Origin of the sequence: Mesorhizobium sp. M1403 (assembly GCF_040317695.1) — a bacterium.
Classification (GTDB): Bacteria; Pseudomonadota; Alphaproteobacteria; order Rhizobiales; family Rhizobiaceae; genus Mesorhizobium.
In genome coordinates this window covers 1-57,671 of record NZ_JAMYKY010000030.1, presented here as the reverse complement: position 1 = coordinate 57,671, position 57,671 = coordinate 1, and the positions used below count along the sequence as shown (strand labels likewise).

Genomic DNA, 57,671 nt, shown 5'->3' with positions numbered 1-57,671 from the left:
GCCCGGCTGCGCCTCCTCTGGCCCCGCCAGGTCTGCTATGTTCAGCATGCGTAAGCTTTTTCGCGCTGATGTTTCGCCGACATGGCGCTGTACGATCCAAGCGGCAAGATACGCTGAGCTGTTGCCCCCAGGACATGTCAGGCGATCGCGATCCACCACGAACATCTGGTCGGAGACGGGTGCCGGGCCTCCGCAATATTCAATAAAATGATGATGATGGAACCAGCTGACGCAACACTTGTATCCGTCCAGCAGGTTGAGCTTATAAAGTAGGAAAGACCCCGTACAAATGCCAATCATTGGTACCCCAAGCTGGGCTGCTTCACGCAGAAACTTCCGGTAGACGGGACTTACGTCCGAAGAATGGTCGATGAGTCCTCCGACTACCGCGATGTAATCGAACCGGCTTGGATCACCCAGTCGTTGGTCCGGCTGGATGTTGAGGCCGCAGCTCGAGCGAACCGGGTTCATCGTGTCGGACAGTATTCTCCAATCACAGTTTTTCCGTTCGCTGCGGTCGCCTTCGTCACTCGAAAGCCTTAGCACATCGACGAAATTTGCCAGGGCACTAAGTGTGAAATGGGACGTGACAATGATGCCGACCGATAGCTTAACCCTGGGCACCTTGCGTGGTTCAGCTCCCATCATCGCTCTCCAAATCTAGAAGCTCGTTGCGACTGCCACCTGAGAGAACCGTCGGCATTCCATAAGGTTGGTGTTCGATGTGGCACTTCAAGCCTTCCAGGGCGGCATCTGGACCATTCTTCTGTGGCTTTACCGGTCAGCTCGCCATCAAATTAGCTCCGCCCATGAAATGGCCTGCTTAGGCCATTTGGATAGCCAACGACCTCTGACCGCTACCCCGGTCCTTGACCGAACCACAATCGCCTAAGATAGAGGAACGCCGGGCTGCCAGACCGCACAAGAACGACAGGTTCACCGAATCGTCGTCGCTTCCAGGCGCGACGCCACCGACTTGTTGTCTACGATTGAGAGAATTGTAACCTGCAGTGACAAAAATTGGTGCTTGGAAATGACCCCTGAGACGAAAACCGTCGTTGTGACTGGTGCTGCCGGCGGAATGGGCCAAGCCATCTGCAGGCGCTTCGTGGCCAACGGATATTTTGTGATCGCCGGTGACGCCAACGCGGACCGATTGATGGAGACAACCGATGAACTCAACCGGACCGGGCGAAATGCGTTGGCCAAAGCAGGAGACCTCAGAAGCAAGGCATATTGCGAGGATCTGATTGATACCGCTGTCAGCCTCACCCGCCGGCTGGACACCCTAGTCAACAACGCCGGGATAATCACAAGGGGTACAGTCCTCGAATCCAGTGATGAGGATTGGGAAAGAACGTTTGATATCAATTTGAAGGCAGTTTTCTACACTTGCCGACGAGCGATAGCCTTCATCAAGGAGAATGGTGGTGGGTCGATCGTGAACATCTCCTCGACCTGGGGCATCAATCCAGGGCCTAGCCACGCAGCTTACTGCGCGAGTAAAGCCGCCGTAGCCACATTTTCAAAGTGCCTCGGTCGCGACCATGCCGCGACGGGAATAAGGGTCAACGCCGTGTGCCCCGGAGAGATCGATACACCTATGCTTCGCTTGGGGTTTATCCATCGCGGGTTCGACCCTGACACGGCAGTAGCCGAGCTAAGCAAGTCAAATCCTCTCGGCCGACTTGGCGCACCGGAGGATATTGCCGATGCGGTATATTTTTTGAGCTCGGACGCAGCCCACTTTATCGCAGGGACCACACTCGAAGTCGCTGGCGCGAAAGCCGTCTATTAGGGGTATTGTGGTTGATCAACTTGCACTCCAGCATCCGGTAATCACGGGCGACCGGGCAGGGGAGGAGGACCGCAGCATGTTGCGCGGGTCAGGTGCGATTGGTTCTGCAGTCGTATTCAGAGGTCAGGGCCGCAAACAGCGCTTTCCAACGCTCTCGTTTCTCCTCCATCCAAACATAACTGGGTCATGATGAAACCCCGGCATCGCTTTGTACTGTTAGACCTCGGACTCGTAGTGATGTGGAGTTCCGGCTACATCGGAGCAAAGCTGGCTGCGGAGACCGAGTCGGTCTATCTGGTCCTCTTCTGGCGCTTTCTGTTGGTTTCGCTGCTGCTGATGGCGGCATCCATCCGCCACATCCGCGCGGGAGGGGCGCGCTCCCTTTGGGTCAACGGGCTGCTGGGTTTTTGCGGCATGTTTCTGCCAATCGGCTGTGCAATTGTCGCAGTCGATATGGGTATGGCTGCAGGTACTGTGTCGATCATCTACGCCCTCCAACCGCTCCTGACTGCTGTGGTAGCAGGTCCTTTTCTCGGGGAACGTGTCACCACCCGTGAATGGACCGGCCTTGCTGTCGCATTCGTCGGTGTGGCGATCGCCGGCGGCTATGGCGGGCTTTCCGCACCCGGGATTGCTTACTTATTGACCATGTTGGGCACTGTTGGGATGGTGGCCGCGACAGTGATCGGAAAGGCCTCGATGGATGAAACTCCAATCCTTCCCGCAATAGGCATTCAAAGCAGTTTTAGCGCGGCCTTGTTCCTGCCTTTTGCTCTCGCCGACGTCGGCCTACGCCCACCCCGACATTCTGGTTGACAGTCGCTTGGTTCATCATGTTCTCGACGTTCGGCGCGTACGGTTTCTATTGGTTGTGCCTTCGGCGATCATCTGCTGTCCACGTCGGCACGGTGCTTTATCTCACCCCGGTGGTCGCTCTAGCGGCAGCCTGGGCCTTCTTCGGCGAACCGATTACCGCGTCTAAGCTTACTGGTTTGGCGATCTGTCTCACAGGTGCGGCTATTTCATTGAGCCAGCCTCTTGCAGCACCTATCATCGCCGATAACGTGATCAGACCAGCAAAGGATTTATGATGTTCGACCACCTGAATCACCTTTTGCTCGAAATACCCAAAGGTATTCGGACAGCTGAGTGAGAGACATGGTATCTTTCTCATGGGAACGCAGATAGCGACGAAACAGCGATAGCGTCCTGAAGGTTCTGCAAAAAGTTTTGGAGAGAGAACGGCGCTTGCTCTGAAGGGCGAGCGGCCATGGCACGGTGGTGACGTTGCAATCACCGATTCCCGTGGAAGGGGAAGTGCCATGACCAATCGAGAAGTTAAACTGAGCAGGGGCGAGTTGAAAGCGTTGCTGCTGTCGGATGAGGACGGCTTTCGCCAGGTATTGCAGACTGTCGTGCAGGAGGCTCTGGAAGCCGAGATGACGGAGGCGATCGGGGCCGAGAAAGGCGAGCGGACGGCGGAGCGGGTGAGTTACCGGTCCGGGTATTACGAGCGCAAGCTGGTGACGCGGGTTGGGGTGCTGGAACTTCGCGTTCCGCAGGATCGGACGGGCCGGTTCTCAACGGAGTTGTTTGAGCGCTATCAGCGTTCGGAGAAGGCCTTGGTGTCGGCGCTGGTCGAGATGTACGTACAAGGCGTTTCGACCCGCAAGGTGAAGGCGGTGACGGAGGAATTGTGCGGCCACTCTTTCTCGGCCTCGACGGTGAGCGAGGCGACGATGCGGCTGGATGAGGCGCTCAAGGCGTTCTTCACGCAGCGGCTCGAGGAAAGCTATCCGTATCTCATCTTGGACGCGCGCTATGAACGGGCTCGCGAGGCGGGCGTGATCGCCAGCCAGGCGGTGCTGGTGGCGATCGGCGTGGATTGGGAGGGCCGGCGCCAGGTCCTGGGCGTGGAGCTGGCCAACCGGGAGAGCCATTCGAGCTGGCGCGAGTTCGTGACGGGGCTCAAGAATCGCGGGCTCGCCGGCGTCGAGTTCGTCGTCTCCGACGACCATCCGGGGCTCAGGGCGGCAATCCGCGAAGTGCTGCCCGAAGCGGTCTGGCAGCGCTGCTACGTGCACTTCCTCAGAAACGCGCTCGACTACGTGCCGCGCAAGGTCGACGACGATTGCCTGATGGAGCTCAGATGGTTCTACGACCGGCGCGACCTTGCCGAGGTCAAACGCGACCTGGCGCAGTGGATCGCCAAATGGCAGGCCAAATACCCGAAGCTGGTCAACTGGGTGGAAGACAACATCGAGGAGACGCTGAGCTTCTATCGGCTGCCGCTTGCCCACCACAAGCACATGAAGTCGACGAACATGCTGGAGCGGCTGAACCAGGAGATCAAGCGGCGCACCCTGGTCGTTCGCATCTTCCCCAACCCGCGGAGCTGCCTGCGGCTGGTTCGGGCATTGGCGGTCGAGATCCACGAGAACTGGCTCGAGGCGACCCGCTATCTCAACATGGATCATCTGCGCGAGCACAAGAAGGAGAGCCTGAGAGCATTGGCCGCCTGAGCACCGCCGTGTGTCCGCCGCTCCGCTAAACACGGGGGCTGCGCGGCGGACACGCCGACGTCACAGCTACTGCCACGCCATTTTTGCAGAACTTGACGCACACAACTGAAACAGCCTTTGCTGGCCGCCTAATTACTGTAGATAGCCCAGCGTATAGCGATGGCAGTCATGCAAAAAAGTGATCTGCCGCATGACTTTCCATGGGTTTGGTCGAGGGCGGTCAAGTCCTCAATGTCAGGCGAAATGTGAACGAGGGGCGGGCTTGTGCGGTTATGGACGGCCTCATTGACGTGCTTGGTCCCTCCGTATTCCGCCGGTGGATCAAGGACCGTCGACCACGGCACGGAGTTCAAGACCGCCACTACCCTTCAGGTCGGTCCATCTGCGTGGTTTCGAGGTGCGGTGCACCCGACGGTGACCAGTCATCGAACCATATAACCCCGCCTCCGATCTGAACGTGTATAGATTCCGACGCAGGACAATCGATCTTGGCGAAAAGCATCAAGTACAAGAAATCGTACACCGGGCACAGCCGTCTCATCTGACGTCTCATAATTCTACAAATTGGTCCATAAGATTTCGGCATCTATTCACACGACCCATTTAGAGTGCGAGTCCGACCCTACGGCCCTCAAATATTGCGTATGGCGCTTGCCGTGGCGCCACGCCGTCGCCGATTCCATGGAAGGGTATCTCAATTGCTAGTAGCGCTTGCGCCAATGCGTCGGCAGCGACGTTGGTCGTAGCCGTTACGAGCGTGTCGGCACCAATCCGGATGCGGCTGCTATCCAGGTGAGACATCACAGTTGCGCCGTCACCGTGCCATTCGACAATGCTACTCTCCAGGACAAAGCGGACGCCAAGTCCGGCCAAGACCTTACGTAAAGGCGCATCCGCAGCCATACGCTGCAATTCGCGGCCAACCATTGGATCGGGAGTTATGAGCGTAACGTCATGGCCGTCTTCAGCCAGCTTCCAGGCCGTACCGCAACCTCGCCAGCCGCCGCTTTCGTCGAGCAACAGAACCCGCTTACCCGACCGCATTTGCCGGGCCATGACCGCTTCAACAGACGACGTGTTGCCTCGCTCCCAGCCAGGCATGATGTTCCACTGTGGTAGGGCCTTTTGAAAGCCCGTCTCTGGTGGGAGCGAACCCGTGGCGATAATCACATGGTCGGCAGCCTCTGCGACCACGTCTTCGGCCTCCACATAGGTGTTTAGGCGGACATCGACACTCAGCTTCGTCAGCTGGCGGTCGTACCAATCGATGAGGTCGATGATCTGTGCTCTTCGCGGTTGCAGTCCAGCGAGGCGGAAATGACCCCCAAGGACATTTGAAGCCTCGGCGAGTGTAACAGCGTGCCCGCGTTCCGCCGCCACCCGCGCGGCCTCTAGGCCGGCGGGGCCGCCGCCCACCACAAGGACACGCCCGGGCGCAGTGGCTTTGTCGAACCGATCACCACCCCATTCAAATTCTCGCCCAGCGGAGGGGTTAACAAGGCAGCTGATCCAGTAGTCTCGCGAGCGCCGACCCCAGCACATTTGATTGCAGGAAAGGCACCCCCGCACATCTTCGGGCCTGCCTTCCGCAGTTTTGTTCACGAGGTGAGGGTCAGCTATCTGGCCCCGCACGATGGACACGAGATCTGCGGCCCCTGACGTGATCACCGACTCAGCATTTTCTGGCGTGCGGATATGACTTTCCGCGATAACCAGCGCGTGCTTTACCCGCTCCTTGATGCTTCCCGCGAGATCGATGCCAAGCTTCTCTGGGTACAGAAAGGTTGGCATGACCTTGTAGAAGTCGAAATAGCTACCGGTGCCGCAGGTCACGTAGTCGACCAGCCCGGCCTCATCATGCAGAGCGATGATGTCGACCATATCCTGCCGAGCCAAAACGACGCTGGAATCCTGCTCGTCAGAAATCGAGAGTCCGACTATGAAATCCGGCCCACAAACATCCCGGATGCGTCGAAGGATCGTTCGTGACAGTCGCGTTCTATTTTCGAGGGAACCACCCCAGTGGTCTTCGCGACGATTTGACCATGGTGTCCAGAACTGATCGAGCAGGCTGTGATAGGCAGCCCAGACTTCTACCCCGTCAAAGCCGGCTTCGTGGCACCGACGTGCGGCGTTCGTGAAGCCGTTAATGGTCTCCTCGATCTCCGCATCCGACATGGCATGCGAACCGTCGCTGTCGTGATAGCTCGGAAATCCGGACGGTGACCAATGTGGGTGATACGAAAGATCGGAGTCGCCGTGGCTTCCCACGTGATAGATTTGCTGGATCGCCAGCGCCCCATGACGCTTGATCGCCTCGGTCACGCGTGCAAACGCCGGAATTACAGAATCGTCGTTCGGCCGGAAATTGCCTCTGGTCAGCACCGTTGCCGCATGTACGGGCATTGGTTCGACAACAATCATTGCTGCGCCGCCCCGCGCCCGCTCCTCATAATAGCCTATATGGCGCACGCCGGGCAGACCGACCTCGGCCATATTGGCTGTGTGGGCGCCGAAGACGACGCGATTACGCAGGGACCTGTTGCGCAAGGCTATCGGGGAGAGAAATCTCAGGGAAGCTGCCATTACGCCCACTTTGCTGTTGGCAGGAAGGGGGACGCTAGCGAGCGGGGGATGGCAAAACAACCGGACAAAAAGTTATGTGGCGCACGACTAAATGTTATGCGACGGATTGCCTGCTGAACAACGGTTCTTCAGAAATGCGCTGGCACGTCATGGCCGGCCCGACCGCGTCGCTGGCGGCCAACGCCGCCAGAACCATTCCGAAGTTCCTTGCGCCAAACGACTACGGGTCCACCTGTCGGTTGCCGGGCTTGGGGATCAATCAGACGTTGTTCGGGTCCTCGCTCAAGCAAAAACATAAGAGGTGTACCCGAAAATCGGAAACCACGCCGGATCATTTGGCCGCGGCTGCATCCTTCACCCATCCGTCAAATTGGGCCTGATTTTTCGAAACCCATTCCCGTGCCTGGCTCACGATCTGGTCGGGCTGATCCTCTCCTTCATGTTGGCGCAGGATCATTGAGTTGATATCGTCAAGGGGAATCCTGATCGATTTGAAAAGACGCTTTACCGCAGGATTGGATGCGAGAAACTTCTTATTTGCAAGGAAGACGATGTCGTTGGCCTTGAAGCCGGGATTTAAACCATCAGGGAGGGCGGTATCGCCGCCGTCAGTGGAAGCTGAGAACGGAACGTTCAACTGAACTACGTCCCTGCCAGGCCTAAGTACTGCACCCACCCACTGCGGCGACCACGTGTAGAAGAAGATTGGCTGGCCGGCCTCGTGACGGGTAATCATATCTGCGACCAGAGCAAAATAGCTGCCTTGTTCATGGTTGACAGTGTCACGAAGTTTATAGGCGTCGAGTTGATGCTCGATCTCCCGTTCGCAGCCCCAACCCGGATTGCAGCCAGTGAGGTCAGCCTTTCCATCACCGTCGCTGTCGAAGAGCTTGGCAATCTCGGGCGACTGGAATTGCTTGAGATTGTTGATCTTGTATTTTTCGGCGGTAATCTTGTCGATGAAATAACCTTGGCCGGCTCCTTCGACTATTTTGCCGACCCGTTCCATAACGGCATCGCCGCCGGCCTGATCATAAAAACTGTTATGAACGGGAACCCAGTGATTTGCAGTATAATCCGCTTGGCCTTGCGCGATTGCCAGATGCAGCGCCGGATAGTCAGCTTCAAGGACAGGCTTCACCTTGTACCCAAGCTGCTCCAAAGCAAGTTGGACCACGTCATGCTGGAAAGCGACACCGCTTATACCAGCGGGTACAATCGGCTGGACAGACTTGCCCTCACCAGGCATTTGCGACCGCGCCGCACTTGCTGCTAGGACGACCGCGATCGTTAGGATACGCGCCGCGCTATTCATATGGCTCATGCTGGTCCCCTTTTTGTTAAGTTTTTATGTGTCGTAGACGATCATGGGGTCTGCGCATTTGCGCGCAAACGCAGAGAAAACTGTCCGTCATGTTAAGCTGAGATTACTCATGGGGAATACTAACAGTCATTCCGAGCGGTTTTGCGCCAAGGAGTGCCCGGAACCCTCGCCTGACAAGACCAACCGGTCCAACCTCCGCCCAGTGGCCTTGCGCCCTGTCCCTGTGCGAGGCTCCCAAGCCTTGCGATATCCGGTCGACGACCATTGCCGTGAGCACAATGCCGAGACCACCAGTGGTGGCGAGCGCCATGTCCAATCGGCCGATTCCACGCAGAACCATTTGGCCTAGACCGGTAACGGATATCATCGAGGCGATGACGCTCATCGACAACGACAGCATAACCGTTTGATTGACCCCAGTCATAATCGTAGGCCGAGCAAGCGGGAGCTGCACCTTGAGGAGCGTTTGCAATGCACTGCCACCAAAAGCCGTCGATGCCTCCACGAGATCCGCGCGAACCTGCCGTATGCCAAGGCTAGTCAGCCTTATCACGGGTGCCAAAGCGTAGATAATCGTGACGATGACGCCTGAAACGTTGCCTATTCCGAATAACATGACGATCGGAACGAGATAGACGAACGAAGGTATCGTTTGCATGAAGTCGAGGATTGGACGCAGAACTTTTTCGACGGTGGTGTTTTGCGCCGATAGAATGCCGAGAGGAATGCCGGCGGCGCAGCAAAAGACGACCGAGGTCAGTACGATTGCAAGCGTTGTCATAGCTCCTGGCCACGCACCGATCAGCCCTATAGCAAAAAGGCAACCGGCAACGAATACGGCGGTTCGTATTTCGGCCACTTGCCAGGTGAGGAGAAACAGAGCGGCGATGAAAACCAACGGTGGCGAGGCGTGCAGTCCGCTCTCTGTGTACGAAAGCATTAAGTTGATTGGCTGTTTGACCTCCTGGAAGAAGCCGCGATAATTGACGACGATCCACTTGATCGCTATAGCTGCCCAATCGCCGACCGGCACCACCGCGTTCTGGAACGGATCCCAAAGATCGATTAACCCCATCGTATTCTCCAATCTCGTGCTTCTTGGCCAGCAGTCAGACTGCGGCAGCGGCTCTGCTCATCGCACGGAGCAGAGTGTATGGATCGATTAAGCCAACTACAGTATCACCATTGGCAACACAGATCGGCTCGCGCACTTTCGCGATCTTTTCCAGAATCTCCTGCAGATTTGCGTCGTGGGGGACCGAATGCTGCGGCCGCTTTTGGGCGGTCGCCTCCGCAAGCGGCACCATCACCTCGCTTGCCCGCAGGAAGCGTGCCTTCGACATCGGGCGCACAAAATCGGCGACATAGTCATCGACAGGGTTGAGGACGATGTCTTCGGGAGTGCCGACCTGGACTAGTTCGCCGTCCTTCATAATGGCAACCCGGTCGCCGAGACGTATTGCCTCTTCGAGATCGTGCGTCACGAACAATGTCGTTTTGTGCATCCGGTTGGAAAGCTCAAGAAATTGTGTCTGCAGATCCCGACGTATTATCGGATCAAGAGCACTGAACGGCTCGTCCATGAGAAGGATGTCAGGACTTGATGCGAGCGCGCGCGCCAAGCCTACCCGCTGCTGCATGCCGCCCGACAGTTCGTCCGGATAGCGGTTGTCCCAGCCTTCGAGCTTCATCATCGACAACATCTCGGACGCGAGATGCCGTCTTTTTTCTTTCGCAATGCCCCGGATCTCCAACCCATAGGCTGCGTTGTCCAGAAGCGTGCGGTGCGGCCAGAGCGCCATGTGCTGGAATACCATGCCGATACTGGTCGAACGTAGCTGGCTGAGGGCCTTCTTATCCATTGTCGCGGTGTCAACACCATTAACGCGTATGCAGCCCGCGGACGGTTCGATCAATCGGTTGATGTGCCGCAGCAACGTTGACTTCCCGCTGCCGGACAGGCCCATGATGCAAAAGAGTTCGCCGCGCCGGATTTGCAGGGAGACGTCGGCAACCCCGACGATATGGTTGAGCCGGTGGCGGGTTGCGTGCTTGTCAAGCGCTTCGTCCCGGATCGTTTTCAGGGCCAACTTCTCGTCAGGCCCAAATATCTTCCAGACACCCTCACATTCGACATGCCATTCCATAGCCACTCCTTAAGAATGCGGTGAGCAGACTCTCGGTCTCTCCCCCGGAACAAAGAGACAAACTGCAGATGTCAAAATCCAGAGTTCGCGTGACCATTTGCCGGAGGGCCAGAAGATGGACGCTCGTTAACTTAGACCTATGCCGTCCGCACCCACAACCCGTGAAATACTGACGCGAACGTTAAGCCAAGCTTTACAAAAACACCGGCACCTGGCCCTATCGAGGCTCTCTCTTTTGACGGAACGACGACCGCCTTCGAGACCGGCAACAGCCGCTCGGACAGCTTTCAGGTAGTCTGAAGGCTGGCTAAGGGAACACTTCACTCGTCCCCGACACTGGTCGAGGTGGGCTGAGCAGCATAAACCGCCAAAAAGCTTCACTCCCGGAGCGACATCCCTTCATGCAATGGTGCTCCAGGTGTCTCATGTCTTGCAAAAGAACCCCTAATCCAGTCGGAAAAGGCCTTTGACGCGTTGGACTTGGGCGTCTGTCGAGGCGTGAGCAGATTGAACGCGTGGCACAAAACGGGAGGTACATCTACGGGCTGAATGAGTGTTCTGTTGGCCAGAAAGCTCTGAATAAGCGGTGGTCCGATGAGCGCGAACCCCTGTCCGTCAAGTGCGGCCTGAACTAGATTTGTATAGGAATTTACCGTGATTCCGGCTCGCGGGTTCTCTATATCGATTCCATGTGCCTGAAACCATGTAGACCATCGCGTCTGCCTGTCATGAGGTCCTTCGAGATGAATAAGGGGGTGCTTCAAGAGGTCAGCAGGCGCTATTGACTGTCCGTCATTCGCTAGATAGCTGCCCGCGCAAGTGGGGCTTATCACTTGTCGCACAAGAACGATTGAATCGGCATCGTCAAACGGAGATGTCCCGTAACGGATGGCTATGTCGATGTTTTCGCTCATCCCAAGATGTGTATCGGACACGATGAAGCGCAACTCGACGTCTGGGTGCTTCGAGCGAAACTCACCGATATTCGGCAAGAGCCAATACGTCATGAACCCCGGCGTTGCGCACACGTTGACGATGTTCTTGTTCGCGACACCCGTAATCTCGGTTGTAGCTAGCAAGGCTTTTTCCAGTGCGCTTGAAATAGCCAGGTGATACCGCTCTCCTACCTGCGTCAGGCAGACTGACCGTTGAAGACGTTGAAAAAGCTTTATACCCAAGAACCGTTCCAGCGCCTGAACTTGTTGGCTGACAGCCACTCGGGAAACGTTCAGTTCGGCGGCCGCCTTTGTGAAGCTGAGATGACGTCCTGCAGCTTCGAACGTGATCAGCAGATTCGGCGGGGGAAGTCTGAAGCGCAGTTTTTGCATCAAGGCAAACTTACCCTTGACTTGGGGCCTCAGCAATATAGATGCAATGGCTGCTTCACTTAAATCGGGCTTCATGTGTCCGGGCCTCTGCTTTCGGCTGAAACCGGCAGCGACACGCGGTTGTGATTACTGAGATGAATATCGCCACCCCAAATCATCTCCGTTCTTGGCCGAAAACAAGAAAGAGGCCGTATGGACGCCGCGGCCACTTGCTGCACAAAAAGGCGCCTGTCCAGAATGACAGCCCCCATAGCCAGACCTCTGCTAAAGCAGAGTAGTGATTGTCCCCAAAACCCTGACGACCGACGGGGTGTGCAATAAAGCGTCATTTGTCTACGCGGTTTTGAGAGATCAGCTTCTTCAGAGTGCGGAGCGCGATCTGCATCTCCTGTTCTTGTATCCCCGCGACCTGGTCCATCTGAAATTTCTGCCACCGCTGTCCGATGGCTTCCCTGAGCTGATGGCCTCCGTCTGTTAAAATAAGTTTCCCTGCTGGACCGCTCGTAAGGAGAGACTTTGTTCTTAAGCTGGTTATCGCGTCTTCGATGTCGCGCTGGCCAAGATAAGTCTCGCGAGCAACCATATCTAGCGTCATTCCAGGGGTGTCATAAACGCTCGTTAGCACACGCGCGACAGCAATATTGACCCCCTCCGCTCGCCGATGTTCATCGAAGGTTAACGAAAGAATATTGTGCGCTTCGAAAATCAAGGGGATGAGGGTTTCCTGTACGTCTCCTCCCCCAAGTGAACCAACAGCTTCCGGGTTCGGAGGCACTTCCGGATGTGTGCTGGCGATGCTGTACTGGCCTTGCGTGAAAAGCAACGGCTCTCCTTCATATCGACTTACGTGTTCTGCCAACCCAACGAGAATTTTATGATCTCCGCCTTCAAATTGGGAGTGATGTCTGCACTCGTAGTGGGCAATACATCCTTCGAGGAGGGGTAGGCCAAACTTACCCTCGAACCAATTGGCGTCCGCAAATTTGTCCTCGACATTGCTGGAGAAATGACGTGAAAGCTCGATCTGTTGAGAGGACAGAACGTTCACAGCGAATCTATCGCTCAGTTTGAATGTCGGGAAGCTACGGGAACTATGACTTATCGACCACAGAACGAGAGGCGGATCGAGGGAGACCGATGCAAAAGAATTGACCGTCACCCCGGCCCGACGTCCATCGACCTGGGTCGTGATAATAGCGATGCCGGTCGCGTATTGACCAAGACATCGACGAAAAAGCCGCGGATCTTCGACCGGATTACCACGCTCGACAGGCAGCGGCTTGTCTCGTGCCGCCAATGGATGGGCGTTATTCGCCTCGCTGAGGGACATGTTCTTTACCTTGTCAGCAATTGTGGATCGGGTTCATCGTTGGCTTGGACTAGATTATTCTTTGGGATCGCTGAACTTCGTTGCTATCGTCGCGCGAAGCGCCGCGATATCTGCTCTGGGGGATCGGCAGGCCGAGATTCTCGCGCAGTGTTTTTCCTTCATACTCATTCCGGAAACGGCCTCGTTTGCGGAGTTCTGGAAGCGCCAGATCGACGAACTCGTTCAAACCGTGCGGGAGGTGCGTTGGCGTGATGTTGAAACCGTCGGCCGCACCCTCCTCGAACCAAGTCTCCATTTCGTCGACGACATCCGCAGGCGTGCCCACGACCGTCTTGTGCTCCTGCGCCATACCGATCTTCTTGTAGAGCTGACGGATCGTCAGTCCTTGTTTCTGCGCGAGGTCGTAGTACATCTGCGCGCTGCTCTTGAGACCTACCTTGTCGAAGTCCGGCTTAGGAACTGGGCCGTCGAGCGGCAACTGGGATAGGTCACCGAAGGAGCGGTACAACATCGAGAGCCCAACGAGCGGGTCGATGAGCGACTCCAGCTGTTCGAATTTCTCCCGAGCTTCCTCGCGGGTGCGACCGATGATCGGCGTTAGACCAAGCATCATAAGAAGGTCGCTACGCTTACGTCCGTAAGCTTCCAGACGATCCTTTACTGACGAATAGTAGACCTGGGCGGAGGCCAGATCGTTTTTCGCCATGAAGACCATATCACAGTACTGTGCCGCGATTTGCTGACCCTGCTCTGATACGCCCGCCTGCACGAGAACGGGCCGCCCCTGTGGCGAGCGGCGCACGCTCAAAGGTCCCCGCACCGAGAAATGTTTGCCCAGGTGATCGAGGACGTGCATTTTCTTCTGGTCGTAAAAAACGCCGGATTCCTTGTCGAGGAGGAATGCGTCCTCGTCCCAGCTGTCCCAGAGTCCAGTAACAACGTCGACGAACTCCAGAGCTCGTTCATAACGCGCCCCGTAATCGAGCTGTTTGCTCATACTGAAGTTCCACGCTTCCTGGTCTGACCAGGACGTGACGATGTTCCAGGCTGCGCGCCCCTCGCTGATCTGGTCAAGGGAGCCGTATTTGCGTGCAATATGGTAGGGTTCGTTGTAGGTGGTAGACGCGGTTGCAACGAGGCCAATGTTATGGGTTAGCGGAGCCAACGCAGAGAGCAGGGTAAGCGGTTCCAATTCGACATTATGACGGGACCTGCACATCGAACCCGCAGGCATGTCGTCGAGACGGACACCGATGCCGTCCGCCAAAAAAACCATGTCGAATTTAGCCCGTTCGGCAGTCTGGACGACATCGAGAAACGACTGAAAAAGCGAGCTACCGTCTGCCGCAACCTCGGGATGCCGCCAGGAGCCGACATGGTAGCCCATGTAGCGCATTGAGAGACCGAGCTTCATCAGCGGCTTGTTCATGGAATTGGACCTCCGTTCGCCAAGATTCTCATAGCGACAATGCTTCGGTGCCGATCTCTACACGGATCCCGAGTGTGTTACCTGTCAGGCGGGATAGTGCTTTCCAGCAACATCGGATTCTGTTGGTATGTTGTAAACGGCGAAAAAACTGCCGGGCTTGTAAAGCGCAGCTTACGGCAAAAAGGGCGCGAGATGGCGTTCGACGATTGCGCCTGTCCTGCTTCGGCAGATGCTGCTGTAGGCGTTCTGTTCGATCCGCTAGCAATGGCTTTGATGGAGCCGCTGGAATACTGTTCCGTTGGTCCGTCGCGACCGGCTGCCTGGAGGGCACAACATCGCGCGGAGTTCTCGAGCGCAGTCCTGGCGCAGCCCAAGGTGAGGAAACTGCTGTCCACCGATCACTTCTCGGTCGACGGCACGCTGGTCGAGGGCGTCGATGACGAGTGTCAGGCCGAAGGATGGTTCGGGCGCGTCGCCTGCCGGAGGCGGGCGGGCGCACCGCGGAAGTAGACCTGGGAGCAGGTCTGACACGAGGTCAATCACGCAGCAAGGATTTGGAACTGCTCGGCCAGGGATGGATTTGGATTGAAGGCGAACCTCGCCTGTTGCTTACGCATCATGTGAACCACTTCGACGCCGTTTAGAATGATCTCGTCTGATCCTGATATTTGAAGCCGAGCATTGACCGGATGCAGCGCTTGATGCGCCGATGGTCCTGTTCGATCCGGTTATTCAGGTATTTACTCTTGCGGGTTGGATCGGCTTCAGCCGATTCCGGGAACGATCCTAAAGGCGATTTGTGATGTCACAGGAAATGATAGCCCTCTCGGTTGCACTGGCTACCATCGATGACGACGCGGTCGGGCCGGCCATGACGTGCCAGCGCATTTCTGAAGAACTCCTTGGCCGAGGGCAGGTCAACCGCTGCTCGCTGAACCAGAAGTCGCCGACACCGTCGATGGCGCGGTAAAGATACATCCATTGGCCCGCCGCGGACCTTGATGTACGTCTCGTCGCGCCATGCCGCTTACCGGTCACCTACGCTTGCGCCGGTTGAAATGCCAAATATCGAAGGGGCGTTGTCATAGAGTCCGTAATAAACACTTTGCAAAATATCTTCTTTCGCGACCGAGGAACTAAAGGGAACCGTACATTGTCTCAAGCGTTTCAAGCGTATACGGAAATTGATTGGAGCCAGGATAACGCCAAGCTCTGAACTCTTGGCCACCTAGCGCACGAACGATCTGATCGCTGGACAATATCGTACCACCGAACAACCAGTTTGCCATGTTCAAGATAGCGGCCTTGTGACTTATCTCCGTAGATCCACCACAAGAGTCCGCCACCAGAGCAATACGATAGTCACGCATGGATGCGTCGTACACCGTAGTTTCCAAGCAATGCTCCGTCCAAACACCGAATATGATGAGGTTTCGAATATCGAACCGCCGAAGAATACTTTCCAGACGCGTATTGTAAAATGCGCTGAAACGCTGCTTGGTGACAATGATATCGTCTTCGCTCGGAGCCACCTCATCGCAGATTTCGCTCCCACTCGTGCCAGCAACGCTACCGCGAGGTGTTCCACTATGGTCCCTTGGTTCGTAAGCTCTACCATCTCGCCCCATCGAATCAAGTAGATGCTGAGTATATATCGGCATAATACCGGCTTGCCGGCAAGCACTGATCACATTGGCGGCGTTCGCAAGCACCTTTTTATAACCAGCGACTGGACATTGTCCTTCAGAGTAATTTTCTTTCTGGAGATCAACAATGACAGCTGCCGTTCTCGACATGTCAGGGAATAGCATGTTTCCTTAACCTCAATTGGTTGACATCACGAATTACTTGCTTTCGACAGTTTTCTTGGCGTCGTCGACCCATGCTTCGAATACCCCGGAATTCTTTTTCACCCAGCCCTCTGCATGCTGACGTATATTTTCAGGCTTATCCTCCCCTTTGTATATCTGCAAGTTCTCATCGTTGATATCAACCGATAATACCTTAAGTAATTCGAAGAAGCGCTTTGCCGCAGGGTTGCTGTCGATAAACTTCCTATTTGCTGCCACCCGGACTTTCATCTTGGTAAAGCCTACATTGGTGCCGTCAGGCAAATGAGTGTCTCCAACTTCGCCGTCTGGTAGCGACGTGAAGGGCACCCCAAGCCAGACAACGTCTTTACCTGGAACGAGTATCGCGTTCACCCAAAGCGGGGTCCAAGTATAATATAGGATAGGTCGCCCTGCGTTGAAACGCGTAATGGTGTCTGCCATCAAGGCAAAATACGATCCCTGATTGTGCGTAACAGTCTCGCGAAGTTGATATGCGTCCAATTGATGTTCGATAACCCCCTCGCAGCCCCACCCTGGATTGCAGCCAGTGAGGTCTGCTTTACCATCACCATCACTGTCGAATATTTTCGCAATCGTCGGGTTGGACAACTGATCAATCGTCTTAATACCGAACTTATCGGCTGTTCTCTTATCTATCAAATATCCTTGATATCCATCATCTAGAATTGTTCCGACTTTTTCCATTTGTGAATCACCGCCGGCTTTTTCATAGAGCGCGTTCTGTACCGGTTCATAATGCTGGGTAGTAAAGTCGGCGTCTCCTTGCCCAACAGCGATATGCATCGATGTTATATCCAGGTTAGCGGTCGGTTTTATTTGGTATCCAAGTTTCTCCAAGCCAATTATTGCGATATCGGTGACAAACAAATCTTCCAGAATGCCATTCGCCGCAGCTTGCACAGATTTCCCGGCACCAGGAAGGTCCTCAGCAGCGACGGGGGTGAGCCCTGCAGCTAATGCGACAAAGGCTGACATCAGCGTCGCGTAAGGATCGATTCGCCCGAGAGATCGGCAGCGATAACCAACGTGCATATATACCTCCCCATATTCTTGTTTATATGGACACGGTAAAGAGTCGGCTCACTAGCGTAAATGATCAAAAATCTTACGTGGAGCGAAACTTGTAGTTACGTCAAGGCTTGTCGACCGCAATCCCAATGAGAGGGTTGTGGGGCGGTTAGGCACGTGGCATTCAAATTTCTCCAAGGTGAGCAGGAGTCGTATTCGGTGTCTTGACCGAAAGCGAAATCCAACGGTTCAGTGCCGTCTATCTTTCTCGGCGTCCGCGAGAAGCCAGTCGAGCGGCATCGACGGCGGGCTGGAGCTGTGGCGTTCTGCGAAGGTCACACTCACAACTCTTGCCCAGATGGCCAAGGGATCGCCTTGCGTTCTGGTCGCGGCGGCCCACATCGGTGTGCCCTCACTTCCGACCGCTGCGTTAGCGTGTGAATTGCCGTCAAATTCCTGACCGACGATCTTGCGAGTTCTTCATTGACCTCGAACACGGCACGTTCTGTGCGATGGAGGCTAATTTGAATCACGACTGGCCTCTCAAATTACTAAGCCGGTCATTTCGCCTCCCTTCAAGTCCCTGCAAACCCAGGGCCTGCGATCCGATCACGGCCGGGTAAAAAATCGCGCGGTTTGATCCCGCTTGCGGGTCCCTCCGGTCGGTCGCTCGATTGAAAGCTTGGTACGAGGTGGCGTTCCACCCAGGTTCAATTCGAGCAGACGCTGGTCCATCTCCTTATCCGTAGCTGTCAGGCGATGGTTCAGACGCAGATAGTCCATCCAGGTCGGCGTACGGAAAGTTTCTGTCCAAAGCGAAAGATCCTGGAGATCGCGTTGGAAGTTCCAGTGCCGAGCACCGACGCGGCTTTGGACTCGCCGGCGTTCCCGCATCTGGTCAAGGAAAGTTTCGACGTTTGCCTCCGGTATTGAGTACTCGATCTTGACGACGATCGGCCCGCTTCTCGGCTTCAGGTCGAGAGCGAGCTGAGGTGTTTCGAAAAACGGATCCTGATCGGAGTCTTGCCATTGACGGATAGGCAACAGGGACCCGGTGGCCGCGACCAACAATAGCGAACCAGCGGAAATCTCCAGGGCTACGGCAAGCGAATAATTCTCAGCCAACGTCCCCCACAGCCAGCTGCCGGCCGCGATGCCACCCGACGACAGGGCATAATAGATCGAGAGCGTGCGGCCAACGACCCATCTCGGGCTTGCCAATTGGACGCTTACGTCGAGCCCTGTCCAGGTGACGACCCAACCCGCGCCGCCGAGCGCCAGCGCAATAGCCGCCACCTCCACTGAAGAAGTGAGAGCGAGAGATAGACAACACGCCGCACAGGCAATGCATGCCAGCGTTGTCAGTCGCTCCTGGGAGAGTGACCGTCTCAGCACATTGTTGCAGATGCCGACGCACAAGGCGCCCGTCCCGAACCCGGCCATCAGGATGCCATAGACGATTGGTCCTCCCCCCAACTGATCGCGGGCAACGATAGGCAGCAGCGCGAGTATGGAGATGCTGGTCAGGCCAAAAAGCGCCCCACGTGCGATTGCCGCCTTGATCTCCGCCGACAGCGCCGTGAAACGCGCTCCGTCACGAATGGCCGTCGTCAATGGCTCGCGCGGGAGAGGGGACAAGCGAACATCCCATTTGCGGCGCCCGATGGTCACCAGCAGGGGCGCAAGACCCGCCAGCATTGCCGAGGAGAGCGCTATCAGAAACCAGCCCATGAACATGAGGCCGCCCCTGCGACGATCGACAGGATGAATGTAGGCAACGTCGTCGAAGCCTGCACCAGGGCGACCATCACGTCTGATGTCGAGATGGTCGCCATCAGCCAACTGATGGCAACAGTTTGTATTAGCCAGCCAAGGCTGGCCACCTGTGTGGCAAGCCAGATCGACCGAAATGTTGCATTCTCCAGCGGCGCAAATGTCGCCGATGAAGCGGGAGTCGCAGTTTCGGGCGCCACCCTGCTCATTGGGCCGAGCCCTCCCTTGGTCTATCGGTCGCTTTAGAGGTGCCTCCCGGCGAATGTGCCCATGGAGGAATGCCAGCATGAGCGCATTTCATCGGGACAGTGCAAGTTATTTCTTTACCGCTGGCACTCTGGCGCAAGCGATTACTTCGTCTGGAAGAAATCGCGGATGCAGCCTGATCGCAAACGGCCCTTAGTCTCGATTCGGGGACCGGCTTGCCAATGTTTTCCGCGGCGCACATCGGGTTCCGTCGACTTCAATATCCGGGTTGAGCACCCCAAGTGCATGATCGAAGATGGCAACATGCCCCAATCGATATCGCGGTGGCTGCGGTTCACCTCTGCATCGCATTTTTTCAGAGTGTTCCGGCTCACCCAACTTCTTTTTCAGTCAGCCTCTTATACGTGTTTTTTACCGCGCCTGTTGGGCATTGCAGTGATGTTTTCCGGGCGATCGTTGCAATCAGGATGGTGTGTTGCTGTCGGCTTCAGGAGGGAGTGCGATCGCGTTGCGCGATCAGTTCATCGATTTGCTGCTGCTTCCTCGCCAACGCCTTTTCAAGGGCGCTCTTCGATTTCCGCGACGATGATTCGATCGCTTCCAGGATCAGGGTTTGTCGCGCCGCGAACTCCTTTAGAAGCTTTTGTCGACGTGGATGTCGCGTCACGTCGCTCGCGTGGTGGAAGAGGACTTCGCTCGATCCCACGACGGCGCGTGCCGTGATGGGTTGGTTCTCGGTAAGCATCCTTTTCAGAATGCGGCCAAGTTCATCGACGCGGTCAGTCATCGCGACCTCTGGGAAGACCGGTGGCGCTGAGGATAGTCGCGGGTGATCGGTATGGCAGCGCTCGTGAGAGGTCTGCCCCGGAAGAGAAGGGCCGTTCGCCCGGTGTCGTCGTTAGCGTACGGGCATGATTGAGCTGGTTCTGCCATCCGATCGATCGGTGTGGCTCGACCGTCGCCAGAATCTGATCGACAGTGCGCTGCATCCGCTCCCGCAGGATTTCCAGGGCACGACGCTCGGCATCGATCTCGGTGCGCGTCAGATGCCGGCATCCGTTGAAGCACTCCAGATGTTTCGGGCAGGGATCGACCGTGAAGGAGTTGAGACAGAAGCCCTAGGGTGTGACATGGAGCCCGTCCGCTTCCGCCTCGAGCTCGTCGCCCTCGTGTTTCTGGATGTGACGGAACTCTTTGACGATCGGACCTTCCACCTTCCCGGCCAGGATCATTCCCAGCGTCTGGCGGCCGCTCGACCCGAGCGCGCCGGTCGCAATCGGGGAGGGCGATACTGTCGAGGTCCTCGAACAAAGACCGGTGATCGTATTCGTGGCTTTGCTTCACGCTGCGGCGATTGAAGCGCGTGGTGATGATCGCGTCGGACACGCCGAGCCGGAACAATTCGGTATTCTGAACATGACGAAGATGGTGCGGGTCGAGGCCAAGAGCGCGATCGCCATAGCGTCGGAAGACAGAGATTCCCTGGGCAGCGCTGACGGCGCCGATGATGTCGCCCACCGATATGCGACCAGCAGCAAAGTACCGCGTGGTGTCGACGACGCCGCTATTGCGCCCGTCGACCAAGCCGCGCACCGGCATGAAGTCATGCGGATAGAGCATCTAACCAGATGCGAGCCTCTGCGGCGTGCCGTCGGGCACCTTTGTCGGCATATGATTGTGGATCAGCTGTTCGATCTCATCCACGCGCAGATAAACATCCGGCCATCTGGCGTTTCCATGGATCGGGATGCCATCGCGGCCACGCAAAGCGATTATTCCCTTCGATCGATACCTGCTCCAGTACTGCACAGCAGGGATGAAGCGGAGATCGTCGATCCGATCCATCTGATAGCGCCAGACTTCGTCGGCGACGGCAGGATCGTAGCTTGCGCGATACTGCCCAACAGATCGGGCGGCAGTTGCGGCCAGCGCCGGCGAGCAGGAATGAGTTCGGCGGTTCGCCGATTCGGTGCCGGTGCGCACCTTCGGGGACTGGAATGATTCGCCGCCCGGTTACGTCGAGGTCGATTTCGTGGCGCATTCCGGCACATCTTCGTCCGGCAGCTTTGTGCAGACGATGGTGTTGACCGATATTGCCACGGGGTGGACCGAATGCGTTCCGGTCCGCACGCGCGACAGCGGCAATGTGATCGTGGCGATCAAGCAGGCCCGCTCGTTCTTTCCCTTCCCCCTGCTCGGCGTAGATTTCGACAACGACAGCGCCTTCATGAACGAGTTCGTCGTCTCCCGGTGCCGAAGTGAGGAACTGGAAGTGACACGCTCTCGCGCCTACCGAAAGAATGAAAAGCGCATGTGGAGCAGAAGAATGGCGCCATCGTGCGTCGCCTGGTGGGGTATGGTCGGTTTGTCGGCGCGGAGGCAACAGCCGCCCTTGGTCAACTTTATGCTGTGGCGCGGCTTTACGGCAATCTGTTCCAGCCGTCATTCAAGCTTCAGGAGAAGACGCGGATCGGCGCTCGTATGATCAAGCGCTATCATCCGCCAGTTCCGCCTGCGGCCCGTGTCCTTATATTACACATCCGGTGTGGCCGAGGCCAACAAGCAGCAACTACAGGCGATGATGGAACCGCCGATCCCGTGCTGCTGTTTGCTGGTATCCGCGCCGCGCAGGAGGAGCTTGGACGGCGGGTCGATCGTCGTGGCATGAATGCGAAGATTGATAGCCGGCCGTTATCGATCTCCAGCGCTTCGCCGCGAATCTGAAGAGGGCCTGGAAGAGTGGCGAGACACGACCAACGCATCGGCGGCCGTATCGTCGGACCAAACCCTATCCGAAGAGGCCAAGCATGTTCGCAGATAGTTTTCCACACTATCGCCCAAGGCATTGAGGTCGATGGCTCCTATTTTCTGATGTCTTAACCCAAGCCCCGAAGACGCCATCTGTGGCAGCCTGGGCGACGGGCTTCCTATGAAGGCCCTTGCACAGACGGATGGTGTACCAAGAATGGAGACGAAGCCATGCTGCTGTACGCGACGCAGAAGATGCCCTTGGAGTATTCGAATGGCTCGACGATCTTATGATACCGGCACGACGAGGCTTGGTAGCGGTCGTGCGACACGCCGCCGCCCGGTAGTCGTGAGGACCGCTGCGGCCGATGTTCTACATGACCAATTCACCTGCCGCTAAAGCTTTAAGTTGCTTCCCAGCGACGCTGTCTCCAGAACCGGAGGGCGACCGGGTCACCTGTCTCAAGGACGACGGAGTTACGTCGGATTCCGTACATTTGTGTCATCATCATGCACGGCTATAGCAAGTCGACGTATTGGCAGCAGAGCTATTCCACTGTTTCAAAAGGATTAGTTCGTTTGGCACGGTAGATGCTTGGCTCTGTGCGCCGGTGCCAAGAAGCATGGTGATGTTAATTGAGGGTTAAAAATGGATTTAGGGCTTGACGGCAAGGTGGCAATGGTCGCGGCCGCCTCCAGCGGCTTAGGTCTGGCCACAGCTGAGGAGTTAGCCAACGAAGGCTGCCGCCTGTCCATCTGTGGACGGGATCCGGGGCGGCTAGAAAGAGCCGTGGATCGGTTGCGCAGCAAAGGCGCCGAAGTGCTGGCACGCGCAACCGATGTCACTGACTGCGCGGATGCGGCAAGGTGGGTTGCAGAAACAGCAGAGCATTATCGGTGTGTAGACATCTTGGTGACGAATTGTGGCGGCGTTTCTGCCGGGCCGCCCTCGGCCATGACGCCCAAGGATTTCGACGATGCGTTTGACCGCGTGCTTTTACCTTCGATAAATCTAGTTACGGCTTCCTTGCCGTATCTGCGGCGCTCGCGGGCGGGGCGAATATTGATGCTCGCTTCCGAGACTATTGTAAAGACCCCGGTACATTTCGCGCTGTCGGGTGTCGCACGAGCAGGGCTGGTGCCCTACTGCCACACGCTCGTACAAGAATTGTCGGGGGAGAGCATCACCGTAAACGTGCTCGCTCCTGGTGCACACAGCACCGCGATTCACGAAGCCAATCGCGTCGGCGACTACGCCGAAGGCATCCGTGCGCTCGAGGATAGGACCCCGGCCCGACGCCTTGGCGATCCCTCGGAATTCGCAGCAGTAGCTGCATTCTTGGCCAGCGCCCGCGCGGCCTATGTCAGCGGTGCCCTGATCGTCATCGATGGCGGGCTGAGTGCAACCGCCTGAACAATTCGTCGCACTAGGAGCCGTCGCATGAACGAAGCCAATGCAAGCACGGAAAACCCAAGGCTTGTGGGCGATTTTGACCTCGGCACGCATCTTCGAGGCAGGTTGACCCACGGTGCAGATCGGAGAAGCTGGAAAGACGACGGATGGTGGCCGAATTTGCCACCTTGAAGCATCATTCAAGGAGACCTTGTCGTCAGCCTGCGAATGGCGGTTGTGGAGCTCGAAATGAGCCTGAGTGGGACGACGAGGGACACTGCAAGGTCCTCTGCTACTATCGTGTGCTCATGGCGGGGTGGCGCGTTTATCGCGCTTCATTCGCGATCACTAGTTTCTTTCTCGGCGGCCTGCACGATGTTTGGGAACTTCACGCGCTCCTATTCTCAAGGCAGTTTCGAGGCATTGCCAGGCTCATTTACTTTGCGGTCGGGACTATCGCCGATGTTCCCTTTTCCTCACGCTTCGCGTGCTTCTGAACGGCGACATTGACTTGAAATAGCACAATAATCATAGCTGGATATTGACAATCTATCATGTTCTATACACGCCATAATTCCGCAATCGGTGCAACCGGACCCCACGAGCTCTTCGGAGTTGATAGCACGCTCGCGGCATGGTCAAGGGAAGTCGCCCGTCACCTGCTTTGGACGGTTTGTTGGGAAGACGGCCTTTTCTCATACAATACGGAAGAACTGATCGCATCAGAGGCCGACCTTACTGAAGCACCTAACAGCGACAGATATCGACATCATCAAGCCGGCGCATTCATATTAAGATTCTGAAATGAGACGAATATGGCTACCGATATTGTCCCAAGTTTGCACCTAAACCAATGCTTGGATTATGGCTGGAATAGAATCTTTTACTTCCAAAAAAGAGAATTGCTACTATGACGCATTCCAATAAAGTGGTTATCGTTACTGGCGCGACTTCCGGGATAGGGGAGGCCGTCACACAGGCCTTCGCCGCGACAGGGGCGTCACTGGTTTTGGTCGGCCGCGATCGGGAGCGTGGCCAAAGAGCCTTAGAGTCGGTACAGAAACTCAATTGCCAGGCTGAATTGATGCTCGGCGATGTGGCTGACTCGGCCTTCGCCGACCATGTGGTTAATTTCAGCGTAAAGCGGTTCGGAAAGGTCAGCGTCTTGGTGAACAGCGCCGGCATCATCCGGCGTAGAAGCGCCGCCGATACCACGGATGACGATTGGCGTCAGACATTCGACGCCAATGTCAACGGTGTGTTCTACTTCAGCCGCGCCACAGTGAAGTCTATGCAGAGGACCGGTGGCGGCAGCATTGTCAACATTGCCTCGAATGTGGGGTTGGTTGGCTCTCAGGGGTTGGCTGCCTATTGTGCGTCAAAGGGCGCCGTCGTTCTTTTGACAAGAGCAATGGCGCTCGATCACGCCAAAGAACAAATCACCATCAATGCCGTCTGCCCTGGCGCCGTCGATACACCGATGCTTGTGTCGGCTCACAACACACCGGTTGCGGCGGACGAGATATTGCGAAGGAATATTGATTCAATACCCCAGGGTCGCGTGGCCACGCCGAAGGAAATAGCAAGCTTGACGGTGTTCCTCGCGAGCCCGGAAGCCAGGCACATCACCGGGGTTGCTGTACCGATAGATGGCGGCTTCACGGCAAGATAGGAGGGATCATGGGTAATCGGCTTTCAGGCAAAGTTGCCATCGTCACCGGCGGCAATCAAGGCATAGGGCGTGCAATTGCTGGGAGGCTCGCCGATGAAGACGCTATCGTTGTCGTCGGCGATTTGCGTGACGATCGCCCCGCCGAGTTCGGCAGCGCCGAGAGGCTCACGTTTATGGCTCTTGACGTCACCAAGGAGGTCTCAATTCGCGCATTTGTTGACGACGTCCTCGAGAAATTTGGCAGGATCGATGTACTGGTCAACAATGCTGGTAAGGTCATTCATAAGTCCATCGACGAACAGACTGCCGAGGATTGGGACGGGCTTATGGCGATCAATCTCCGCGGTCCGTTTTTAATGGCCAAGTATGTGGTCCCGGAAATGAGACGTAGCGGCTCGGGAACGATCGTCAACATCGGGTCGGTCGAAGGCTATATGGTCAACCCTTGGCATACTGCATACGCGGCCACGAAGGCCGGCGTGCATGGCCTTACGCTGGGACTGGCAGTTGACCTCGGGCCGGATGGCATACGTTGCAATACCGTTTGCCCCGGTTGGATCGATACCGAGCTGAATCGTGCGTATGTCGAGATGCACCCGGGCCGAAGCTTGATAGAGCAGGAATTGGCTCAACTTCACCCAGTAGGAAGGACTGGCGCCCCTGACGAGATAGCTAATGCGGTGCTTTGGTTAGCTAGTGAGGAATCCAGTTTCGTAAGTGGGGAAATGATCTCCGTCGACGGCGCGCGGACCAAGAAGATATCGCTACCTGCCATCTTGGATGAGGAGTATCGGGCTAAGTGTCCGTTCCAAAAAGAGTGAGTGATTTCAGCAGGTTGTGATTCCGTTGGATTTGCGAGATTCGATGGAGATCACGATGGCCTGGAATGAAATCACCCGTGCGCATTATGAGCGGCGTTGCGGCCGCTACGCAAGCGACCTGACCGAAGCGGAATGGGCGCTGATTGCGCCGATGATGCCGTCGGCGAACCGCATCGGCCGGCCGCGCAAGACGGACCTGCGCGAGGTCGTGAACGCACTTCTTTACCTCGCCTCGTCGGGCGGCGCGTGGCGATTGCTGCCGAAAGACTTCCCACCCTTTTCAACGGTGCAGAAGTACTTCTATCGCTGGCGTGAGGAGGGCCTGTTGCGGACCATCAGCAACAGCCTCGTCATGGCGGCGCGCGAGACTGAGGGCCGGGAAGCGAGCCCGACGGCGGGCGTGATCGACAGCCAATCGGTCAAGACCACGGAAAGCGGCGGAATTTGGGGCTTCGACGCGGAAAGAAGATTAACGGGCAAGCGTCACATCGTTGTCGACACCATCGGCCTGATGGTCGGTCTCGTCGTCCACGCTGCCGATATCCAGGACCGGGACGGCGCACCGGCTGCCCTCAAGACCATTCTAGAACGCTGGCCGTGGCTGCGACACGTCTTCGCCGACGGCGGCTATGCCGGACCGAAGCTTAAGGGCGCGATGCAAAAGATCGGCACATTCACCCTGGAGATCGTCAAGCGGACGGACAAAGCCAAAGGCTTCGAGGTCCTGCCGCGCCGCTGGGTCGTGGAGCGCACATTCGCATGGCTGGGGCGATGCCGCAGGCTGGCCAAGGCCTGGGAGAAATCCATCGCCTCCGCAGAAGCCTGGATATACGTCGCCCACATTCGCCTGCTCACACGCAGGCCCGCAAGAGCTTGATATCAAAACACCCTTTTTGATTCAGGCTCTAAGCTGACGAAGCATAGTCATGGGTCGGAAAGATATACCTGAAACATTGACCGTAGTGTGAAGTCACTTCCCGATACTTTGCAAAGCGGTCGTAACATTCAGCATTCGCAACGCTGCTGAACGGCGAGAGGATGTCGAAGTATCCCATAGCAGCCGGCTACATTGCCGGGCTGTTTGATCTGTTTTCGAACCTGCGGGAGAGAAGCCGCGCCAGGACCGGGCAGAGCTATCCGATCATTACGATCCAGGAGGCTGGTCTCGATGGCTCTAGATACACCCTCTCGTGAAAGAGGGCATCGAGAGCCACGTTGTGGACCCGACGTCGATCGCCACGCCACGTCGTCATTGGCGTGTGAAAACTGATCGCATCGATGGCGAGGCGCTACTGGTGAGAACGATATCCCATGAAGATAAGGACCGGCGGCGAATTGGCCGGGAACGCAAGGCGCTGATGGTCGAGCGCGTCGCCCATGTCAATCGCATCAAGGGCCTGCTGTTCTCGCAAGGCATCACCGACTACGAACCACTTTACAAAAATCGCCGCCAGCGGCTCGAAGGGTTGCAGACGGGAGATGGACATACACTGCCACGGCACATGAAGGCCCAGATCGGGAATTGGACCGGTCGGAACTTCATCAATCCGATCAAGATCATCGCGGATGAACGCGATGCGCTCATCGCGGCGCAGACCGCTGACAGCACGAAGCCTGCGCCGGTCGCGATGCTGCTTGAGATCAAAGGACTCGGTGCGGAATTCGCCAACATCCTTTGGTCGGAGGGACTGTTCCGGCATTTTGACAACAGTCGCCGCCTATGCCGGCCTCGCGCCGACGCCCTGGCAAAGCGGCTCGATCGACCGGGAGCAAGGCGTATCAAAGGCGGGCAATCCAAGATTGCGAACAACGCTGAGGCAACTGGCCTGGCTATGATTGCGGCACCAACCGGACTCGGCATTGGCAAAATGGTTCAACGCACGCGTTGAATGCAACGGTGGGCGCATGAAGAAAACGACCATCGTTGCGCTGGCGTGCAAGCTGCTGGCCGCCCTGTGGAAGTACGTGGCCTCTGGGGTCGTGATCGAAGGTGCCGTTATGAAAAACGCATAACACGTCCACCACTTCATCTTTCTGAAATCTACCGGGGCCTCATGAACCCTGGCGGATCCAGGTGACCACCGAGTGAGCGTTTGGCAAAAAATGCCATTTCACAGAATGGGTCTCGTCATCCTGGGCTCAGCCCGCCGAACGCGGGATATTGGTGCGGCCGGAATAAACGGCGACCGAATGTGAGTTGGATCAGGCTCCGCGCAGCGAGCCGTGTCAAGTAGTTTGGGCCCAAGCCTGGAACCGTGTGCAATGAGGAGATCGACTTTGCTTCAATCGACTCGACACCCTAATCCCCATGTGAATGCTCACCTTCTATGTCTTGGAAAGTCAAAGGCGCTGTTGAGGGGGATCGGCTGTTGACGATCGCCACGGGGCACTCTGGATGCGATAGGCGGCGATATCCGCCGCCTTGGAATGCCCCCAGGCGCGCCACAGCACACTTGCCGCCCTTTGAAGAGGGGGCCATATGCAAAGCCGTTATCACGCTCACATCCATGATTTGTCCGGCCGCTTCAAACGCAATCTCGCCCCGCCCAGCCGGTTCGCTCGCGCGGTGGACGGCAATGTCTTAACGGCTGCGGAACGAACAGACCCGCGCCGGGGTCCAGCCATTGCCTCGCCCTGTCGGCTTTCCGGCGCGATTAAGGACCTGCGCGATCTGGCGGTCGGGCATCAAGCGCGCCAGCTCGCGGACCAGCGTCGAGGTATCCCCGGGACTGCCCAGCGATGCTTGCCGGCGGCGTTGATCTTGAGCTTCAATGCCGGTGGCCCCTCCCTGCCAATGAAGGACCAACTTGATGACACCAGCTTCGATGCGGCCGACGATCTCGCTTAAGGCCGCGCCACCGCTTTCACCACCCGAGGCCACGTCCGTACAATGGTGCGCCGTTGCCGACCAGAACCGGCCGAAGGTGGCGACAATCGTGGACGACGCCGAGCCCGACATGCTGTCCTACATGACCTTCCCGAAGGAACATCGCGCTAAGCTCCACTCGACGTTCCGATCGAGGGTCTCAACAACGCTCCCTCTGCTTCTGGCTGCGTGGGCCTGGCGGCTGCCCCTTTGGTTCGCCCCGGGTTGATCTTCTGTGGTGAGCCGATCGTAAAGCTGCTCAGCAGCTTGGTGTCGGGCCTCCGCTGCAGGCCATCGAGACATGCCGGGTGCCCAATTTGCTCAACCGTTCTAAAGAGCACGCCGAGGACGTTTGAGAGCATGTTCACGCCGCTTGTCCATAGCGCCGGCCCGGCCCGCATTCCTTTGTTTCAGCTTCCGACATTGTTGTCCAACTTCGAACAAAAGAAGGTTTGCGGAATTGGTCCGGCGACGCCTCGTAGCTGCAAAAACCAATGTGATTACAGCCTTAATTCAATTGGCGCGGCGCTTGCTCCACATTCTAGGAGCCCCAGAGAAAGCACGTAGAAAATGGGAACAAGGCCATTGCTGACATCGCGAAGCTCCATACCAGCGCATGAGAAGACCGTCCTTATTCCCGCTGGATATCGGGACATAGTACACTCCAGAGGTCCGTGCTCGGTAGCTGTATTGCGCATGATTGCTCTGAGGCCGACGCGGCAACGCATGGCGCTCGCCCATTTGCCATTGACCGATCTTCATCCGCATGTGCTTGCAGAAGCAGTCAATCAAAGGGCCGCCCCACTCGCAACCTTCTGCAACCCACTCAACCAGTTCTGCCAGCCACGGCTTTCACGGATTCTCAGAGTTGACACATCACACGCCTATTTCGACGCGGGCACTTCCGATTACCATCACCTTTTTCGTCGAGGACGAGAAGCGGATCGCCGATGTCCTTTCAGGGGCTATTGGCGTAGAGGGCTTGCCCGAGCCGCCCGAGGGCAGCCAGATCACCCGTATCAACTGGTTCGGGTAGCGAAGATCAGGAGCCAGGACGTGACTTACGGCGGGATGCCAAAGAATGGGAAACGCCTCATCTTATGTCCGGCATGCCAGTCCGGTTCGGCTTGCGTCCCAACCGAGATGCAATGCGCCAGTTTCTCTTCTAGAAAAGCGACATTGTTGACCCCTGAAAACAAAGCCCCGCGGTCAGCTTTTGCGCGCGAGTGCGCACTGAATCATCGAGGGGTCAACCCCATACCACAGGGAAGACAACACATCCGCCAACTATTTCGACGGCAAGCGCGCCACCCTGCTATCACCGTCCGGCGCCTTCACGCCGACCTGCTCGATACCAATTGCCCGATTTCGAAAAGCTCTTTGACAAGTTTGAGAAGGAGGGAATTGACGCAATCTGCGCTTTTCCGCCAACGATGCCTTCGGCATAAATGGCTGGGCCAAGGCCTTGCGGCTGCAGAACATTATCAAGCTGATCCCGGACGGCTCGGACGAGTTCACGCGCCGGCCGAGCATGGTGGTCGCCAAGGGCAATCTCGGCTTCGGTGTGCGCTGCTAGCGCCACGACGCCTTGATCAACAATGGCGTGGTGGAGAAGTGGTTCGAGAAGGAAGGCTGACCTTCTCCCGCAATGCCGCCCTTCTCGTCAATCCTATTACCAGCCAGTCGCGCGCGCCCCACTAGTTTATCGGCAAGCTCTTGTTCTGAATGCATAAGCTAGGAAAGTGGCATGAGTCATACTGGAAATTGGGATCTGCGCCATGCCATCCCAAGCATATCTTTAACTCAATATTGGAGCAACGTTGCATCATGAAGTTAGATGGTGAACAGCGACTGGAAGCTTATCGACGGATGCTTCGCATCCGTCGATTTGAAGAAGAAGGTATGCGGCAGTGCAAAGATGACAAGATCCCTGGTTGGTTCCACTCGAGCGTGGGTCAGGAAGCCGCTATCGTGGGGGCATGTCTCGCCCTTAGGGACGATGACGCCATGACCGGCACCCATCGCTCGCACGGCCATCCGATCGGGAAGGGTGCGAATTTGAACGCGCTCATGGCCGAGCTGATGGGAAAGGAGGGCGGCATTTGCAAGGGGCGCGGCGGTTCAATGCACGTTGCAGACAATTCGGTCGGGATCATCAGTGAATCGGGTATCGTCGGAGGAGGCATTCCTCTTGCCACGGGGTGTGCGTTCAGCGCCAAGGTGCGCGGCGTCGATCAGGTTACCCTTTGCTTCTTCGGCGATGGGGCGGTGAACCAGGGCACCTTCCATGAGAGTCTCAACATGGCGTCGCTGTGGAAGCTTCCGGTCATCTATCATTGCGAGAACAACGGCTATGCAATGACCACCTCGGTGGCGCAAAGCCACGGGCAGCCGGACATCGCGCTACGGGCAGCGGGCTACGGGATGCCGGGGGTAACAGTCGACGGGCAGAGCGTGGGCGCCGTCTATGAAGCTGCGGCAGCGGCCGTCACGCGAGCACGCGCCGGCGAGGGGCCTACTCTAATAGAGGCTAACACCTATCGGTTCGATGAGCACGATTTCGGCATGGTGATAACGGGGGAGCCTTATCGATCGGTTGAAGAAGTCGAGGTTCACAAACGCAACCGCGATCCGATTTTGCTATATCGCACTGTACTCCTCGACGAAGGCATAAAAGAACAGAGGTTGAGAGCAATCGAGTATGAAGTCGTCGAAGCCGTGAAGCTGGCTGTACAATTCGGTTTGGACAGCCCCCAGCCTCGGCCCGAAACCTTACCCAACTACATGTTCAACTCGCCCCTTGCAGGCCATCACGGCTTCGTGGCTGGGCTGGAGAGGAATTAATTCCACATGGAAACTGATGCCCACAAGCTTGCCTCGACCGCCGGCGCCCATATTCAGATGACCTATTTCGAAGCGCTCGTGCAGGCGCAGATGGAGGAAATGGAGCGTGATGAGCGCGTCGTCCTGATGGGAGAGGAGCTTTCAGTTCATGGCGGCGCCAAACTTATTGAGCGGTTTGGCAAGAACCGGATTTGGAACATGCCGATTTCAGAAGGCAGTTTCACCGGCCTCGGAATTGGGGCTGCGATCAACGGATTGCGGCCGATCGTAGACCTCTCAGTTTCCAGCTTCGTCTATCTCGCCTCGGATCAGATCATCAACCAGGCCTCGAAATTGCGGTATATGACGGGAGGCCAGATCGACATTCCGATCGTGTTTCGTTGCTGTATGTACTCGCTGGGGTCTCTGGCGGCGCAGCATGCCGACCGGCCTTATCCGTTCTTTATGAATGTGCCTGGCCTCAAGATCATCAGCCCGACCAGCGCCGCCGACATCAAGGGGCTGATGAAATCGGCCATTCGTGACGGCGATCCGGTAATGGTCTTCGAAGACACCCGCCTGTGGCCGCTCAAGGGCAATGTGCCCACAGATCCGGACCATGTCATCCCGATTGGCAAAGCGGATGTGAAGCGCGAAGGAGAAGACGTAACTCTCATTGCTGTTGCCGGTGTCATTCAGCCGACGATGGAAGCTGTCAGCGCGCTCGCCGAGGAAGGCATTTCGGTCGAAGTGATTGACCCACGTACGTTGAAGCCGCTCGATCATGAGGCCATCAAAACGTCAGTCGCTAAGACCGGACGGCTTGTGATCGTCGAGAACGCGCACCGCGTCTGCAATGTCGGAAGTGAAATCGCTGCGGTGATGGCGGAGGAGGCGTTCGATCTGTTGAAGCGCCCGATCCTGCGCCTGAGCGCTCCAGATATTCACGTACCCTTCAGTCCGGCCCTCGAGAAGGATTTCTTCCCGACAAAGGATCACATCATCGCCGCCGTCCGGCGGCTGCTCTGACGGGAAAGCAAAAATGACCATCAAAATGGCGTTGGTGCACGGATCGTTTATTGGTGTGGGTTTAGGCAAGCGGCAACTGCAGTAGCCTTGTAGCGTAGCCATGCCTTTCAAACCCTACTTCAACAGTGAGATTATAAAAGTGCTGTGAGTTCAATGCGTTGTAGGCGCACGAACGGGTGTTTGCACTACATTTTGCGGGTTTGGGCCGCCGCTCAAGCGGCCTGTTCGCGGATATTTTGCGGCAGCGCGACGCCGGCGGCCTGGAAGACCGACCCGACTTGGCCTTTCACGTGGGTTCGGGTGGTGATGCGCTTGCCATCCTTCTCGATCATGGCTTCCTGCAGCCGGTCCAGGTCGCGCGGCAGATCGCCCCATTCGACGCTGAAGCCTTTGGCGGCGCAAAGGTCCGCCAATTCCTTCTGCAGCAGCAGAGCCAGGAACGAGCAGAACACGTGACCGCGGATCGCCTCAGGCGTTCGGCTCGCACAGCCCGATGGCGGCGCGCGACCATCGACGCGCAATGGCTAACTTTGGTCACTGCGGACTCTCGGCGGCAGAGGCTCTCGATGGCCGCTTTATGGTCGGCACAAGGCCCCGATTGCTCAATCCCGATGGCGCCGCCAGCCCGGCATCGTGAGATTACGCAGAATGTTCACTCGACGGAGCTAGCGGGAATACGACCTGGGTCTGAACACACGATTTATCGATACGCTCTCACGCGGCAAAGATCGCTTGGCTTCGTTGTACGGGTGCTCGGCACTATTTCAATGTCGACGTGTTTAGCTACCTTCGCCGTGCCGCCAGTTTCGCGGGCTAGTACCGATGCTCCGCTTGAACTCGCGGCTGAAGTGGTAGGCATCGAAAAACCCGCATTGTTCGGCTATGTCGCTTATCGTCAAATCGCTCTCGAGGAGCATCTTTTGGGCCATCATGATCCGTTCTCTGATAAGCCATCGACGCGGGCTGATCTGGAGATGTCTTTGGAAGAGCCGACGTGTCTGCGCTGCGCTCAAGCCCGAAGCCTCCGACAGTTCATCCGCATGCCAGGACTGCTCCGGTGCCTTCCGCATCTTTTCCATTATCGAGCTCAAAGCCGTGGGAAGCCGCGATTCTCCAGGCTTCACCAGTGGCATCGCAATACTGTGGACCAACTCCGCTACGAGGCGATTGAGTGCCAGATCAATGTCGTCTCGGCGAGCATGAAGGACCTCGAAAAGAAGCCCGAACCAAGCTTCAATGTCCCTTGGGGAAACCAACGTAGCAATAGTGGGTCCCGAGCCGAACACCTTCCTCCGAACGGCTTGGCAATTCGGCCCATCCAACCTTACGAACAGTAACGTCCAAGGATCGGTGCTGTCTGGCCAGTGCGCGTGGGGCAGTTCATTCGCAATCCAGATGAGCTGTTCTGGACCGACGCTCAATGTCCTACCTTCACTCACGACAAACCCTCGCCCCGAGGTGCAGACCATGACGTCCCGGATAGCTGTCACGTTCGATACGGTGGTCGATTGACGTAATGGTCTTGCCGGCCCTCACAACAGTGTAGGCGCTTTGAGTCCACATCTCGCCTGGAACGTAATAGTGATTCTCCGGGAAAACCGTTCGCTGCGGAATGTTTGCCATGCGCGTTTGATACATGTCACGGTGAGTTTTGTCCATTTTCACCGCCGCGCCGCGCCACTATCTTTAACAACTGCCTCGCGGGCCAATTTTCGGAATGCGCTTTTTTTTCGCAAGCGACCCACGCGGCATTGGGAGAAGAGTTGTGATGTTTTATTCGGCCCGGAATCAGCCTCGGTGCCTTCGACGTGCTTTCCCGATCCAGATCGGGCTCGGAATGGTCACATCCGCTGCCCCGACGGGAGGGATCGATGATTAAGCCGAAGATCACCGTGGTGGGTAACTTTGCCGTCGGTCTGACGATCAGAACTCCGGAAATCCCCATCTTTGGCGTGACGCTGTTCGGTAGTAGTTTTGACATGGGACCTGGCGGCAAGGGTTCTAATCAGGCAGTCGCCACCGCGAGGCTCGGCGCGGACTCCGCCTTGGTCGCGATCAGACATTGGTGCTTAAACTTAAACTAGGCAGGACCGACGGCAAAGGGCGCACGAGGCGCCCTTTGATTCAGCTCGGCTGTGGGCAAGCCGCTTCGCCTTATCAGAAGCGGTAGGTGACACCTGCGCCTATCAACCAGGGATCGAGCGCCGCCTTGCCCGACAGCTTCGCGCCGTCTACCGTGACGTCGAAGTCTGGCTTGAGGAAAAGCTTCTTCACGTCGAAGTTGACGCCCCAGTGCTGATCCACCATGTAGTCGAATCCGACCTGTAGCGCGGTGCCGAACGTGTTCTTGACCTTGAGAGCATCGGCGCTGCCGGCATCCTGATTATAGAAGATCGTGTAGTTCACGCCAGCACCGACATAGGGCTTGAAGGCGCCGAGATCGGTAAAATGATACTGCAATGTGAGCGTGGGCGGCAGCAGCCAAACTTTGCCGACCTTTCCCAGCCCGGCGATCGTTCCTTGGCCGCCGATGTTGGCATAAGTGGTGCCGAGTATGAGTTCGGCGGCGATGTTGTCCGTGAAGAAATAGGAGATGTCGAGTTCCGGTGTCAGGGTATCCGAATAGGAAAGACCGGAACCGGGCACCGCATTGACGTAGCCTGAATCCTCAGTGATGACTCCCAACGCACGCAGGCGGACCTGCCAAGGGCTTGGCGCTTCAGCGACCCAGTCTCCTGCCTGCGGGGCGCTCGCGGCTTGGTCAAAGTCCGCCGCGACAGCCTGCTGTCCCACCACGATGAGGACGGCGGCTACCGTTACTCCCCGCGCCACGCCCATTCGCTTTCTCGCCATGATATTCTCTCCTTGCTCTTCAGAAATGATGCTTTTCATTCTTGCGAATCCTGCTGGAATTAATTGAGACTGAGGGAACGCCGGTGCTCGTGTTGTGTGATATTGTGCTCACATTATTTGCGCTTTGCTCGCAATCATCGACCTGTGCTCGCTTATTGAAATGTTGCCCTTTGTCCGGGTTGCGCCCACCTATCGAACGCAATCGGCTTGCCAGTGGGTCGCGCTGCGCAGGAAATTGTTGCTCAGAGCAGTGAATGCGGCCCGCTCCTGATTGTCTTGCCGTAGCCGCGGGCGCCCGCGCCGGGCTCGCGGAAGTAAGAGCGATAGCCAAGAGTCTGCAGCTTTGCGGCGATCTTAAGCGCGTAGCCCCGGATGGACGCAGTCGTCCCGCTTCGTGGCGGCAAGCAGGATCGCCGGACAGGCGGTAAGGGTGGTCCGCCGCCGCAGTCCGCGCGGATTTCTGGCATCTTGCCAGAAATTGTAGAGGTCTGGCCGCGGCGTGTGATCAAGGGAATCTTGTCAGGACGGTCGAAAATCGCCGTCAGGGCGTCGTGGTCGCGCTTGAATTGCGTTCCACCGAAGTGCTCCAGGGTCCTGGCCGACTGGCTGGTGGCCCAGGCATGCGTCCGTTCTCCTTCGACATCTCCAAGCCAAAAATAGGGATCATCGTCCGGGGCATTCAGCGTTGGGCGGAAACCGAATGCGGTCATGTCCGGATAACGTGAAGAATGATGTCGACTGGAAAACAAGCGCAAGGTTCTCCTTCGGTTCGGGAAAGCTCAGTTTTCGCGGCTGCGACCGCATGTTCGGCGAGCATGATCATGGGATGATTTCTCCTCTGTCCGTGCCGCAGCGCGTTTTCGGATAGCCTTGCACGTGTCGTGCCAAACGAGAAAATCATTTCACAACAATGACATGGATCTGACTGCCGTGTCTCTCATGTCGACTTTGTCGCAGACCCGACAATCAGTGCAGCGTGACCGCCTCATAGAACCTCCTGTGCGAGCTCGGTGGGCACTGCGGAATAAGCAGTGAAGCTCACCGCGAAACTGGCCGAGCTTCGGAGCGACATCGGCGACGGGGCGATCGACGACCACTACGTCGCCGGTGTGGGCGCGGCACAGCCTGAGGAGTCCGCGGCGGCGATCATCGAATAACTGCGTTTTACGATGCTCCATCCTGGCCCACCGGTCGGCGGGCAAAAGACTGCTTTGCGGCCTTATCCCTCCGCCTGGATCGAGCCCCAGGGACCGAATGGCGCACGTGCTTTGGGACCGGCAGAGTGGTCATTACGCAATTGTCTTCCGGCTATCTCTACAGAGATGACAATCCGGTTGGTGAAGGTACCATATCGCGCAATCATTGATGCGCTTAGGCCTGGGCATGCGCCCATCCGCAACCATCTGAGCAAGAGCATCGATCCTTCACCAACATGGAGAATTGCTTCCCCATGAGAGAGGCCTCGCGGCGGACTTGAGATTGCGTCACTTTTCATGATCGCGGCCTCCGAGGATGTCGGGATCGAGCAATTGCAACGGCACGATAGGGCGAAGGATCTTGCAGCTCTTGCAACTGCCGACCTCGATGGACAAGGCATATCGCGACACAAGGTTCTGCACTGTCCGTTCATGAAGACTTCGTGCTGGTCTCCATCAGAGAAGTATTCTGGTGCAGAAGGTGCACGATTAGCTATTCGGAAAAGGCGACATCGACGTGCAAATCGGGCGCCGCCGTGAGGCGTCCCCCTCAATGTCGGATTTCCGACAGGATCGCAAATCCGACAAACCATTGTTTAATAAGATTTTCCTTCTCTGGCACGGCCCATGCATGGGGTTCTGCGAACGCATCAGCGAGACGTCTCCATGATCATGCGCACCGAAAATGCCGTCGCCGCAGTGATAACTGCGCTCTCGCCTGCCATCAAGTCGCCGAAAGGCCGGCGCGTCATGGTCGAGGCGGGCGATTGCGCCGGCTTCAAACACCTTAATGGGCCTGGAAAGCTCCTCGCGTGACGGTGACGCGGGCATCCAGACGGGCGGAAAGGACATACGTCGTTGCCCCACGTCGCCGGCATGACCCGTCGATTGTCACCGCGCTGGAATGCTCGGGTCTACATTCGACTACCCGAACGCGCTGGACAAATTCTCGCAAATCTTCGGCACCGGGGCTCGAAAACGCTCGCGAGGGGAGCCCAATCGCTGTGGCCGATATTCGCCGCGAACAACCCGCCTGGTGGGAAGACTCTATAGGAGGAAAGCAAGTGAAGTTATCTTGCGTTGGGGTCGGTGCTGGGCCGTCCAATTTGAGCCTTGCGTGTCAGATACACGAGCAAGTTGGGCAAGGGGCAGTGTTCCTGGATCGGCAAGTCGACTTCCGCTGGCATCCAGGCATCGCATTCGATTCCTCGGAGCTGCAGGTCAGCCACTTCAAGGATCTGGTCACGCTGGTGAATCCCCGATCAGCCTACACTTTCGTAAACTTCCTGCACGAGAACGGGCGTCTGTACCACTTCCTGAACGCACAGTTCGAAGCCGTGCTCAGAGTTGAGTTCGAGCAATACCTGAAATGGGTGTTCCATAGGAACCCACTTGTGCGTGGCGGCGAGACGGTGCGCGAAATCCGCTTTGACGGCGAGTTTCGGGTCCGGACGGATAAGGCGGTTCTCGGCGCCAGAGACGTCGTGGTCAGCATTGGCAAGCAGGCGCAAATTCCGCCTCAGTTTCAGGGCTGGACTGGACGCAACCTGTTCCACTCATCTGTTTTATTGCACATCCATCCTGAGGTGCGGAGAAAGCATGTCTGCGTGGTCGGCGGAGGCCAGTCGGGAGCCGAGGTGATGTTGCATCTTGTCGGCCTGCCGAAAGAACGGCGGCCTGCCTCGATCACTTGGGTCTCGCAGCGCGAAAACTATCTGCCTCTGGACAACACCCCGTTCACAAACGAGTTGTTCATGCCCTGCTTTTCGGATCGTTTCGCGGCGATGAGCGAGTCGCAGCGTAAGCTGCTCCTGCGGCGTTTCGTGCTTGCCTCGGACGGCATTTCGGAAAGCACGTTGCGCGCGATCTATCAGGCGCTGTACCGCCACGCATTTTTCGAGCCAAACCGATCCGACATCACACTGCGGCCGGGCTGCACCGTCTCGCACTGCATCAACGCCGGCGCGGGTCACAGGCTGACCCTGCAGCACGGCATGGTCGAGGGCGAAGAAGTCACGGCTGACATCGTCATCCTGGCCACCGGTTACGAGAACGCGGTGCCAGACTTCTTGGAACCCATCGCGCACCGGCTGGAGCAGATCGACAATGAATTAGCTATTCGCGAGGATTTTTCGGTGAGCTGGGACGGACCGCGTGACAGACGCATCTTCGTACAAAACGCGAGCCTCGGGCAGCGCGGCCTGGCCGATCCGAACCTAAGCCTGCTGGCCTGGCGCGCGCGCCGCATCCTCGATAGCCTTCTTGGGCGCGCGCCATGCGCGAACCCCGAGCATCCTGGCTTCATCAGCCATACCTCGATCGAGAGCTGGCCCGCCCCCGCAGCCGAAGAAATGGGCAGCGGGATATGACTCGTAGACTTTTGATCATCGGCGGTGCCATCCTAGGAATGATGTCCGCCTCCGCTGCGGCGAAGGCCGGAGGCTTCTCCGAAATCATCGTGACCGAACAAGCCCTTGGACCAAGCGGCGCATCGCATTATTCTGGGGGCGTGCATTTCCCCTACGGTTGTCAAGACCGTACCAGGTCGCTCACTCGAAAGAGCGCCGTGGTCTTGGCGGCCATGGCTGGGTCGGCGGTCAGCGGATGGTGCCGGCCTTTAGCGATGCGTGTCGTGCCTGGACCGGGTGAAGCGATTGATCCGGCCCAGTTTACGGAACCCCTGGACCCGGCTGAGCCTGACAAAGGCAGTCTCGCGCCGAGCTTCTGCGGAGAATATCCGCCGGAGCGGAACGCACTTAGCATCGCCGTCCCACATGACGTGAGTCCGTCTCCGTGGACCCGCAACTTGACCAGCGTCCGACTGCCCTAATTGGGATGTCCGACCAACCAGTCTTTCCAACAGGAGGCTTTTCGCATGTTGACTGATGCACAAAGAGAAAAGTGGCAGAAAGACGGATACGTCAGGCTCGAAAGGTTCTTCGCTCCAGCGGCTCGGGAAGATATCTCTACTTTTGTCGAAGATATGTCACGCTGGGATGTCAGCGATGATAAATGGCTCATGTGGTTCGAGAAGACGAGGGACAATCGAAAGATCATCTCCAAGATCGAGAATTTTCTCGACTTCCATGATCCATTGCGTCGTTTGCTCTTAGAAGATCAGCGCATAAAGTCAGCGGTCGAGGATTTGCTTGGCGAAGATTCGCGCAGGCTCAAGGAGTTGCTGATTTTCCACTACCCCGACAGCGGCGGCTATCTCCCGCATCAGGACATTTATCACATTCCACACAAACTCCCCGACCGGATGGTCCATGCGGTGGTTGCCATAGGCATCGACGACTCCGACCCGGAAAACGGCGGGCTTTTCTTCAGCCCCGGCAACCACAAGAAGGGGGTGTTTCCCATGGATGCCGGTGGGGTGATCGATCCTCAAGTCGCCGAAATGTTCTCCTGGGAACCCGTAGTATGGAAGGCTGGCGACATCTTCATCTTCGACGATTACGCACCGCACTACTCACGACCGAACAAAAGCAATCGTTCGCGGCGGACACTCTACTTGGTATTCCAGCGTGCTTCAACCGGTGGACCGACCCGCGCTGAATATAACGTGCTTAAGCGCGCCCTTAACCCGCCCGAGGGCAAAGTGGCCGATCTCGACAAACTCAAGCCCCCAAATGGCATTTTCTATCGCGATTGAGCTCACGCAGCCAGGCGGAGGCATGCACACGAAACTGATCGACCGCTCAAAAATGCGCGGAGAGTATGGCGTTCTGATTTGCGGGCTCGCGGAGCATCGACCGCAGCCCGTTACGACGCTTCGGCACGTGGATTGTGGAGGTGGTCGCAGGGCGGTCTTCTATGACGCCTACAGCCCGACTGGCGCACCCGTCGTCGCCCGCCTGGCGGCCCAGAGCCGCATTATTCTGGCCGAGGCCGGCAACGGGTTGGGCTGCCGCTTCTCTGCGCAACTTGCACAAGAGGCTGTTGCGTTGGCAGCCGAAGATCCCACGGCTTCAACAGCTTAGGTTCGTTGTCATGCGCAAACACAAGTTTTCTCGAACCGGGCTGTCGCGCGCGTTCGGTATCGACATGGCCACGCTTGGAACGGGAAGCGCCGGCACGGGGTTTTCGTTCGGTAGGGTGGCACCGGGCGTTACATCCGAGCCCCATCGGCACGACGAAATCGAGGCCTTCGTGATCCTGTCAGGATCGGGCAAGGTCAGGACCGAGCTTGGGGAAATCTCGGTCGAGGCGGGCGATGTCGTTCTGTTCCACCCTTTTGAAGCGCATGTGCTGCGCAACGACGGAAACGAAGACCTAGATTTCGTCGATGTCTACTGGCGAGACGGCGAGGCCGCCCTTGATGCCGCTGCAAAGATCACGGCTCCACGCGGGCCGATCTTCGTCTTCTCCACGCCACCGACGCCTAATGGCGATCTGCATCTGGGGCATCTTTCTGGCCCTTATTTTGGCGCTGATGTCTACACGCGTTTCCTGCGCATGAAAGGGGTCGAGGCCTACCACCTGACAGGAAGCGACGATTACCAGAGCTACGTCACGATGCGCGCCGATGCCGATCAATCGACGCCTGCAAACGTGGCGCGCTACTACGCCGACGAGATTTGCGCCACGCTTGCACTTCTCGATTGTGACGTCCACAGCTTCCAACCCACAATGGACGATGACGGTTACGGCGAGTTTCAAGCCGCGTGTTTCCGCAGTCTTCTGAGCAGCACGGCGGTAGATCTGCGCCAGAGCCCTGCGCTTTTCGATGCTGTGACAGGCCACTATCTTTACGAACCGGATGTTAGCGGCCTCTGCCCCGATTGCGGCGGCTCCGCCGGTGGCAACATCTGCGAGGAATGCGGCGCCCCAAACCTTTGCCACGACTTGGGTGCAGCCCGGTCACGGCAGTCTGCCGAGGCGCCGCTGGTCGGCTCCGTCCGCCGCCCGGAACTTGCCTTGGACCGATGCTACGACAATATCGACCGGCATCTAAGGGCGTCGGGCGTCCCGCTACGGATCTTGGATCTTTTCGCGCGCCTACGCCGACGCGGCAACTTTTCAGTGCCCATTACCCACCCCTCGGACTGGGGCCTGCCGGCCGAAGGGTTCCCGGGGCAAGTGATCTGGGTCTGGCCGGAAATGGCCTTCGGTTTTCTTTACAACATCCAGGCGCTCGGCCGCTTGCTGGGTCGCGACTGGAAGGCGGAGATGCCCGGCAACGACTGGCAGATTGTCCATTTCTTCGGCTTCGACAATTCGTTCTACCACGCGCTACTCTACCCCGCTCTTTACGCCGAGGTCTTCTCCCACTGGACGCCACGCATCCGCTATCACGTCAACGAGTTCTACCTGCTCGACGGCAAGAAGTTCTCAACCAGCTGCCGCCATGCGGTCTGGGGCAAGGAGGTTCTGAGCCCAAAGACAGTCGACGTCGTGCGCCTCCATTTGGGCCTGACACGCCCGGAAGGTGAGCGGACGGATTTCACGCTGGACGCGCTGCGCCGCACCGAGAACGAGGTGTTCCAAGGGATTTGGCTGAACTGGCTTGATGCGTTGAACCAGGAAATCAAGCAGGATTTTGGCGGCCGTGTACCCGATGCAGGCGACTGGAGCCCGGCCGACCGCGCCTTCTTTGCTCGGATAGAGATCTATCGCGCGGCGATGGAGCGCGCCTATTCGGATGAAGGCTTCTCGGTCCGGCGCGCGGCCGCTCAGGTCTGCGATTTCGTGCGCGATTGCGTGATCTACCGTCGGGCGCAAGACTATGCGGCGGCGCGACGTTTCTATCCCGCCCGCAATCGGACTTCGCTAGCCCTTCAGACGACGGCCGCTGCGATCCTGGCAGCGACACTCGCTCCGCTGCTGCCCCGATTCGCCAGAACGCTGGCGCGAGGCATCGATGGCGTCTCAACCGAAACATGGCCCCGGTCCGTCCAGCGCCTTGCGCCCGGGACACGCTTTGATCTCGGACCCGTGTTGGTGTTCTACGCCAAATCCGGCAATCCTCATCTCGATGAGGGGGAATCACTATGAGCCCAAAGGTGCACCAGTGAGCCGTCCCAATCTCGACCAGATCTGCGCGGCAATCAAAGCCGATGATGCCAAATATCTTTACTCGCTGTCACTGGCGACCGAAGCCGCTATCAGACGGTAGAGACCAGATTGGCGGACCTGAACCGACGCATCGTCGACACCCTGGCCCGCGCCTTCGAGGACCGCTCGGCCGATCGCTTCCCAGCCCTTGCTGTTTCGTGCGGCAAATGCCGTGTGGGCTCGACTGCGCTGACCAACCTCTTCGGCATCGCGGGATTTCCGTCCTCCAGCCGGTCAAGACTGTCATGCGGTTCGAGGCGCTTGGTCAACATGGCGCCCTGGATCGTGCGCCGATCACCGGAAATGTCGAATGCGAATGCCTGCCTGATGGTATCTTCGATTCTGTCCGAGCCTGTACTGGCGCGGCAGTCGGCCGAAGAACAACTGAGCTACCGACAATCGGAAGATAGCAGGTTCAAAATTCTGCCCCAGAAACCGGATATTGCGCACAACCAGCGTTCACGATCGCGATGGTGCACAAGCTTCCAACCAGACCCGCGCAAAGACAGCCCGTCGCCTGAAGATAGTCGGCGAGGGCCGCCAAATCCCTCGCAAGCGTATCCTGCGTCACATGCACGCCGTCTTCGCCGACAATTCAGACGCTTGTCTCGTCGAGAGATAAGTCAGCCAGGGTGCTCCTTCAGGATTGCGTGTTTGCTCGGGTACGGAGCCGCCCCTCAGTTCCCAATCGAGGAGCGATCCTCCAATTCACATATTTGGAGATCGCTCGCTAGGTTACCCGGTCTGTGAACCCTGCAAGCCGAAAATTCAGATGCCGCCCATGCAGAGATATTTCATTTCGAGGTAGTCCTCGAGGCCATGGCGGGATCCCTCCCGCCCGATGCCGGACTGTTTTATCCCACCGAACGGCGCCGCTTCTGAAGACATCCGGCCGGTATTTACCCCGACCATTCCATATTCCAAGGCCTCGGCCACACGCCAGACACGCTTCAGGTTGGAGGCATAAAAGTAGGCCGCGAGGCCGTAGATCGTGTCGTTGGCCTCACGCACGACCTGATCCGCATCTTTGAAGCGAATAATCGGTGCCAGCGGCCCGAATGTCTCTTCTTGCGCGACGGTCATTTCGCTGGAGACACCGGTCAGGACTGTCGGTTGGAAAAACGTGCCATTCGTGCCGATGCGTTTGCCCCCGCATCGAATTGCGCCGCCTTTGCCGACGGCATCGGCAATATGGGATTCGATCTTGGCCAAAGCGTGCTTGTCGATGAGCGGTCCGATGTCCACTCCGGGAGCGAAACCGTCACCAACTTGAAGTTGGCGAGCCCGTTGCACGAATTTCTCGACGAACTCGTCGTGAACGCCCGACTGGACGTAAAGGCGGTTCGCCGAAACGCAGGTCTGGCCGGCATTGCGGAACTTCGCCTGGATCGCACCGTCAACCGCGGCATCGATATCGGCATCATCGAAGACGATGAAAGGTGCATTGCCACCGAGCTCAAGGCTGACTTTTTTGATCTGGTCCGAGCACTGGCACATGAGAAGGCGCCCGATCTCAGTCGACCCGGTGAAGCTGATCTTGCGGACCTTGGGATTGGTACAAAGTTCGCGGCCGACCGCGTCACCTTCGGACGCATAGATCAGGTTGACGACGCCTTCGGGAAAGCCAGCCTGATGGGCGAGGGCGAACATTGCTCCCGCCACGAGCGGCGTCTGTTCAGCGGGCTTGAGGACGATCGTGCAGCCCGCCGCCAAGGCTGGCGAGATTTTGCGCGCCACCATCGAGGCCGGGAAATTCCATGGCGTTATCGTGCCAACAACTCCGATGGGCTGCTTGATTACCAGCATTCGGCGGTCCATCGATGGTGCGGAGATCGTCTCGCCGTAGACGCGATTGGCTTCCTCGGCGTACCATTGCAGATACGCCGCAGCATGCGATACCTCCGACTTGGCTTCGGCAAGCGGCTTGCCCATCTCCGCGGTGAGAATCTCGGCGAGATCGTCGGCGTGGTCGATGATCAACTGATGCCATCGCCATAGAACGTCGCTGCGCTCACGTGCTGTCAGCCCTGCCCATCCAGGCTGCGCGACATAGGCCTTGTCGATCGCAGCGCATGTCTCCTCGACCCCCATGTCGGGTAGTTCTGCCAGCACTTCGCCAGTCGACGGGTTGAGGACCTCGAATGTCCGCTCGCTAATCCGCGTGCCAAGTGCCGGCAGGCGATCAATGGGTCCAAACAGGTCGGGGGATCTCAGGTGACGGATCATCGGCAGGCACAGGGGCAATACCGGATTCCTCCTCAACGCAGCAGGTATATAGCAGGTGCGGTGTGTACTCCGCGACGTCCGGGTTCCTTATAGGGCCTCGGCCAGACAGCTGGTAGACCACGGTACCCGACTGCAAGGGAGAATACCTGAATACGCTAGAAGATGCCTCGCGGTTCTACTAGTCGAACGATTGAACAACGGACATCGGCTTCGCCAGCCGCGCGGAGTGGATGCTGGTGGCCTGCGCCTACAATCTGCGGACCACGAATCGGCGACTCTATCCACTCGAAGAGAGGCTGGCCTGAGGAGGAGCGCACCCCAATAATGACGCCTGAACCGGCAAATGCCTGGCAAGGCCCGCGAAAACCGATGCTCGCGGCTTTAAACAGATCCCGTTTACCGGGCGAGCGCCCGCAAGATGAGAAAGAGCATGGAGAGGAACAGGGTGGCGAAGGCGCGCCGAGGGAAGACCGGCCGGCGCATTTGCATGGGGATGGAGCTCATGATCAATTCCCCGCCTGTTGCTGCGGCAAAAGATAGCCTGTCGTCGAATGGTCGAGCACCAGATAACGCGCGGCGACCGCCTTGACCTCGTCGGTGGTCACCTTGCGGACGCGGTCCGGCCTCTCGAGCACGTCCTTCACATTGCCACCGGTGGTGAGCGTCTTGCCATAAATGTTGGCGATGTGGTCCAGCTCGTCGTGCGCAAAAATCACCGAGCCGATATAGCGGTCTTTGGCCTTGTCCAGCTCGTCGCTGGTGACGCCATCCTTGGCGATCCGGGCGACTTCGGCAACGGCCGCCGCTTCGAGATCGACGAGCTTTGCATCGCCGCGCGGCGAGCCGGAGATGGTGAAATTGGTGTCGTCTAGCATGGTGCCCTGGAAGGAGGCGCCGGCCGCCGAGGCTATGCCTTGCTTGACGACAAGCTCCTGATATAGCCGGCTGCGGTTACCGCCGCCGAGGATCTCGGCCAGCAGGTCGAGCGCCTCGGCCTCGCCGGGCTCTGCCGTATGATAGGACGGCACCACCCATTGAGTGGAAAAGCTCGGCACCGAAACGCGCGCATCGGTCAGCGTCACTGTGCGCCTGGTGTTCTGCTCCGGCTCGACCGGGCGGTTGCGCGGGGGCAGGTCCGGCCCGCGCACAACCTTGCCATAGGTCTTCTCGGCCAGCGCCTTCACCGTCTCCGGCTCTACGTCGCCGGCCACCACCAGCACGGCGTTGTTCGGTCGGTAGTATTTGTTGTAGATGGTGAATGCGTCGGTTTTCAGCTTCTCCATCTCCTGCATCCAGCCGATGACCGGAATGCGGTAGGGCTGGTTCTGCCGCAACGTCGCGTTGACCTCCTCGTCCAGCAGAGCCTGCGGGTTCGTCTCTCTGCGCCAACGGCGCTCCTCCAGGATCACGTCGCGCTCGGTCTTGATATCATCATCGTTGAGGATGAGGTTGAACATGCGATCGGCCTCGAAGCCCATCATCTCACCCAACGCCGAGGGCGCCACCGTCTCGACGAAGGTGGTGTAGTCATAGGCGGTAAAGGCGTTGTTGTAGCCGCCGATGGCTGAGACGGCTCGGTCGAACTCGCCGGCGGCGTGGTTGGTCGTCGCCTTGAACATCAGATGCTTGAGGATATGGGCAAGGCCTGATTTGCCGGGTGGCTCGTCGGCGCTGCCGATCTTGTACCAGACCATATGAGTGACGATCGGCGCGCGGTGATCGGGGATGACGACCACTTCCATGCCGTTGTCGAGCAGGAAATCCGTCACCTTGCCGCCGGCGGTGGCGGCCAGAGCCGGAGCGGTCGTCACCAGGGCCAGCGCGGTGGCAATGAACGCGTTGCGCAGCCAGGCGGACGATCGATGGCTCCGGTTGTGGTGGCTGGTCGAAAGGCAAGGTTTGAGGCAAAGTGATTTGTTCCTAATTTTGATGAAGGGGCTGCGTCCCCGTCTTCCCGCGTGGGAGGACCGGCGGGCAGCGCCGAGCCAGATGAATAAGCTCTTCATGGGGCCAGGCCTTACTCGAGCCTCATCTTTGGATGGACCCAGGAGACCTGCGGCGGTATTTCTTGGTGAGGTGATCATGGGACGGATTCTCCTTGGTCCGCGACGCCTTGCGGATGACCAAGCATGCACCGTGCCAGATCAGAAAACCGTTCGAGGCAGTGGACAAATCGGGCTCTGCCATGTTGCGCATCCGACATTGTCGGACATCGGACAGGGCCGAACGCGACTCGCGCGCGGCTGAGAATATCTTCTTCGTTCGGAACACGATTGGGCGCGCTGCCGGGGAGGGGTATAGGATGCGCTTCGAATGGCCGCTGCGCTGCCGGTGAGAATGGAGATGTTGGTCGCCCCACCGGAACCCTGTCCTCGACGGCCAGACCGGGTCGATGCTGAAGGGCAGAGGCGTGAGCAGCCCAGCCAACTCGAGCGCGGAGCCTGCTCGCGCACTAGGACGGATCTGATCCAAAAATCAGTGAGTTGGGCGATATCCGCGAGGCGCTGGAAAACGAAGACCGTAGGACTCGGGCGGGAAAAAACGATGCGGTTGCGCGCTTCTGGCGTAATGCGCCTGCCGCGAGGCCGTCCTGATGAGTTGCTGCGGGAAAGGGGAGTGTTTGCGCGGGACCTTGGTCAAACGTGAGAAATAATCGTCGAGCTCGCCGTGGATGGGGGCATGCAGGCACGTTTGTCGCTGGAGGACAGCAGCACGGAAGCTGTCCGCGCTTGCCGTCGTCGCTGGTACCAAACAGGAGAATTTGGCGGTCGCGATCGAATTCATCTGCGTAAATACCGCCGGGCTGTGCACGGTTTGCCGGCGAACAGATTTTGCCTTCTTTGCGGCTGCAAACGCATCCCTGGCGGCGTGGTCCCTAGGTCAAGAGCATCGGGTGAGTAACAGCCTGATCCTGCTCAATCTGATGCGCGCCAACCGCCTCGCCGGATTGTGGAACCGCTCGCGGGTAGCTTCTACCACAAACAGCAAGGTCATGAAATCAAGTAGGAAGTGGTCGATCGCTTGGGGGATTGTTTCTGACTTGCCCTTGCACTGGTCCAGCAAAACGCGCGCGTTATCGATCGCTTCCACGCTGGTGGCATCGATCAACCCCTCGACCCTCTTGAAACAATCCAATTCGAAACTCCTTCAAGCGCTTGCCAAGCCGTTATGCACGAAGGTAGCTCCGTGAACTACCCGGCCTTTGACCTGGCGGCACGAGCAGCGGTCGGCCTTACGTCCCGTGCCTCCAAGCACCAGCCATAGACGTGCCGCTGAGGAGCGTTGGAAGGATCGGGCGCTTCCGGCCATGCTCGAGCGGTAGTGTAGGACAGTGCTTGCTGGCGACTACGGCCAAAATGGAGTGCGCCAGCTGATCGGGGTTTAACAATTTTTCGCTTTTTGCTGCGCCCAAGTCTCGGCTATGAGTCGGGCAGGCCTGATGGCCTGCCCACGTTGCAATTGTTAAGGAGGAACACGTATATGCCGACTGGAACGGTAAAGTGGTTCAACAGCACCAAGGGGTTTGGATTTATCCAGCCCGACAATGGCGGTCCGGATGTTTTCGTCCACATTTCCGCTGTCGAACGCGCGGGCCTCTCGACCCTCGCTGACGGCCAGAAGATCAACTATGAGATCGAGCAGGATCGCCGCACCGGCAAGTCCTCCGCTGGCAGCCTCAGCAAAGCTGGTTGAAATTCCTGCGTCCTGGCAAGAGTGGGCGCGTAGGTCCGGAGGTCCTCACGGCCGCTCGATAGGAGCGAGCAAAAACTGAGGGCAGCAGATTGCTGCAGTCGTCGCGAATTCCTCATGAAACAAAGTTGTTTGAAAGGAAGGCGGGGTTGGCCCCGCCTTTTTATATGACGAGCAGATTAAGCCGATGGCTGCAACGCTCCAGAACGAATCTCGATTGCCGAAATCAAGCCGCGACCTTCTTGCGGGTTCGCTTCGTCGGCGCCGGCTCCGGCGCTTCCGGCGCTTTCGGTTTGCGGCCGAGCCCCATCGTCTTGGCCAATGAAGAGCGCGCCGCGGCGTAGTTCGGCGCGACCATCGGATAATCCGCCGGCAGGCCCCATTTGGCCCGATATCCATCGGGCGTCAGCCCATAGTGGGTCGACAGATGGCGCTTTAGCGATTTGAATTTCTTCCCGTCCTCAAGGGAGATGAGGTAGTCTGGTGTCACCGACTTCCTGATCGGGACTGCAGGCGTAAGGGCAACCGGCTCTTCTGTAGAGACACCTCGGGCCGTCCCTTTCAGAGCCGCGTGCACTTGGCCGATGAGGGCAGGGAGATCCCCCACCGGGATCGGATTGTTGGAGACATAGGCTGAGACGACATCGGCCGTGAGCTCGATGAGGGTGTCGATGTTTTTTTCGGCTTCTTCTGTCATGAAACTCTCCAGGCGGCGTGAAACACAGTCGGCGAAGCGTCGCTTCATAGTGGCGGTCGCCGCTGAAAGCAACAAAGGTCTCGACAGGATTGTTGCGATGTTCGTCCAGCGAGATCTACGGCGCGGTATCCCGGTATCCCGCCGTCGTGACCGTTGATCCGTCCGTTGTTGGCGAGCTGCCGCGGTGCTTGCGCATTTTCAGGCGCGTCTCGGCCGTAAGCTTTGCGCCGAAATGACCAGTAATCTCGAAACGAAGAGGGCTATTTCTGTTTCGCCATCCTCTCTTTGGCTGTGAAATCGGTGGCAGAGCAGTGGCCGCTTCCTGATGGCGCGTGGAGGAACTATCAAGCGTTGATTCGCAATGGTCGAAACGATGTAGATTCATCCGGTGAGCCGCTCTCGCAGCAGGATATTAGGGTTTGGCCCGCTGGTAAACCGAGGATATCACGCCGCTGCTTTGCTATTGAACCGCTATCGCTGTGACAACACATTCCGCAATGGTGGGCGGGTGTAGAGGAGGCGCCTGTTCACGCAAACTAGCGGTTCAGCAGGTCGGGAGGAACGAATGAGCTCAGGGACTTTCAGCAGCCCACTTTTCGTAAGGCGGGCAGCGCACATCGTGCAAGAGATTGCCAGTCCTGCGGATGCTATCGATTTTCTCAACGAATGGCCAGAAGATGGCAGAGACCGGATCTACGAAGCCGCTCTCACGGCGTGCTTTGATGCATACAACGGACGAATACCTGCGAGCGCAGCGCGCAAGACTTTTTTCCGCTTGGGGAACAGGTCGCCATATTGGAAGATGCAACCTCCGCGATGCAATGGCTCGCTGCCTGCATGTCGGGCAGTGGAAAGCGCAAGTATAGGTGTCGCATTCGTATCTGAAGCCGGAGCGGGAACGCCGACGAGGTTATTGTATCGAGATTTCGCCGGCATCTGGAGCGTACTATAGCGAACAAACAATATTTTGCGCGCTATGGCGATGTTAATCATCTTGTTGTAAACCAGCTTCTCGCGATAGGACTGCAACGCTTCCGGTGTGAAAATCACTGCGTGGGACTTTTCTCTCGAATTCATGACGGTAAATTGCCCTGTAATTATAGCAAAGCAGTTGGCCCATTGAAGCTGATAAACGAAGCCAAAATTGTGCTCCGTCGTCTGCCAATATTCGCTCGATGGAGGCTATAGGCCTCACAAGCCGATCAAAACAGCTACTCGGGCGCCCTTTGAAATTCGTGTATTTTTGCTCACCCGAAACGGCCCTCTACAGTCGAAATAAGATCGTCCCGCAAAGGTGCTACAAGACACTATCGCGGATCGATTTGGGCCCACGTCGATCTGGCGAAGGCAGGCGGAAGTCGAGCAGGACCTGCTGCGGAACAGATAACCGGCCCCAAACCGAATCGGACACGGTGGCCCCGATTTCTTCATAGTTGAAGGCGCAGAGACAACCGAAGCACGGCTCCGGGCTCCGGCGCCGCCGCTTGCCGAGCAGCGATCCTCCGCCTCCCTGAAATCCAATCGAGAAGAGCGTTCAATTCCGGGATGGTCCAAGCTCTGCCGCAAAACAGGTGTCAGACCACCCGGTCCTCTCCCGCAACTGATCTAGCGCAGGGCGTTCATGAGCCGCATATCCCAGAGTGGCTGCGTGCACGACGCAGCGAGATCATTTATGAAAATCCTATTCAGTACGATGGCTGTCCCCTTGCTGACGGCCACCGCCTTTGCTGCGGATTCGATCCCCGCAGACCTCAGAGAAACGGCAATGGCCACTTTCAAGGCTTTGCCACCCACCACGCCGGCAGTCGCCAACAACCCGATCACCCCGGAAAAGATCGCTCTCGGCAAGGCACTGTTCTTCGATCCACGCGTCTCTGCGTCAGGCGTCTTGTCGTGCAACTCGTGCCACAACCTGGCCACCGGCGGCGACGACAATCACGAAACCTCGATCGGCCATGGTTGGCAGAAGGGACAGCGCAACGCGCCGACTGTACTGAACGCTGTCTTCAACATCGCCCAGTTCTGGGATGGTCGTGCCGAAGACCTGAAGGCTCAGGCGAAGGGACCGGTCCAAGCCGGGATCGAAATGGCCAATACACCGGGCCAAGTCATCACCACGCTCAAGTCCATGCCGCAATATGTCGAGTGGTTCGATGCAGCTTTTCCGGCTGAAGCCGATCGGGTCACCTTCGACAACCTCGCCAAGGCAATCGAAGCCTTCGAGGCGACACTGGTCACGCCGGCCCCCTTCGACAGTTTCCTGAATGGCGATGACGCCGCCATGACTTCCGAACAGAAACAGGGCCTGGCGCTTTTCATGGACAAAGGCTGCTCGTCCTGCCATGGCGGTATCAACGTTGGTGGCGAAGCCTATTACCCATTCGGCCTCGTGGAACAGCCCAGCGCCGAGGTCCTGCCGGAAAAAGACAAGGGCCGATTTGCGGTCACCAATACTGCCGACGATTCCTATGTTTTCCGCGTGGCGCCGCTGCGCAACGTTGCACTCACCGCGCCATACTTTCATTCGGGCAAGGTTTGGGATCTGAAACAGGCCGTTGCCATCATGGGAACCACCCAGCTTGGCGTGATACTGGCGGACGAAGAAGTCGACCTGCTTGTTGCCTTCCTCAACTCCCTGACCGGAAAGGCACCCGAGCTCGCCTATCCCATTTTACCCGCCGAAACGGCGACAACGCCCCGGCCTGTAACGCAGATCTTAGGAAAATAAACGGCCAGCTGGCGCGGAACGTCGCATCGACAATGATTGCGACTTTTACTGGGACGAGACGATCGCGACGTCCATGAGGACGCAAAGGCCTGGCTCGTTTCAAAGTGCAGACACTGCTTCCGTCACCATCTCGTTGCGGTGGAACCATGTTTGGGATCTGGCGTGCGACATGCCAAGGAAGGCGTCGGACGTTTGAGGCTTGCGCGCTGTCGATACCGCGCGGCGGCCGGCTGTCGCGCTGGCGGCCGAATAGCCGCGCGCCGGAGTGACCGGCCCCTCAGGGTGATGGGGCAGCCACTCCGTCCTCCATGTCCAGCGATTCTTCGACTGCTTCCGGATTCCGGGCGATGGTCCAAAGGAGAGTATTCGCCGCTACATCCGGTTTCGAGCGACCTTGCTCCCAGTTTCGAAGCGTTGCCAGATCGAGGCCATACCTCACGGAGAATGCCTCCTGAGAGAGCTTTGTGCGATCCCGGACTTCGCGAACACTTATCGGCCGCGGCGCATGAACCTTCGCGATCACGCCTGCGGACGACAGTTCATTCTTCAGTGCCAACAGGTCGTCGACGCAAGGAACCGTCACGAACGCCTTGCCGTGATCGACCACCTCCGTGAGTATCGCGTGGGCCGTCCTGAGCGGCAGCTGTCTCTTAACGAGAATGCGGGCGGCCTCAGGAGTATTCGCGCCGTGAAGAAAACCGAGGCTCAGTCGGACGGGAGAGCCTGACGACACCGGCACGACGTCCCGGGTTCGCACCCGTTGTCCGAACCGCTCCATGAATTTCGATTTAGTCGACATTAAGCTTCTCCGCGATCACTCGACCGAGCTTGCGTAATTTGGACCATCCAACACTGGAGGGCATCGCGATAAAAGTACGCCAAACAACGCTAAGGGAGAACAAGCGGTGATCTGATTTCGTTCGACGCTCGTTTTCGAGAGCCGTTCTGGGTCGTTCGCAATCAACTGTGTAGGCCAGCGGAGCGAGCAAGGAGCGCCAGATCCGGACAGGGCTGAGTGGGGTGTTTCTCCGAAAGGTGGGGCCATACCCTAAGGAACACGAGATGTGGTGGACTCGTCGATTCGCGCGGTTTCGATTCGCGCACCCGGGCACAACGCTTGGATAAGTCCCATCAGATGCTCTCCGGTGGCCGTCATCTGTTTAGCTGGCATTGGGCCGAGGGCTTCCAGCACGAGCCACATGGCGCGGGTATGGACCGTGACCATGGTGCGCCGCCCCTGCCGCCAGTTCCAGCGGCGGCACGTGACACCGGCATCATCGCACCAGATGACTTCGCCCGGTTCGGGATGCTCGGTTACCATTTCACCTTGCTGGATCGTGTCGAATGGCTCCGCTCCCTTCGCAATTAAAAGTCTCGGGACCCCCTGGTAAAGATCGAGATCCTCCCCGCCAATCGGAACGCCATACAACACGCTGACGGCATTGTAGGCATCAACCAGTGGGGATATCCGCGGGAGAGAGCCATCTTTCCGCACCCGCTTGAGAAGCGCGGCGGCCGAGCACGGCGTTCGATTGGCCTTTGTGCCGAAAGCCTCGTAGGCAACGGCCCACGCCGCAAGATGCGCGTCCCTTTGGGCGTCATCGCGAAGCGCCGCCTGTTCCGCCGCCGCAATCGTGTCGTTCAACGCCTGTGCATCCGGCACGTCGATTTCAGCGTTCCGCACCACAATGCTGATCAGATGAAAATCCGGGTAGCGGGCCTTGATCTCGGGGGCAACCAATGGCGTGAAAGACATGGGATGCTCTTTTCTCATGGGGAGGCTTTGCGCTGGGGGTCGTTCGGGAAATGTTTGAAGAAAGGTGCTTGTCGAGCGTCCAGATCTTCTGGCATCGGCATGGTGCATGCCGCACCATGCGCTGGATAATTCCATCATTCGGCCGTGGACAAGGCCTGGTAGAGATCGTCGATTATCTCTTGCGGGTGCTCGAGCCCGCCTCGGCCGGCAACAAGCTACGCCTCCGCCAGATCCTCCATTTCATTAGGAGGCAGCGGGCGCGATATGGATGTGAAGCAGCTTTCCTTGCCGGGTCATGCATCGCTCTCGGAAATTCGTCTCGCACGAAAATCTGCCGCCAAACTGGCCTGATCAACAGCACCAGTTGCATGGCGTTTTCCCAGTCCAGTTGGCTTGCAAAAACGAAATGCGGTTCAGCCCAAGGTTCGGTTTCCTCGCCAGCACGCCACGTCCCCGCCGTTTTAGCCACCGTGTCCCGGCAACGCATCTTGCACCTGCTTGACAACCGCTCGCAGGATCTCAACGCCCTTCTCGATCTGCCGAATGCTCAAGGCGGCATAGCCCATGACAAGCCCCATGCGATCGATGTGGCCTTCGTCCGACTGCCGCTCGTAAAGGGGCGAGATCAGGTGTAGCCCCAGGCCCGCGCCTCGGGCGGCTTCGACCAGGGTCGTTTCCCGCGATCGCGGCAGTTCGTCGAACCAAACGACGACGTGCAGACCGGCCTCTGCTCCCTGGACAGCGATGCGATCTCCGAAGCTGCGCCGCAAGGCGCCCAGCAACGTCCCCCGACGCTCGCCGTTCAGCCTGCGCACGCGCCGCACATGGCTTTCGTAGCCGCCACTCTCGATCAAAGAGGCCAGAGCCTCCTGTTCAGCCACCGGCGAATGCCGGTCCGCGAATTGTTTGGCGGTAGCGAAGACCTCCTGCAATTCCGTCGGGACGACGAGATAGCCGATACGCAGCATCGGCGAGAGCGTTTTGGAGATCGTGCCGAGGTAGATGACAGCCCCGTGGTCCTCAAGACTGTGCAGCGGAGGGACCGGATTGATGTCGTAGCGATATTCGCTGTCGTAGTCGTCCTCGATCACATAGGCGTTGTTGTGCCGCGCCCATTCCAGAAGCTGATGGCGGCGCGCGATCGGCATGACGCCGCCCAGCGGAAACTGATGCGATGGCGTGACATAGGCCAGTCGCGCCCCGATCCCCGCCAGCAACTCCGTCTTCATCCCGTCCTCGTCGACGGTGACCGGGATGGGCAAGGCACCCGTACTGGCAAAGACCTGACGCGCCATCCTGTAGCACGGGTCCTCGATGACGAAGCGGTCGGCGCGATCGAGAAGCAGGCGAGCGCACAGATCGAGGCCCTGCTGCGAACCGTTGACGATGATGATCTGCTCGAGGTCGCAGCTCAGGGTTCGGGCGCGCCAGAGATAGCCCTGGAGCGCCTGGCGCAGCCGGCGCGAGCCGCGAGGATCGTCATAGGCAAGACGCAACGGGCGCTGCCCCATCGCCTCGTTCATCGCACGTTTCCAGACCAATGCGGGGAAGTCTGACGGCGCCAGGTCGCCATAGCGGAAATCGATCTTCAGCCCAGTCGGCAGATAATCCGGCCAGGGCGGCGTGACGCGCAGTCGTTCGCCATAGGCGGACAGATGAACCGGGCCGACTCGTTTCGCGACAGTGCGGCTCGTCTCAGGACCGATCAGCGAAGATGCAACGCGGGGTCGTGCGCCTTGACGGACGTCGATGAAACCTTCCGCAGCCAGTTGCTCATAGGCGACCGTCACCGTCGTTCGCGAAACCCCAAGGTCATTTGCGAGGCCTCGGGAGGATGGCAGCTGACTGCCGGTTTCGTAGACACTTCCGAGGATCTGCTCGCGAAGAGCCTCGTAGATCTGGCGTGCACCCATCGCGTGCGAGCGACCGGCAGAACCGGCACTTGAAGACTGGACCATTTCATTCATCGCCAACTGGATATTTCACATTGGCCAGTTTGCCGTCAATCTTTCGGAAACCCAAGAAAGATCTTAGAGGCCGAATGACCCGTTCCTATCAATCCGAAACCGATGCTCTCACGCGGTCGCTCCACGACACCGGTCCCGGATTCGCCACTCGGGCGATCCATCATGGCTACGATCCCGCCGGCTTTTCCAATGCCGTTCAGCCGCCAGTCTTCTTGACCTCGACCTATGGATTCGAAAGCGTGGCAGCGAACGAGGCCGCCGCCGCCCTTGGCGGAAGGCTCTATGCGCGCGAATACAATCCCACGACGGAGATCCTCGAGCAACGGCTCGCCAATCTGGAAGGAGCCGAGGCAGGTTTGGTCGTTGCCTCGGGGATGGCGGCTTTCGGGACGCTGATCCTGTCGCTCCTGTCCCAAGGCGATGAACTCATCGTCCACAGGACGCTTTATGCGAACACGCTTGCCATGGTCGAACAGGCGGTCCCCCGCTTCGGCATCAAGGTCGTCGCGGTCGACCTGTCCGATCCTCACAATCTCGATGCCGCGATCACCGAGCGGACCCGGCTTGTTTTCTTCGAGACGCCGGTGAATCCGCTGAGCCGCATCCTCGACATCGCTGCCATTGCCGAGCGCGCCCACGCGCGCGGTGTAAAGGTTGCAGTCGACAGCACCTTCGCCTCCCCCGCGCTCCAGCGGCCGCTCGAACATGGGGCAGACCTCGTGCTCCACTCGCTGACCAAATACATCAATGGGCACGGCGATGCCCTTGGTGGGGCGATTCTCGGCGACGCGCAAACGCTCCGCACGCTGCACGAAACGGGCCTGCGCTACATCACCGGCGCAGCGCTCTCGCCCATGTCAGCCTTCCTGATCCTGCGCGGTCTGAAGACGCTCACGCTGCGCATGGAACGGCACAGCGCCACGGCCCTTGCGGTGGCTCAGGCGCTCGAGGCGCACCCGGCGGTGGCATGGGTGACTTATCCCTTCCTCGACTCGCACCCTGATCAGGTGACGGCGCGAAAGCAAATGTCCCACGGGTCGGGCATGTTGGCCTTTGGGCTCCACGCCGGATTCGAGGGCGCGCGCCGGATGATGGACCGGCTCAACCTGATCACCCGGGCTGTCAGCCTCGGCGATGCCGACAGCCTCATCTATCATCCGGCAAGCCTGACCCGTGCTCGTCAGCCGATCCGCAAGGATGCGCATCTGGCCGATGGAGTCGGCGAGGACCTCATGCGTCTCTCGGTGGGTCTTGAAGACGCCGAGGACCTGATCGCCGACATGCGGCGGGCTCTGGACGCCTTGTGATGACCTGTGGTCCGGCCAGTTCCGCGCTCGCGTACAAACCCGGAGCCTTGCCATGGCATTCCTGAGCGGCCTTTCCGCGTTTCCCATCACGCCGACCGATCGTCACGGCCGTGCCGATACCGTTGCTCTGCGCAAGCTGATTGCCAGGCTTTGCGCCGCTCAGGTCGATTCCATCGGTCTTCTCGGCAGCACCGGCACATACATGTATCTGACGCGCGAGGAACGGCGACGGGCGCTCGCCGAGACCTTGGACGAAACCGGGGGACAAATGCCGGTCGTGGTGGGTGTGGGCGCGCTGCGCACCGACGAAGCAGTGAGGCTCGCGCAGGACGCTAAGGCCCTTGGGGCTGCCGCGGGGTTGCTTGCCGCCGCCTCTTACACCCCGCTCACTGATGACGAGGTGTTCGAACATTTCTCGACGGTGGCGCGCGAAAGTGGCCTTCCGATCGTCATCTACGACAATCCAGGAACGACGCATTTCCATTTCACCCCAGCACTCGTCAGCCGCCTGGCAAAGGTGGGTGGGATTGTCGCTAT

48 protein-coding genes and 8 pseudogenes (1 of these 56 running past the window's edge) are annotated in these 57,671 nt (G+C 58.1%); 32 read left to right on the top strand and 24 right to left on the bottom strand.

Annotated features, from left to right (window positions below):
* On the bottom strand, window positions 1–645 hold the 5' portion of the coding sequence (locus tag NKH01_RS30270) for a GlxA family transcriptional regulator (RefSeq protein ID WP_353023955.1). It extends 354 nt beyond the left edge of the window; 645 of the gene's 999 nt are visible here — the first part of the coding sequence; its start codon is at window positions 643–645; the stop codon falls past the left edge of the window.
* Between the two features lie 388 nt (window positions 646–1,033).
* Here NKH01_RS30270 and NKH01_RS30265 point away from each other — a divergent pair, with 388 nt between their 5' ends.
* The 4 genes from NKH01_RS30265 to NKH01_RS30250 all read left to right on the top strand — a co-directional run bounded on the left by NKH01_RS30265 (window position 1,034) and on the right by NKH01_RS30250 (window position 4,320).
* Window positions 1,034–1,798 (top strand): SDR family NAD(P)-dependent oxidoreductase, encoded by a 765-nt coding sequence (locus tag NKH01_RS30265; protein ID WP_353023953.1) that lies wholly within the window; start codon window positions 1,034–1,036, stop codon window positions 1,796–1,798.
* Between the two features lie 186 nt (window positions 1,799–1,984).
* Window positions 1,985–2,614: a DMT family transporter gene (locus tag NKH01_RS30260; protein WP_353023951.1), complete on the top strand. Its 630-nt coding sequence runs from the start codon at window positions 1,985–1,987 to the stop codon at window positions 2,612–2,614.
* On the top strand, window positions 2,611–2,889 hold the full coding sequence (locus NKH01_RS30255) for an EamA family transporter (RefSeq protein ID WP_353023949.1): 279 nt from the start codon (window positions 2,611–2,613) through the stop codon (window positions 2,887–2,889). Before NKH01_RS30260 ends, NKH01_RS30255 begins: the two co-directional genes overlap by 4 nt.
* Window positions 2,890–3,120: 231 nt before the next feature.
* The gene (locus NKH01_RS30250; protein ID WP_023718475.1) at window positions 3,121–4,320 is read left to right on the top strand and encodes an IS256 family transposase; all 1,200 of its coding nucleotides are present in this window, start codon (window positions 3,121–3,123) and stop codon (window positions 4,318–4,320) included.
* A gap of 603 nt (window positions 4,321–4,923) precedes the next feature.
* Here NKH01_RS30250 and NKH01_RS30245 read toward each other — a convergent pair.
* The 7 genes from NKH01_RS30245 to NKH01_RS30215 all read right to left on the bottom strand — a co-directional run bounded on the left by NKH01_RS30245 (window position 4,924) and on the right by NKH01_RS30215 (window position 14,464).
* Window positions 4,924–6,906, bottom strand: coding sequence for an oxidoreductase (locus NKH01_RS30245; RefSeq protein WP_353023947.1), 1,983 nt, complete (start codon window positions 6,904–6,906; stop codon window positions 4,924–4,926).
* Between the two features lie 331 nt (window positions 6,907–7,237).
* Window positions 7,238–8,230 carry a glycine betaine/L-proline ABC transporter substrate-binding protein ProX gene (gene proX / locus NKH01_RS30240; RefSeq protein WP_353023945.1) on the bottom strand — a complete coding sequence of 331 codons (993 nt, stop codon included), beginning with the start codon at window positions 8,228–8,230 and terminating at the stop codon, window positions 7,238–7,240.
* Between the two features lie 103 nt (window positions 8,231–8,333).
* Window positions 8,334–9,305 (bottom strand): ABC transporter permease, encoded by a 972-nt coding sequence (locus tag NKH01_RS30235; RefSeq protein ID WP_353023943.1) that lies wholly within the window; start codon window positions 9,303–9,305, stop codon window positions 8,334–8,336.
* Between the two features lie 34 nt (window positions 9,306–9,339).
* Window positions 9,340–10,377, bottom strand: coding sequence for a quaternary amine ABC transporter ATP-binding protein (locus NKH01_RS30230; RefSeq protein ID WP_353023941.1), 1,038 nt, complete (start codon window positions 10,375–10,377; stop codon window positions 9,340–9,342).
* Window positions 10,378–10,754: 377 nt separating this feature from the next.
* Window positions 10,755–11,780: a LysR substrate-binding domain-containing protein gene (locus NKH01_RS30225; RefSeq protein ID WP_353023939.1), complete on the bottom strand. Its 1,026-nt coding sequence runs from the start codon at window positions 11,778–11,780 to the stop codon at window positions 10,755–10,757.
* Between the two features lie 250 nt (window positions 11,781–12,030).
* Window positions 12,031–13,035 carry a flavin reductase gene (locus NKH01_RS30220; protein WP_353023937.1) on the bottom strand — a complete coding sequence of 335 codons (1,005 nt, stop codon included), beginning with the start codon at window positions 13,033–13,035 and terminating at the stop codon, window positions 12,031–12,033.
* A 49-nt stretch (window positions 13,036–13,084) separates the two neighbouring features.
* A complete protein-coding gene (locus tag NKH01_RS30215; RefSeq protein WP_353023935.1) occupies window positions 13,085–14,464 on the bottom strand; it encodes an LLM class flavin-dependent oxidoreductase in 1,380 nt (459 codons plus the stop codon).
* 339 nt (window positions 14,465–14,803) lie between these two features.
* Here NKH01_RS30215 and NKH01_RS30210 point away from each other — a divergent pair.
* Window positions 14,804–15,018, top strand: a pseudogene (locus tag NKH01_RS30210) (IS5/IS1182 family transposase); the annotation flags it as partial.
* Here NKH01_RS30210 and NKH01_RS30205 read toward each other — a convergent pair.
* From NKH01_RS30205 to NKH01_RS30185, 5 genes and pseudogenes are all read right to left on the bottom strand, one after another.
* Window positions 15,004–15,525: pseudogene (locus NKH01_RS30205) on the bottom strand (IS6 family transposase); the annotation flags it as partial. The pseudogenes NKH01_RS30210 and NKH01_RS30205 overlap by 15 nt on opposite strands.
* Before the next feature lie 75 nt (window positions 15,526–15,600).
* The gene (locus NKH01_RS30200) at window positions 15,601–16,275 is read right to left on the bottom strand and encodes a cysteine hydrolase family protein (protein WP_353023933.1); all 675 of its coding nucleotides are present in this window, start codon (window positions 16,273–16,275) and stop codon (window positions 15,601–15,603) included.
* 33 nt (window positions 16,276–16,308) lie between these two features.
* Window positions 16,309–17,349 (bottom strand): glycine betaine/L-proline ABC transporter substrate-binding protein ProX, encoded by a 1,041-nt coding sequence (gene proX, locus NKH01_RS30195; RefSeq protein WP_353023931.1) that lies wholly within the window; start codon window positions 17,347–17,349, stop codon window positions 16,309–16,311.
* Between the two features lie 585 nt (window positions 17,350–17,934).
* Window positions 17,935–19,307: pseudogene (locus NKH01_RS30190) on the bottom strand (MFS transporter).
* A gap of 485 nt (window positions 19,308–19,792) precedes the next feature.
* On the bottom strand, window positions 19,793–20,092 hold the full coding sequence (locus NKH01_RS30185; RefSeq protein ID WP_353023929.1) for a hypothetical protein: 300 nt from the start codon (window positions 20,090–20,092) through the stop codon (window positions 19,793–19,795).
* Between the two features lie 124 nt (window positions 20,093–20,216).
* On the opposite strand from NKH01_RS30185, the gene NKH01_RS30180 reads away from it, so the two are divergent.
* Together NKH01_RS30180 and NKH01_RS30175 are read left to right on the top strand one after the other, a co-directional pair.
* A complete protein-coding gene (locus NKH01_RS30180) occupies window positions 20,217–20,663 on the top strand; it encodes a hypothetical protein (RefSeq protein ID WP_353023927.1) in 447 nt (148 codons plus the stop codon).
* Window positions 20,623–21,306, top strand: a complete 684-nt coding sequence (locus NKH01_RS30175) for a hypothetical protein (RefSeq protein ID WP_353023925.1) — start codon at window positions 20,623–20,625, stop codon at window positions 21,304–21,306. Before NKH01_RS30180 ends, NKH01_RS30175 begins: the two co-directional genes overlap by 41 nt.
* A 12-nt stretch (window positions 21,307–21,318) precedes the next feature.
* Here NKH01_RS30175 and NKH01_RS30170 read toward each other — a convergent pair whose 3' ends face one another.
* On the bottom strand, window positions 21,319–21,468 hold the full coding sequence (locus NKH01_RS30170) for a hypothetical protein (protein WP_353023923.1): 150 nt from the start codon (window positions 21,466–21,468) through the stop codon (window positions 21,319–21,321).
* A gap of 150 nt (window positions 21,469–21,618) precedes the next feature.
* Between NKH01_RS30170 and NKH01_RS30165 the strand changes: the two genes are divergently transcribed.
* The 13 genes and pseudogenes from NKH01_RS30165 (at window position 21,619) to NKH01_RS30110 (ending at window position 32,657) form a co-directional block, all read left to right on the top strand.
* Complete coding sequence (locus NKH01_RS30165) at window positions 21,619–22,029, top strand: hypothetical protein (RefSeq protein ID WP_353023921.1); 411 nt, start codon at window positions 21,619–21,621, stop codon at window positions 22,027–22,029.
* A 673-nt stretch (window positions 22,030–22,702) separates the two neighbouring features.
* On the top strand, window positions 22,703–23,467 hold the full coding sequence (locus NKH01_RS30160; protein WP_353023919.1) for an SDR family oxidoreductase: 765 nt from the start codon (window positions 22,703–22,705) through the stop codon (window positions 23,465–23,467).
* A gap of 27 nt (window positions 23,468–23,494) precedes the next feature.
* On the top strand, window positions 23,495–23,638 hold the full coding sequence (locus NKH01_RS30155; protein ID WP_353023917.1) for a hypothetical protein: 144 nt from the start codon (window positions 23,495–23,497) through the stop codon (window positions 23,636–23,638).
* Window positions 23,639–24,356: 718 nt separating this feature from the next.
* A complete protein-coding gene (locus NKH01_RS30150; protein WP_353023915.1) occupies window positions 24,357–25,118 on the top strand; it encodes an SDR family NAD(P)-dependent oxidoreductase in 762 nt (253 codons plus the stop codon).
* 8 nt (window positions 25,119–25,126) lie between these two features.
* Window positions 25,127–25,939 carry an SDR family NAD(P)-dependent oxidoreductase gene (locus NKH01_RS30145; RefSeq protein WP_353023914.1) on the top strand — a complete coding sequence of 271 codons (813 nt, stop codon included), beginning with the start codon at window positions 25,127–25,129 and terminating at the stop codon, window positions 25,937–25,939.
* 55 nt (window positions 25,940–25,994) lie between these two features.
* Window positions 25,995–26,816, top strand: coding sequence for an IS5 family transposase (locus NKH01_RS30140; protein ID WP_353023912.1), 822 nt, complete (start codon window positions 25,995–25,997; stop codon window positions 26,814–26,816).
* Window positions 26,817–26,968: 152 nt separating this feature from the next.
* A pseudogene (locus NKH01_RS30135) lies at window positions 26,969–27,952 on the top strand (transposase); the annotation flags it as partial.
* 466 nt (window positions 27,953–28,418) lie between these two features.
* On the top strand, window positions 28,419–28,787 hold the full coding sequence (locus tag NKH01_RS35370; RefSeq protein ID WP_502912695.1) for a hypothetical protein: 369 nt from the start codon (window positions 28,419–28,421) through the stop codon (window positions 28,785–28,787).
* 25 nt (window positions 28,788–28,812) lie between these two features.
* Window positions 28,813–28,970: pseudogene (locus NKH01_RS30125) on the top strand (transposase); the annotation flags it as partial.
* Window positions 28,971–29,673: 703 nt separating this feature from the next.
* Window positions 29,674–29,841, top strand: coding sequence for a hypothetical protein (locus NKH01_RS30120; RefSeq protein ID WP_353023911.1), 168 nt, complete (start codon window positions 29,674–29,676; stop codon window positions 29,839–29,841).
* A gap of 190 nt (window positions 29,842–30,031) precedes the next feature.
* Window positions 30,032–30,378 (top strand): annotated as a pseudogene (locus tag NKH01_RS35365) (redoxin family protein); the annotation flags it as partial.
* Window positions 30,379–30,632: 254 nt separating this feature from the next.
* The gene (locus NKH01_RS30115) at window positions 30,633–31,649 is read left to right on the top strand and encodes a thiamine pyrophosphate-dependent dehydrogenase E1 component subunit alpha (RefSeq protein WP_353023909.1); all 1,017 of its coding nucleotides are present in this window, start codon (window positions 30,633–30,635) and stop codon (window positions 31,647–31,649) included.
* A 6-nt stretch (window positions 31,650–31,655) separates the two neighbouring features.
* Window positions 31,656–32,657, top strand: a complete 1,002-nt coding sequence (locus NKH01_RS30110; RefSeq protein WP_353023907.1) for an alpha-ketoacid dehydrogenase subunit beta — start codon at window positions 31,656–31,658, stop codon at window positions 32,655–32,657.
* Between the two features lie 212 nt (window positions 32,658–32,869).
* Here NKH01_RS30110 and NKH01_RS30105 read toward each other — a convergent pair.
* Window positions 32,870–33,124, bottom strand: a pseudogene (locus tag NKH01_RS30105) (IS1634 family transposase); the annotation flags it as partial.
* Between the two features lie 312 nt (window positions 33,125–33,436).
* Entirely contained in the window at window positions 33,437–34,126 is a 690-nt protein-coding gene (locus NKH01_RS30100; protein ID WP_353023904.1) for a helix-turn-helix transcriptional regulator, read from the bottom strand.
* A gap of 402 nt (window positions 34,127–34,528) precedes the next feature.
* Here NKH01_RS30100 and NKH01_RS30095 point away from each other — a divergent pair, with 402 nt between their 5' ends.
* On the top strand, window positions 34,529–34,741 hold the full coding sequence (locus NKH01_RS30095) for a PfkB family carbohydrate kinase (protein WP_353023902.1): 213 nt from the start codon (window positions 34,529–34,531) through the stop codon (window positions 34,739–34,741).
* A 73-nt stretch (window positions 34,742–34,814) separates the two neighbouring features.
* Here the strand turns inward: NKH01_RS30095 and NKH01_RS30090 are convergent, their stop codons facing one another.
* Together NKH01_RS30090 and NKH01_RS30085 are read right to left on the bottom strand one after the other, a co-directional pair.
* Window positions 34,815–35,495: an OmpW/AlkL family protein gene (locus NKH01_RS30090; RefSeq protein WP_502912699.1), complete on the bottom strand. Its 681-nt coding sequence runs from the start codon at window positions 35,493–35,495 to the stop codon at window positions 34,815–34,817.
* A gap of 435 nt (window positions 35,496–35,930) precedes the next feature.
* Window positions 35,931–36,220, bottom strand: a pseudogene (locus tag NKH01_RS30085) (prolyl oligopeptidase family serine peptidase); the annotation flags it as partial.
* 321 nt (window positions 36,221–36,541) lie between these two features.
* On the opposite strand from NKH01_RS30085, the gene NKH01_RS30080 reads away from it, so the two are divergent.
* From NKH01_RS30080 to NKH01_RS30060, 5 genes are all read left to right on the top strand, one after another.
* A complete protein-coding gene (locus NKH01_RS30080) occupies window positions 36,542–36,667 on the top strand; it encodes a hypothetical protein (RefSeq protein ID WP_353023900.1) in 126 nt (41 codons plus the stop codon).
* Between the two features lie 705 nt (window positions 36,668–37,372).
* Window positions 37,373–37,522: an iron-sulfur cluster assembly accessory protein gene (locus tag NKH01_RS30075; protein WP_353023898.1), complete on the top strand. Its 150-nt coding sequence runs from the start codon at window positions 37,373–37,375 to the stop codon at window positions 37,520–37,522.
* A gap of 188 nt (window positions 37,523–37,710) precedes the next feature.
* Entirely contained in the window at window positions 37,711–39,075 is a 1,365-nt protein-coding gene (locus NKH01_RS30070; protein ID WP_353023896.1) for a lysine N(6)-hydroxylase/L-ornithine N(5)-oxygenase family protein, read from the top strand.
* Between the two features lie 506 nt (window positions 39,076–39,581).
* A complete protein-coding gene (locus tag NKH01_RS30065) occupies window positions 39,582–40,361 on the top strand; it encodes a phytanoyl-CoA dioxygenase family protein (protein ID WP_353023895.1) in 780 nt (259 codons plus the stop codon).
* A 161-nt stretch (window positions 40,362–40,522) separates the two neighbouring features.
* Entirely contained in the window at window positions 40,523–42,703 is a 2,181-nt protein-coding gene (locus NKH01_RS30060; protein ID WP_353023893.1) for a class I tRNA ligase family protein, read from the top strand.
* A gap of 828 nt (window positions 42,704–43,531) precedes the next feature.
* On the opposite strand, the gene NKH01_RS30055 is transcribed toward NKH01_RS30060, so the two are convergent.
* Both NKH01_RS30055 and NKH01_RS30050 read right to left on the bottom strand, forming a co-directional pair.
* On the bottom strand, window positions 43,532–44,989 hold the full coding sequence (locus tag NKH01_RS30055) for an NAD-dependent succinate-semialdehyde dehydrogenase (protein WP_502912698.1): 1,458 nt from the start codon (window positions 44,987–44,989) through the stop codon (window positions 43,532–43,534).
* A 506-nt stretch (window positions 44,990–45,495) separates the two neighbouring features.
* The gene (locus NKH01_RS30050) at window positions 45,496–46,809 is read right to left on the bottom strand and encodes a M16 family metallopeptidase (protein WP_502912697.1); all 1,314 of its coding nucleotides are present in this window, start codon (window positions 46,807–46,809) and stop codon (window positions 45,496–45,498) included.
* 941 nt (window positions 46,810–47,750) lie between these two features.
* Between NKH01_RS30050 and NKH01_RS30045 the strand changes: the two genes are divergently transcribed.
* Window positions 47,751–48,179, top strand: a complete 429-nt coding sequence (locus tag NKH01_RS30045; RefSeq protein ID WP_353023887.1) for a hypothetical protein — start codon at window positions 47,751–47,753, stop codon at window positions 48,177–48,179.
* Between the two features lie 290 nt (window positions 48,180–48,469).
* Window positions 48,470–48,682: a cold-shock protein gene (locus NKH01_RS30040; RefSeq protein WP_023679670.1), complete on the top strand. Its 213-nt coding sequence runs from the start codon at window positions 48,470–48,472 to the stop codon at window positions 48,680–48,682.
* Window positions 48,683–48,905: 223 nt separating this feature from the next.
* Here NKH01_RS30040 and NKH01_RS30035 read toward each other — a convergent pair whose 3' ends face one another.
* Window positions 48,906–49,376: a Ros/MucR family transcriptional regulator gene (locus NKH01_RS30035; protein ID WP_352615682.1), complete on the bottom strand. Its 471-nt coding sequence runs from the start codon at window positions 49,374–49,376 to the stop codon at window positions 48,906–48,908.
* Between the two features lie 565 nt (window positions 49,377–49,941).
* Here NKH01_RS30035 and NKH01_RS30030 point away from each other — a divergent pair.
* The gene (locus NKH01_RS30030; RefSeq protein WP_353023885.1) at window positions 49,942–50,328 is read left to right on the top strand and encodes a DUF982 domain-containing protein; all 387 of its coding nucleotides are present in this window, start codon (window positions 49,942–49,944) and stop codon (window positions 50,326–50,328) included.
* A gap of 720 nt (window positions 50,329–51,048) precedes the next feature.
* Window positions 51,049–52,104, top strand: coding sequence for a cytochrome-c peroxidase (locus NKH01_RS30025; RefSeq protein WP_353023970.1), 1,056 nt, complete (start codon window positions 51,049–51,051; stop codon window positions 52,102–52,104).
* 277 nt (window positions 52,105–52,381) lie between these two features.
* On the opposite strand, the gene NKH01_RS30020 is transcribed toward NKH01_RS30025, so the two are convergent.
* The 3 genes from NKH01_RS30020 to pdxR all read right to left on the bottom strand — a co-directional run bounded on the left by NKH01_RS30020 (window position 52,382) and on the right by pdxR (window position 55,818).
* A complete protein-coding gene (locus NKH01_RS30020; protein ID WP_352515951.1) occupies window positions 52,382–52,903 on the bottom strand; it encodes a helix-turn-helix domain-containing protein in 522 nt (173 codons plus the stop codon).
* Between the two features lie 249 nt (window positions 52,904–53,152).
* Window positions 53,153–53,860 (bottom strand): B3/B4 domain-containing protein, encoded by a 708-nt coding sequence (locus tag NKH01_RS30015; protein ID WP_353023883.1) that lies wholly within the window; start codon window positions 53,858–53,860, stop codon window positions 53,153–53,155.
* Between the two features lie 461 nt (window positions 53,861–54,321).
* On the bottom strand, window positions 54,322–55,818 hold the full coding sequence (gene pdxR, locus NKH01_RS30010) for a MocR-like pyridoxine biosynthesis transcription factor PdxR (RefSeq protein WP_502912694.1): 1,497 nt from the start codon (window positions 55,816–55,818) through the stop codon (window positions 54,322–54,324).
* An 83-nt stretch (window positions 55,819–55,901) separates the two neighbouring features.
* On the opposite strand from pdxR, the gene NKH01_RS30005 reads away from it, so the two are divergent.
* Window positions 55,902–57,134, top strand: coding sequence for a trans-sulfuration enzyme family protein (locus tag NKH01_RS30005; protein ID WP_353023881.1), 1,233 nt, complete (start codon window positions 55,902–55,904; stop codon window positions 57,132–57,134).
* A 52-nt stretch (window positions 57,135–57,186) separates the two neighbouring features.
* A partial coding sequence (locus NKH01_RS30000) for a dihydrodipicolinate synthase family protein (protein WP_353023879.1) occupies window positions 57,187–57,671 on the top strand: 485 nt, incomplete at its 3' end.

Coding starts and splice junctions, on each gene's coding strand:
- NKH01_RS30265 (WP_353023953.1), top strand. CDS start 1,034: ATGACCCCTGAGACGAAAACCGTCGTTGTGACTGGTGCTGCCGGCGGA.
- NKH01_RS30260 (WP_353023951.1), top strand. CDS start 1,985: ATGATGAAACCCCGGCATCGCTTTGTACTGTTAGACCTCGGACTCGTA.
- NKH01_RS30250 (WP_023718475.1), top strand. CDS start 3,121: ATGACCAATCGAGAAGTTAAACTGAGCAGGGGCGAGTTGAAAGCGTTG.
- NKH01_RS30245 (WP_353023947.1), bottom strand. CDS start 6,906: ATGGCAGCTTCCCTGAGATTTCTCTCCCCGATAGCCTTGCGCAACAGG.
- proX (WP_353023945.1), bottom strand. CDS start 8,230: ATGAGCCATATGAATAGCGCGGCGCGTATCCTAACGATCGCGGTCGTC.
- NKH01_RS30235 (WP_353023943.1), bottom strand. CDS start 9,305: ATGGGGTTAATCGATCTTTGGGATCCGTTCCAGAACGCGGTGGTGCCG.
- NKH01_RS30230 (WP_353023941.1), bottom strand. CDS start 10,377: ATGGAATGGCATGTCGAATGTGAGGGTGTCTGGAAGATATTTGGGCCT.
- NKH01_RS30225 (WP_353023939.1), bottom strand. CDS start 11,780: ATGAAGCCCGATTTAAGTGAAGCAGCCATTGCATCTATATTGCTGAGG.
- NKH01_RS30220 (WP_353023937.1), bottom strand. CDS start 13,035: ATGTCCCTCAGCGAGGCGAATAACGCCCATCCATTGGCGGCACGAGAC.
- NKH01_RS30215 (WP_353023935.1), bottom strand. CDS start 14,464: ATGAACAAGCCGCTGATGAAGCTCGGTCTCTCAATGCGCTACATGGGC.
- NKH01_RS30200 (WP_353023933.1), bottom strand. CDS start 16,275: ATGCTATTCCCTGACATGTCGAGAACGGCAGCTGTCATTGTTGATCTC.
- proX (WP_353023931.1), bottom strand. CDS start 17,349: ATGCACGTTGGTTATCGCTGCCGATCTCTCGGGCGAATCGATCCTTAC.
- NKH01_RS30185 (WP_353023929.1), bottom strand. CDS start 20,092: ATGACTGACCGCGTCGATGAACTTGGCCGCATTCTGAAAAGGATGCTT.
- NKH01_RS30180 (WP_353023927.1), top strand. CDS start 20,217: ATGATTGAGCTGGTTCTGCCATCCGATCGATCGGTGTGGCTCGACCGT.
- NKH01_RS30160 (WP_353023919.1), top strand. CDS start 22,703: ATGGATTTAGGGCTTGACGGCAAGGTGGCAATGGTCGCGGCCGCCTCC.
- NKH01_RS30155 (WP_353023917.1), top strand. CDS start 23,495: ATGAACGAAGCCAATGCAAGCACGGAAAACCCAAGGCTTGTGGGCGAT.
- NKH01_RS30150 (WP_353023915.1), top strand. CDS start 24,357: ATGACGCATTCCAATAAAGTGGTTATCGTTACTGGCGCGACTTCCGGG.
- NKH01_RS30145 (WP_353023914.1), top strand. CDS start 25,127: ATGGGTAATCGGCTTTCAGGCAAAGTTGCCATCGTCACCGGCGGCAAT.
- NKH01_RS30140 (WP_353023912.1), top strand. CDS start 25,995: ATGGCCTGGAATGAAATCACCCGTGCGCATTATGAGCGGCGTTGCGGC.
- NKH01_RS35370 (WP_502912695.1), top strand. CDS start 28,419: ATGCAAAGCCGTTATCACGCTCACATCCATGATTTGTCCGGCCGCTTC.
- NKH01_RS30115 (WP_353023909.1), top strand. CDS start 30,633: ATGAAGTTAGATGGTGAACAGCGACTGGAAGCTTATCGACGGATGCTT.
- NKH01_RS30110 (WP_353023907.1), top strand. CDS start 31,656: ATGGAAACTGATGCCCACAAGCTTGCCTCGACCGCCGGCGCCCATATT.
- NKH01_RS30100 (WP_353023904.1), bottom strand. CDS start 34,126: ATGGTCTGCACCTCGGGGCGAGGGTTTGTCGTGAGTGAAGGTAGGACA.
- NKH01_RS30095 (WP_353023902.1), top strand. CDS start 34,529: ATGATTAAGCCGAAGATCACCGTGGTGGGTAACTTTGCCGTCGGTCTG.
- NKH01_RS30090 (WP_502912699.1), bottom strand. CDS start 35,495: ATGGGCGTGGCGCGGGGAGTAACGGTAGCCGCCGTCCTCATCGTGGTG.
- NKH01_RS30075 (WP_353023898.1), top strand. CDS start 37,373: ATGATCATGCGCACCGAAAATGCCGTCGCCGCAGTGATAACTGCGCTC.
- NKH01_RS30065 (WP_353023895.1), top strand. CDS start 39,582: ATGTTGACTGATGCACAAAGAGAAAAGTGGCAGAAAGACGGATACGTC.
- NKH01_RS30060 (WP_353023893.1), top strand. CDS start 40,523: ATGACGCCTACAGCCCGACTGGCGCACCCGTCGTCGCCCGCCTGGCGG.
- NKH01_RS30055 (WP_502912698.1), bottom strand. CDS start 44,989: ATGATCCGTCACCTGAGATCCCCCGACCTGTTTGGACCCATTGATCGC.
- NKH01_RS30040 (WP_023679670.1), top strand. CDS start 48,470: ATGCCGACTGGAACGGTAAAGTGGTTCAACAGCACCAAGGGGTTTGGA.
- NKH01_RS30035 (WP_352615682.1), bottom strand. CDS start 49,376: ATGACAGAAGAAGCCGAAAAAAACATCGACACCCTCATCGAGCTCACG.
- NKH01_RS30030 (WP_353023885.1), top strand. CDS start 49,942: ATGAGCTCAGGGACTTTCAGCAGCCCACTTTTCGTAAGGCGGGCAGCG.
- NKH01_RS30025 (WP_353023970.1), top strand. CDS start 51,049: ATGAAAATCCTATTCAGTACGATGGCTGTCCCCTTGCTGACGGCCACC.
- NKH01_RS30020 (WP_352515951.1), bottom strand. CDS start 52,903: ATGTCGACTAAATCGAAATTCATGGAGCGGTTCGGACAACGGGTGCGA.
- NKH01_RS30015 (WP_353023883.1), bottom strand. CDS start 53,860: ATGTCTTTCACGCCATTGGTTGCCCCCGAGATCAAGGCCCGCTACCCG.
- pdxR (WP_502912694.1), bottom strand. CDS start 55,818: ATGGTCCAGTCTTCAAGTGCCGGTTCTGCCGGTCGCTCGCACGCGATG.
- NKH01_RS30005 (WP_353023881.1), top strand. CDS start 55,902: ATGACCCGTTCCTATCAATCCGAAACCGATGCTCTCACGCGGTCGCTC.